The sequence below is a fragment of the Pseudomonas parakoreensis genome (assembly GCF_021602155.1).
Classification (GTDB): domain Bacteria; phylum Pseudomonadota; class Gammaproteobacteria; order Pseudomonadales; family Pseudomonadaceae; genus Aquipseudomonas; species Aquipseudomonas parakoreensis.
Window position 1 is genome coordinate 1 of sequence record NZ_BQHY01000009.1, and the last position, 57671, is coordinate 57671.

Annotated in this window: 50 protein-coding genes (1 of these 50 running past the window's edge); 28 read left to right on the forward strand and 22 right to left on the reverse strand. The window is 61.0% G+C overall.

The genetic code is table 11. The features are described from left to right. The 10 genes from L6D63_RS15270 to L6D63_RS15315 all read left to right on the forward strand — a co-directional run. A partial coding sequence (locus L6D63_RS15270) for an Lrp/AsnC family transcriptional regulator (protein WP_236170353.1) occupies positions 1-441 on the forward strand: 441 nt, incomplete at its 5' end. A gap of 206 nt (positions 442-647) precedes the next feature. Further along, positions 648-2330, forward strand: a complete 1683-nt coding sequence (locus tag L6D63_RS15275) for a flavin monoamine oxidase family protein (RefSeq protein ID WP_047297002.1) — start codon at positions 648-650, stop codon at positions 2328-2330. 12 nt (positions 2331-2342) lie between these two features. Next, positions 2343-3137, forward strand: coding sequence for a carbon-nitrogen hydrolase family protein (locus L6D63_RS15280; protein ID WP_047297004.1), 795 nt, complete (start codon positions 2343-2345; stop codon positions 3135-3137). A 48-nt stretch (positions 3138-3185) separates the two neighbouring features. Then, complete coding sequence (gene pqqF / locus L6D63_RS15285) at positions 3186-5603, forward strand: pyrroloquinoline quinone biosynthesis protein PqqF (protein ID WP_131670539.1); 2418 nt, start codon at positions 3186-3188, stop codon at positions 5601-5603. 156 nt (positions 5604-5759) lie between these two features. Next, positions 5760-5834, forward strand: a complete 75-nt coding sequence (gene pqqA / locus L6D63_RS15290) for a pyrroloquinoline quinone precursor peptide PqqA (RefSeq protein WP_003422658.1) — start codon at positions 5760-5762, stop codon at positions 5832-5834. Positions 5835-5915: 81 nt separating this feature from the next. Continuing rightward, positions 5916-6827, forward strand: a complete 912-nt coding sequence (pqqB, locus tag L6D63_RS15295) for a pyrroloquinoline quinone biosynthesis protein PqqB (protein ID WP_041070011.1) — start codon at positions 5916-5918, stop codon at positions 6825-6827. A gap of 135 nt (positions 6828-6962) precedes the next feature. Further along, complete coding sequence (pqqC, locus tag L6D63_RS15300) at positions 6963-7715, forward strand: pyrroloquinoline-quinone synthase PqqC (RefSeq protein ID WP_131670540.1); 753 nt, start codon at positions 6963-6965, stop codon at positions 7713-7715. Next, on the forward strand, positions 7712-7987 hold the full coding sequence (pqqD, locus tag L6D63_RS15305; RefSeq protein ID WP_041070005.1) for a pyrroloquinoline quinone biosynthesis peptide chaperone PqqD: 276 nt from the start codon (positions 7712-7714) through the stop codon (positions 7985-7987). The genes pqqC and pqqD overlap by 4 nt, the downstream gene beginning before the upstream one ends. Beyond that, a complete protein-coding gene (pqqE, locus tag L6D63_RS15310; protein ID WP_047297010.1) occupies positions 7959-9131 on the forward strand; it encodes a pyrroloquinoline quinone biosynthesis protein PqqE in 1173 nt (390 codons plus the stop codon). Before pqqD ends, pqqE begins: the two co-directional genes overlap by 29 nt. Next, positions 9097-10908 (forward strand): S9 family peptidase, encoded by a 1812-nt coding sequence (locus tag L6D63_RS15315; RefSeq protein WP_080963316.1) that lies wholly within the window; start codon positions 9097-9099, stop codon positions 10906-10908. The genes pqqE and L6D63_RS15315 overlap by 35 nt, the downstream gene beginning before the upstream one ends. Positions 10909-11056: 148 nt before the next feature. On the opposite strand, the gene L6D63_RS15320 is transcribed toward L6D63_RS15315, so the two are convergent. Both L6D63_RS15320 and L6D63_RS15325 read right to left on the reverse strand, forming a co-directional pair. After that, positions 11057-11215, reverse strand: coding sequence for a YqaE/Pmp3 family membrane protein (locus L6D63_RS15320; protein ID WP_003228885.1), 159 nt, complete (start codon positions 11213-11215; stop codon positions 11057-11059). 196 nt (positions 11216-11411) lie between these two features. Next, positions 11412-12695 carry an aspartate aminotransferase family protein gene (locus L6D63_RS15325; protein ID WP_131670541.1) on the reverse strand — a complete coding sequence of 428 codons (1284 nt, stop codon included), beginning with the start codon at positions 12693-12695 and terminating at the stop codon, positions 11412-11414. Between the two features lie 169 nt (positions 12696-12864). On the opposite strand from L6D63_RS15325, the gene L6D63_RS15330 reads away from it, so the two are divergent. Beyond that, entirely contained in the window at positions 12865-13794 is a 930-nt protein-coding gene (locus tag L6D63_RS15330) for a LysR family transcriptional regulator (RefSeq protein ID WP_121187517.1), read from the forward strand. A gap of 227 nt (positions 13795-14021) precedes the next feature. On the opposite strand, the gene L6D63_RS15335 is transcribed toward L6D63_RS15330, so the two are convergent. From L6D63_RS15335 to bioB, 9 genes are all read right to left on the reverse strand, one after another. Continuing rightward, the gene (locus tag L6D63_RS15335; RefSeq protein WP_131670542.1) at positions 14022-15800 is read right to left on the reverse strand and encodes an acyl-CoA dehydrogenase C-terminal domain-containing protein; all 1779 of its coding nucleotides are present in this window, start codon (positions 15798-15800) and stop codon (positions 14022-14024) included. A 189-nt stretch (positions 15801-15989) separates the two neighbouring features. Further along, positions 15990-17279: a GGDEF domain-containing protein gene (locus L6D63_RS15340; protein ID WP_131670543.1), complete on the reverse strand. Its 1290-nt coding sequence runs from the start codon at positions 17277-17279 to the stop codon at positions 15990-15992. A 191-nt stretch (positions 17280-17470) separates the two neighbouring features. Then, on the reverse strand, positions 17471-19276 hold the full coding sequence (locus L6D63_RS15345; RefSeq protein WP_041069986.1) for a phenylacyl-CoA dehydrogenase: 1806 nt from the start codon (positions 19274-19276) through the stop codon (positions 17471-17473). A gap of 276 nt (positions 19277-19552) precedes the next feature. Continuing rightward, complete coding sequence (locus tag L6D63_RS15350) at positions 19553-19849, reverse strand: hypothetical protein (protein WP_041069983.1); 297 nt, start codon at positions 19847-19849, stop codon at positions 19553-19555. Between the two features lie 108 nt (positions 19850-19957). After that, positions 19958-20638: a dethiobiotin synthase gene (bioD, locus tag L6D63_RS15355; RefSeq protein ID WP_047297020.1), complete on the reverse strand. Its 681-nt coding sequence runs from the start codon at positions 20636-20638 to the stop codon at positions 19958-19960. Continuing rightward, a complete protein-coding gene (gene bioC / locus L6D63_RS15360; RefSeq protein ID WP_121187519.1) occupies positions 20635-21447 on the reverse strand; it encodes a malonyl-ACP O-methyltransferase BioC in 813 nt (270 codons plus the stop codon). Before bioC ends, bioD begins: the two co-directional genes overlap by 4 nt. Further along, positions 21440-22171 carry an alpha/beta fold hydrolase gene (locus L6D63_RS15365; protein ID WP_131670544.1) on the reverse strand — a complete coding sequence of 244 codons (732 nt, stop codon included), beginning with the start codon at positions 22169-22171 and terminating at the stop codon, positions 21440-21442. The genes bioC and L6D63_RS15365 overlap by 8 nt, the downstream gene beginning before the upstream one ends. Then, positions 22164-23342, reverse strand: a complete 1179-nt coding sequence (gene bioF, locus L6D63_RS15370) for an 8-amino-7-oxononanoate synthase (protein WP_131670545.1) — start codon at positions 23340-23342, stop codon at positions 22164-22166. Before bioF ends, L6D63_RS15365 begins: the two co-directional genes overlap by 8 nt. Before the next feature lie 136 nt (positions 23343-23478). Beyond that, positions 23479-24534 (reverse strand): biotin synthase BioB, encoded by a 1056-nt coding sequence (bioB, locus tag L6D63_RS15375; RefSeq protein ID WP_027610689.1) that lies wholly within the window; start codon positions 24532-24534, stop codon positions 23479-23481. Positions 24535-24625: 91 nt separating this feature from the next. On the opposite strand from bioB, the gene L6D63_RS15380 reads away from it, so the two are divergent. The 5 genes from L6D63_RS15380 to rarD all read left to right on the forward strand — a co-directional run bounded on the left by L6D63_RS15380 (position 24626) and on the right by rarD (position 30488). Next, positions 24626-25360 (forward strand): ComF family protein, encoded by a 735-nt coding sequence (locus tag L6D63_RS15380; RefSeq protein WP_047297028.1) that lies wholly within the window; start codon positions 24626-24628, stop codon positions 25358-25360. Positions 25361-25545: 185 nt separating this feature from the next. Further along, positions 25546-26310: a TOBE domain-containing protein gene (locus L6D63_RS15385; protein ID WP_047297030.1), complete on the forward strand. Its 765-nt coding sequence runs from the start codon at positions 25546-25548 to the stop codon at positions 26308-26310. Between the two features lie 70 nt (positions 26311-26380). Next, positions 26381-28282, forward strand: a complete 1902-nt coding sequence (locus L6D63_RS15390) for a PhoX family protein (protein WP_131670546.1) — start codon at positions 26381-26383, stop codon at positions 28280-28282. Positions 28283-28465: 183 nt separating this feature from the next. Beyond that, complete coding sequence (locus L6D63_RS15395; RefSeq protein ID WP_131670547.1) at positions 28466-29440, forward strand: serine/threonine protein kinase; 975 nt, start codon at positions 28466-28468, stop codon at positions 29438-29440. Between the two features lie 160 nt (positions 29441-29600). After that, positions 29601-30488 (forward strand): EamA family transporter RarD, encoded by an 888-nt coding sequence (gene rarD, locus L6D63_RS15400; RefSeq protein WP_041069958.1) that lies wholly within the window; start codon positions 29601-29603, stop codon positions 30486-30488. Positions 30489-30711: 223 nt separating this feature from the next. On the opposite strand, the gene L6D63_RS15405 is transcribed toward rarD, so the two are convergent. After that, the gene (locus tag L6D63_RS15405) at positions 30712-31230 is read right to left on the reverse strand and encodes a glycine cleavage system transcriptional repressor (RefSeq protein WP_007966538.1); all 519 of its coding nucleotides are present in this window, start codon (positions 31228-31230) and stop codon (positions 30712-30714) included. A gap of 638 nt (positions 31231-31868) precedes the next feature. Here L6D63_RS15405 and L6D63_RS15410 point away from each other — a divergent pair. After that, a complete protein-coding gene (locus L6D63_RS15410) occupies positions 31869-34046 on the forward strand; it encodes a malate synthase G (RefSeq protein ID WP_131670548.1) in 2178 nt (725 codons plus the stop codon). Between the two features lie 245 nt (positions 34047-34291). Here L6D63_RS15410 and L6D63_RS15415 read toward each other — a convergent pair whose 3' ends face one another. Continuing rightward, on the reverse strand, positions 34292-34738 hold the full coding sequence (locus L6D63_RS15415; RefSeq protein WP_047297039.1) for a response regulator: 447 nt from the start codon (positions 34736-34738) through the stop codon (positions 34292-34294). 259 nt (positions 34739-34997) lie between these two features. On the opposite strand from L6D63_RS15415, the gene L6D63_RS15420 reads away from it, so the two are divergent. The 8 genes from L6D63_RS15420 (at position 34998) to L6D63_RS15455 (ending at position 44247) form a co-directional block, all read left to right on the forward strand. Continuing rightward, positions 34998-36932: a putative nucleotidyltransferase substrate binding domain-containing protein gene (locus tag L6D63_RS15420; RefSeq protein WP_309295584.1), complete on the forward strand. Its 1935-nt coding sequence runs from the start codon at positions 34998-35000 to the stop codon at positions 36930-36932. Beyond that, a complete protein-coding gene (locus L6D63_RS15425) occupies positions 36929-37636 on the forward strand; it encodes a 3'-5' exonuclease (RefSeq protein WP_131670549.1) in 708 nt (235 codons plus the stop codon). Before L6D63_RS15420 ends, L6D63_RS15425 begins: the two co-directional genes overlap by 4 nt. A gap of 216 nt (positions 37637-37852) precedes the next feature. Next, a complete protein-coding gene (locus L6D63_RS15430; RefSeq protein WP_047297143.1) occupies positions 37853-38371 on the forward strand; it encodes an RNA polymerase sigma factor in 519 nt (172 codons plus the stop codon). Further along, positions 38368-39339 (forward strand): FecR domain-containing protein, encoded by a 972-nt coding sequence (locus L6D63_RS15435; RefSeq protein ID WP_131670550.1) that lies wholly within the window; start codon positions 38368-38370, stop codon positions 39337-39339. Before L6D63_RS15430 ends, L6D63_RS15435 begins: the two co-directional genes overlap by 4 nt. Before the next feature lie 269 nt (positions 39340-39608). Further along, positions 39609-42035 (forward strand): TonB-dependent siderophore receptor, encoded by a 2427-nt coding sequence (locus tag L6D63_RS15440; protein ID WP_236170354.1) that lies wholly within the window; start codon positions 39609-39611, stop codon positions 42033-42035. Between the two features lie 74 nt (positions 42036-42109). After that, positions 42110-43234 carry a PepSY-associated TM helix domain-containing protein gene (locus L6D63_RS15445; RefSeq protein WP_131670552.1) on the forward strand — a complete coding sequence of 375 codons (1125 nt, stop codon included), beginning with the start codon at positions 42110-42112 and terminating at the stop codon, positions 43232-43234. Continuing rightward, positions 43231-43410: a hypothetical protein gene (locus L6D63_RS15450; RefSeq protein ID WP_047297051.1), complete on the forward strand. Its 180-nt coding sequence runs from the start codon at positions 43231-43233 to the stop codon at positions 43408-43410. Before L6D63_RS15445 ends, L6D63_RS15450 begins: the two co-directional genes overlap by 4 nt. Before the next feature lie 207 nt (positions 43411-43617). Beyond that, entirely contained in the window at positions 43618-44247 is a 630-nt protein-coding gene (locus tag L6D63_RS15455; RefSeq protein WP_047297052.1) for a glutathione S-transferase, read from the forward strand. 205 nt (positions 44248-44452) lie between these two features. On the opposite strand, the gene creD is transcribed toward L6D63_RS15455, so the two are convergent. The 4 genes from creD to rloA2 form a co-directional block, all read right to left on the reverse strand. Beyond that, the gene (creD, locus tag L6D63_RS15460) at positions 44453-45823 is read right to left on the reverse strand and encodes a cell envelope integrity protein CreD (RefSeq protein ID WP_131670553.1); all 1371 of its coding nucleotides are present in this window, start codon (positions 45821-45823) and stop codon (positions 44453-44455) included. Between the two features lie 164 nt (positions 45824-45987). Continuing rightward, positions 45988-47406 (reverse strand): two-component system sensor histidine kinase CreC, encoded by a 1419-nt coding sequence (gene creC / locus L6D63_RS15465; RefSeq protein ID WP_047297054.1) that lies wholly within the window; start codon positions 47404-47406, stop codon positions 45988-45990. Next, the gene (creB, locus tag L6D63_RS15470) at positions 47406-48086 is read right to left on the reverse strand and encodes a two-component system response regulator CreB (RefSeq protein WP_041070160.1); all 681 of its coding nucleotides are present in this window, start codon (positions 48084-48086) and stop codon (positions 47406-47408) included. Before creB ends, creC begins: the two co-directional genes overlap by 1 nt. 68 nt (positions 48087-48154) lie before the next feature. Next, the gene (gene rloA2 / locus L6D63_RS15475; RefSeq protein ID WP_041069928.1) at positions 48155-48658 is read right to left on the reverse strand and encodes a retropepsin-like aspartic peptidase RloA2; all 504 of its coding nucleotides are present in this window, start codon (positions 48656-48658) and stop codon (positions 48155-48157) included. Positions 48659-48963: 305 nt separating this feature from the next. On the opposite strand from rloA2, the gene L6D63_RS15480 reads away from it, so the two are divergent. Beyond that, positions 48964-49851 carry an acyltransferase gene (locus tag L6D63_RS15480; RefSeq protein ID WP_047297055.1) on the forward strand — a complete coding sequence of 296 codons (888 nt, stop codon included), beginning with the start codon at positions 48964-48966 and terminating at the stop codon, positions 49849-49851. A gap of 1 nt (position 49852) precedes the next feature. Here L6D63_RS15480 and L6D63_RS15485 read toward each other — a convergent pair whose 3' ends face one another. Continuing rightward, positions 49853-50410 carry a DUF2780 domain-containing protein gene (locus tag L6D63_RS15485; protein WP_047297056.1) on the reverse strand — a complete coding sequence of 186 codons (558 nt, stop codon included), beginning with the start codon at positions 50408-50410 and terminating at the stop codon, positions 49853-49855. 148 nt (positions 50411-50558) lie between these two features. On the opposite strand from L6D63_RS15485, the gene L6D63_RS15490 reads away from it, so the two are divergent. Then, a complete protein-coding gene (locus tag L6D63_RS15490) occupies positions 50559-51194 on the forward strand; it encodes an RNA polymerase sigma factor (protein ID WP_131670554.1) in 636 nt (211 codons plus the stop codon). Further along, complete coding sequence (locus L6D63_RS15495; RefSeq protein ID WP_131670555.1) at positions 51191-51865, forward strand: anti-sigma factor; 675 nt, start codon at positions 51191-51193, stop codon at positions 51863-51865. The genes L6D63_RS15490 and L6D63_RS15495 overlap by 4 nt, the downstream gene beginning before the upstream one ends. A 115-nt stretch (positions 51866-51980) precedes the next feature. Here L6D63_RS15495 and fdhA read toward each other — a convergent pair whose 3' ends face one another. The 4 genes from fdhA to L6D63_RS15515 all read right to left on the reverse strand — a co-directional run. Then, a complete protein-coding gene (gene fdhA, locus L6D63_RS15500; RefSeq protein ID WP_027610665.1) occupies positions 51981-53180 on the reverse strand; it encodes a formaldehyde dehydrogenase, glutathione-independent in 1200 nt (399 codons plus the stop codon). A 200-nt stretch (positions 53181-53380) separates the two neighbouring features. Further along, a complete protein-coding gene (gene purU, locus L6D63_RS15505; RefSeq protein ID WP_008086918.1) occupies positions 53381-54238 on the reverse strand; it encodes a formyltetrahydrofolate deformylase in 858 nt (285 codons plus the stop codon). A gap of 221 nt (positions 54239-54459) precedes the next feature. After that, on the reverse strand, positions 54460-55092 hold the full coding sequence (locus tag L6D63_RS15510; RefSeq protein WP_034155013.1) for a sarcosine oxidase subunit gamma: 633 nt from the start codon (positions 55090-55092) through the stop codon (positions 54460-54462). Positions 55093-55235: 143 nt separating this feature from the next. Continuing rightward, a protein-coding gene (locus L6D63_RS15515; RefSeq protein ID WP_047297060.1) for a sarcosine oxidase subunit alpha crosses the window boundary here: on the reverse strand, positions 55236-57671 show its 3' portion. It continues 582 nt past the right edge of the window; 2436 of the gene's 3018 nt are visible here — the last part of the coding sequence; the start codon falls outside the window, past its right edge — the gene reads right to left on this strand; its stop codon occupies positions 55236-55238.

The following is a 57671-nucleotide window of genomic DNA, read 5'->3' on the forward strand; positions in this document are numbered from 1 at the left end:
GCCCTCGACGAAATCGACCGCCAGCTGATCGCCGCCCTGCAAATCAACGCCCGTGAAAGCGTGGCGATGCTTGCCCGGCAACTGGGCATTGCGCGCACCACCGTGACTTCACGGTTGGCGCGGCTGGAGAAGGCCAAGGTGATCACCGGTTATGGCGTGCGTCTGGGGCAGCGCGTGGTCGATGGCGGGTTGCAAGCGTATGTCGGGATCAAGGTGCAGCCGCGTTCCGGCAAGGAAGTGTTGCGCCGGCTGAGCGCGATGGCGCAGGTGCAGCAGTTGTGTGCGGTGAGTGGCGAATTTGATTATGTGGCGTGGTTGCGCACCGACTCGCCGGAGCAGCTGGATCAGTTGCTGGATCAGATTGGCAGTGTGGATGGGGTGGAGAAGACCACGACCTCGATCATTTTGAGTAGCAAGATTGATCGGGGGCAGCCGGTTTGAATGTGTTGGCTGAGAGGGACTCTTCGCGAGCAGGTTCGCTTCTACACCTGGTCGGTATGCAGTCACCCATCGTCATATTGATCAGTTAAATGGCAAAACGACGACACATTGCGTCTTATTAACGTGTTCCAGGCTCCCTAGAATGGCTGGCATCTTTTCCTATACTCAGACGCGCGTCCTGCGTCGGGTCGCCAACAGGGTCAGCCATGAACAAGAACAATCGCCATCCTGCAGACGGTAAGAAACCCGTCACCATTTTCGGCCCGGACTTTCCGTTCGCGTTTGACGACTGGATCGAACACCCGGCCGGTCTCGGCAGCATTCCTGAACACCACCATGGCGCTGAAGTGGCGATTGTCGGCGCCGGTATCGCTGGTCTGGTGGCCGCGTACGAGCTGATGAAGCTCGGCCTGAAACCGGTGGTATACGAAGCTTCGAAGCTCGGTGGACGCCTGCGTTCGCAGGCGTTCAACGGTACCGACGGCATCGTTGCGGAACTGGGCGGCATGCGTTTCCCGGTGTCCTCCACGGCGTTCTACCACTACGTCGACAAGCTTGGCCTTGAGACCAAACCGTTCCCGAACCCGCTGACGCCAGCCTCCGGCAGCACGGTGATCGACCTGGAAGGTAAAACCCATTACGCACAAAGCCTGAAGGATCTTCCTGCCCTGTTTCAGGAAGTGGCTGACGCCTGGGCGGATGCGCTGGAGGCGGGCTCGCAGTTCGCCGATATCCAGCAGGCCATCCGTGACCGCGATGTGCCACGCCTCAAAGAACTGTGGAACAAACTCGTGCCGCTGTGGGACGACCGCACGTTCTACGACTTCGTGGCCACCTCCAAGGCCTTCGCCAAACTGTCGTTTCATCACCGCGAAGTGTTCGGTCAGGTCGGTTTCGGCACCGGCGGCTGGGATTCGGACTTCCCCAACTCGATGCTGGAAATCTTCCGCGTGGTGATGACCAACTGCGACGATCACCAGCACCTGGTGGTCGGCGGTGTGGAGCAAGTGCCGCAAGGCATCTGGCGCCATGTACCGGAGCGCTGCGTGCACTGGCCACAAGGCACCAGTCTGAAATCCCTGCACCGTGGCGCGCCGCGTTCCGGCGTGAAGAAAATCGCCCACGCGCCGGACGGCCGTTTCGCTGTCACCGACAACAACGGCGACACCCGCGAATACGCCGCCGTGTTGACCACCTGCCAGAGCTGGCTGCTGACCACCCAGATCGAATGCGACGAAACCCTGTTCTCGCAGAAGATGTGGATGGCACTGGATCGCACGCGCTACATGCAGTCGTCGAAGACCTTCGTCATGGTCGACCGCCCGTTCTGGAAGGACAAGGACCCGGAAACCGGTCGCGATCTGATGAGCATGACCCTCACCGATCGCCTGACTCGCGGCACCTATTTGTTCGACAACGGTGACGACAAGCCGGGCGTGATCTGCCTGTCGTATTCGTGGATGAGCGACGCGCTGAAAATGCTCCCGCATCCTGTTGAAAAACGCGTAGAGCTGGCGTTGAACGCGCTGAAGAAGATCTACCCGAAAGTCGATATCGCCGCGCGGATCATCGGCGATCCGATCACCGTGTCGTGGGAAGCCGATCCGTACTTCCTCGGCGCATTCAAAGGCGCCCTGCCCGGCCACTATCGCTATAACCAGCGGATGTACGCGCACTTCATGCAGGACGACATGCCAGCCGAGCAGCGCGGAATCTTCATCGCCGGTGACGATGTGTCGTGGACCCCGGCGTGGGTCGAAGGCGCGGTGCAGACGTCGCTCAACGCAGTGTGGGGCATCATGAAGCATTTCGGCGGTTCGACACATAAAGAGAACCCGGGCCCGGGTGATGTGTTCAAAGACATCGGCCCTATCGCCCTGCCCGAGTAAGAGGAATCCCCGATGCGTGTAGCCCTTTACCAATGTCCACCGCTGCCCCTGGACCCCGCCGCCAACCTGCATCGCCTGCAGCAACTGGCGATGGAAGCCAAGGGTGCCGACCTGCTGGTGCTGCCGGAAATGTTTCTGAGCGGCTACAACATCGGCAAGGAAGCGGTCAGCACCTTGGCCGAGGTCTACAACGGCGAATGGGCGCAACAGATCGGTCGAATCGCCAAAGCCGCCGGGCTGGCGATCGCTTACGGATACCCCGAGCGCACGGCCGACGGGCAGATCTACAACGCCGTGCAGTTGATCGACGCGCACGGCGAGCGCTTGTGCAATTACCGCAAGACCCACCTGTTCGGTGATCTGGATCGGTCGATGTTCAGCCCCGGGGAGGATGACTTTCCAATCGTCGAACTCAACGGCTGGAAAATCGGTTTCCTGATCTGCTACGACCTGGAGTTTCCGGAGAATGCGCGGCGTTTGGCGTTGGCCGGCGCCGAGCTGATTCTGGTACCGACGGCGAACATGATTCCGTTCGATTTCATCGCCGACGTCACCGTGCGTTCCCGCGCCTTCGAAAACCAATGCTACGTGGCGTACGCCAATTACTGCGGACAGGAAGGCGAGATTCACTATTGCGGGCAAAGCAGCATCGCTGCGCCGGACGGCAGCCGTATCGCCCAGGCCGGCCTCGATGAAGCGTTGATCGTCGGTGAGCTGGATCGGCAGTTGATGGCCGATTCCCGCGCCGCCAACCGCTACCTCAACGACCGTCGCCCCGAGCTTTACCACGCGTTGAACAAGCGCTGACCCTACGCAATCCGCTAGCATGGGCACTTCACTGTTCTGGAAGTGCCCATGCCTGCGCCGACTCACACCCGCCCCCACACTGAAACCCTGGCCAACGGCTTGCGCGTGACCCTGCGTCAGGTGCCCGGTTTGAAGCGCAGTGCCGCTGCATTGCGGGTGGCCGCCGGTAGTCATGACGTGCCGCTGGAGTGGCCGGGACTGGCGCATTTTCTCGAGCATTTGCTGTTTCTCGGTACCGAGCGATTTCCTGCGAGTCAGGCGCTGATGGCCTACGTGCAAAGTCACGGTGGGCAGGTGAATGCCAGCACCCGAGAACGCACCACCGATTTCTTTTTCGAACTGCCGACCTCCGCCTTCAGTGCCGGGCTTGAGCGTCTGTCAGACATGCTCGCCCATCCGCGTATGAATCCGGACGATCAGTTGCGCGAACGCGAAGTGCTGGACGCGGAATTTGTCGCGTGGTCGCAAGATCCCACGGCTCAGCAGGAACTGGCGCTGTACGAGGGATTGCCGGCCACACATCCGCTGCGCGGGTTTCATGCGGGAAATCGCGACAGCCTGAAAGTTGAGTTACCAGCGTTTCAACAGGCGCTGAAAGATTTCCACCGGCAGTTTTATCGCACCGGGCAAATGACGCTGAGCCTGGTCGGACCGCAGAGCATTGAGGCGTTGCGCATACTGGCGCAGCAGTTTGCCGCGGCGCTGCCGGTTGGGGATAAGGTCGAACAGGCAGCGACCCTGCCTTTGGCGGTGAACAGTTATCAACAGGTCGGCGAGCGAAGCAGCCATCTGCTGTTCGCTTTCGAAGCGCTGCCCGACTCGTCCGCCGAAGCACTGGCGTTTCTCTGCCATTGGCTGAACAGCGCCAAGCCCGGCGGTTTGCTCGCCCATTTGCAGCAACAACGCCTCGCGGACGGTTTGAAAGCGGTGCCGCTGTATCAGTTCGCCGGGCAAGCGCTGCTGCATCTGCAATTCACCACCCCAGCCGAATCCTTCAGCGCCATTCGTGAACAGTTTCTGGACTGGTTGAGCTTCTTTGCCGCGCAACAGGACTGGGCAGCGCTACGCGAGGAATACGCCAAATTGCTGGAACGTCAGCAGCAAGTCAGTGGCGCACTGCAACTGGCGCGCCGCGACAGCGAACAGCTTGAACACGGCTTGTCGGAAAACGGCGTGTCCGCCCTCAAACACATCCTGCGCGACATCGGCGTTGTGGATAACTTCAGCGCGCATTGGCATCGGCCTGCCGCCAACCCATTCCTCGGTTCCAGCGAACCGCTGGCCAACGCCGGGCTGATCCGCGGCCAGACCAGCGCCCATCGTGGATTACGCACTTTCGCTCAGGATCGCTCGCGCGGGCGGCGTGAGCGTTCACCGATGCAGTTCAGTCAGGCGCTGCCGGACCACACTGATCACGGCGCGATCTACTTGCGTTGGCAAACCGCAGCGCAGGCTGGCGTCGATCTGCAAAGCAAGCTGCAACGCAGTCTGCAGGAAACTCAGGAAGATGCACGGCAGGCCGGCGTCGAAATCGCGTTCAGTGCCACCGGCACTCAGTGGCTGCTGAAACTGACGGGACTGCAGGAGCCGATGCCCGGTGTCCTGGAACACGCGCTGAAATGTCTGACGCAAATCGACGCCGATTCAGCCAACGCTGGGCCGGAAGCGCCGTTGATACCGATCCGTCAGTTGCTCAAGGCGTTACCTGAACATTGCCTGCCATCGGCCGTCGAGTCGAACGACGCCAGACAGGTGTGGACAACGTCGCGCTGGGACGGACTGGCGCTTGGTCTCAACGCAAAAACTCAATCGGCCATGGGTCTGGCCCTGAGCCGCATCCCCGGCACACCGGACAATCAACTGCCGACAGTGCCGACGATCACTACGCAACATTTGTGGAGCCACATCGACACCGCCCCCAGCGAGCATGCGCTGCTGCTGTTCTGCCCGACCGCAGGCCACGAAATCGCTGACGAAGCCGCCTGGCGACTGCTCGCGCAGCTGTGCCAGACCCCGTTCTATCAGCGCCTGCGCGTCGAATTGCAATTGGGCTACGCGGTGTTCAGTGCCTTGCGGCAGGTGCATGGTCAGAGTGGATTGCTGTTCGGTGTGCAGTCGCCAGAGACTGCGCCCGTTGAGCTGCTCGGTCATATTCAGCAGTTCCTCAAAGACATTCCTGCGCTGATCGAAAACCTCGACGACGTGCATTTCACCCAGCAACGCCAGTCACTCGCCGATCAGTTCGATGAGCGTCAGCTGTCCGGCAAAGACGCCGCCGAATTGTTGTGGCAGGCCAGACTCGCGGGCCACTCGTCGGATTATCTGGCACAACTGCACACGGCCATTGGTGAACTGCAACGCTCGGCATTGCTGGCGGCAGCGCAGCGCTTGCTCAACGCCGAGGGCGGCTGGCGCTGCCTGGCCAGCGAATCGTCACCCGGCGCACCGTGGCAAGCGACAAAATGATCATTACCAAGGCTGCAAGGAGCTTTCTCAAAGATTCACGGGCAATACCGTTGAAATTTTGAGTAACATAGCAGCCTAACTATTTGGAACATCCTTGCGCTGCCGTGGACTATAACTATGGACAGCGCTATCCCACCCACCCTGAAGGAGACACCCATGTCCTGGACAAAACCGGCTTACACCGACCTGCGTATCGGCTTCGAAGTCACCATGTACTTCGCCAGCCGCTGAGTTCTGCCTACGCAGACTTGCAGTGCAACGCCTCGGCTCGCCGGGGCGTTTTATTTTCAGCGTTGAAAGATGGGAGCGTTCATGTTCGTCCAGATTCTGGGTTCGGCCGCCGGTGGCGGATTTCCGCAGTGGAACTGCAACTGCGTCAATTGCGCAGGCTTTCGCGACGGCAGCCTGAATGCCAAGGCCCGCACCCAGTCGTCCATCGCGATTTCCGACGACGGCGTGAACTGGGTGCTGTGCAACGCCTCGCCAGACATCCGCGCGCAACTGCAGAGCTTCGCGCCAATGCAACCGGGCCGCGCCCTGCGTGACACCGGGATCAGCGCGATCATCCTGATGGACAGCCAGATCGACCACACCACCGGCCTGCTCAGCCTGCGCGAAGGCTGCCCGCATCAGGTCTGGTGCACAGACATGGTTCACGAGGATTTGAGCACCGGTTTCCCGCTGTTCAAGATGCTCACCCACTGGAACGGCGGGTTGAACTGGAACCGCATCGAACTCGACCAGAGCTTCACCGTCGCTGCCTGCCCGAACCTGCGCTTCACTCCGCTGCCATTGCGCAGCGCCGCACCGCCGTATTCGCCGCACCGTTTCGACCCGCACCCGGGCGACAACATCGGCCTGATCGTCGAAGACCTCAACACCGGCGGCAAACTGTTCTATGCACCGGGCCTGGGCAAGGTCGACGCGCCGCTGCTGGAAATCATGGCCGGCAGCGACTGCCTGCTGGTGGACGGCACGCTGTGGGATGACGATGAAATGCAGCGCCGTGGCGTCGGCACCCGCACCGGTCGTGAAATGGGCCACTTGGCGCAGAACGGCCCCGGCGGCATGCTCGAAGTGCTGGAGCAGTTGCCTGAGCAACGTAAAGTGCTTATCCACATCAACAACACCAACCCGATTCTCGATGAGGATTCGCCGGAGCGCGCGGAGCTCGCGCGGCGTAATGTTGAAGTGGCGTTCGATGGCATGAGTATTGTGCTGTAGCGGATGGCCCCATCGCTGGCAAGCCAGCTCCCACAGTGTTCTGTGTTGTACACAAAAACTGTGGGAGCTGGCTTGCCAGCGATGACGTCCGACCAGACACCCAAGATTTTAACGGTTGTTCCCCGGAGAACCGCAATGACCGACACCCCGCTGTCCCCCACCGAATTCGAAGCCGCACTGCGCGCCAAAGGCGCCTACTACCACATCTACCACCCGTACCACGTGGCGATGTACGAAGGGCGTGCCACCCGCGAGCAGATTCAGGGCTGGGTCGCCAACCGCTTTTACTATCAGGTGAACATCCCCCTGAAAGACGCGGCGATCCTCGCCAATTGCCCGGATCGCGAGATCCGTCGCGAGTGGATTCAACGCCTGCTCGACCACGACGGCGCCCCCGGTGAAGACGGCGGGATTGAAGCCTGGCTGCGCCTCGGGCAAGCAGTAGGCCTCGACCCGGATCAGTTGCGTTCCCAGGAGCTGGTGCTGCCCAGCGTGCGTTTCGCTGTCGATGCCTACGTCAACTTCGCCCGCCGCGCCAGTTGGCAGGAAGCCGCCAGCAGCTCGTTGACCGAGCTGTTCGCGCCGCAGATCCACCAGTCGCGCCTCGACAGCTGGCCGCAGCATTACCCGTGGATCGACCCGGCCGGTTACGAATATTTCCGCACCCGCCTCGGTCAGGCGCGGCGCGATGTCGAGCATGGTCTGGCGATCACGCTCGGGCACTACAAGACCCGCGAGGGTCAGGAGCGCATGCTGGAAATTCTCCAGTTCAAACTGGACATTCTTTGGAGCATGCTCGATGCCATGAGCATGGCTTACGAACTGAACCGCCCGCCGTACCACAGCGTCACCGAACAACGGGTCTGGCACAAAGGAATCACCTTATGAGTTTCGATCGCAGCAAGATCCCGACCTGGCGTCCCGGCTACCGCTTCCAGTACGAACCGGCGCAAAAAGGCCACGTGCTGCTCTACCCCGAGGGCATGATCAAGCTCAACGACAGCGCCGCGCTGATCGGCGGTTTGATCGACGGTGAGCGTGATGTCGCGGCGATCATCGCCAAACTCGATGAGCAGTTCCCCGGCGTGCCCGAACTCGGTGACGACATCGAGCAATTCATGGAGGTTGCCCGTGCGCAACACTGGATCGAACTTGCCTGAGACATCGGTGCAAGTACCGCCAAAACCTGAAGTCGGCCTGCCGCTGTGGCTGCTCGCCGAGCTGACCTACCGCTGCCCGCTGCAATGTCCGTACTGCTCCAATCCGCTGGATTTTGCCGAGCAGGGCAAAGAGCTGAGCACCGAGCAGTGGATCAAGGTGTTCCGCGAAGCGCGGGAGATGGGCGCAGCGCAATTGGGGTTTTCCGGTGGTGAGCCATTGGTGCGCCAGGATCTTGCCGAGCTGATTCGTGAAGCGCGGCAGCTGGGTTTCTACACCAACCTGATTACCTCGGGCATCGGCCTGACCGAGCAGAAGATCAGTGACTTCAAGAAGGCCGGTCTCGATCACATCCAGATCAGTTTCCAGGCCAGCGACGAGCAGGTGAACAACCTGCTCGCCGGCTCGAAAAAGGCTTTCGCGCAGAAGCTGGAAATGGCTCGCGCGGTGAAGGCCCACGGCTATCCGATGGTGCTGAACTTTGTCACCCATCGGCACAACATCGACAAGATCGACCGCATTATCGAGCTGTGCATCGCGCTCGAAGCGGACTTCGTCGAGCTCGCCACCTGCCAGTTCTACGGCTGGGCCCAACTCAACCGTGTCGGCCTGCTGCCGACCAAGGAACAACTGGTGCGTGCCGAACGCATCACCAACGAATACCGCGCCAAACTGGAAGCCGAAGGACATCCCTGCAAGTTGATTTTCGTCACCCCGGATTACTACGAAGAACGCCCGAAAGCCTGCATGAACGGCTGGGGCAGCGTCTTTCTGACGGTGACTCCGGACGGCACCGCCTTGCCCTGTCATGGCGCCCGACAGCTGCCGGTGCAATTTCCCAATGTGCGCGACCACAGCATGCAGCACATCTGGTACGACTCGTTCGGCTTCAACCGCTTTCGCGGCTATGACTGGATGCCCGAGCCGTGCCGCTCCTGCGACGAGAAGGAACAGGACTTCGGCGGCTGCCGCTGTCAGGCGTTCATGCTCACGGGGGACGCGAATAACGCCGATCCGGTGTGCAGCAAGTCCGACCATCACGGCGTGATTCTCAAGGCCCGCGAAGAAGCCGAGACCGCCACCCAGACCATCGAACAACTGGCCTTCCGTAATGAACGAAACTCACGCCTCATCGCCAAGGGCTGAGCCTTTCAGCGCCACCCAGGCCGTCGCCGCCGGAATGGACTTCGCCGAACTGCAACTCGGTGCCAACGGTTTATTCTGGAATGAATATCGCCCCGAAGACGCCGCGTGCCGGATCTGGCACTGGCGCGACGGCGTGGCGAAATGTCTGACGCCGAATGGCTTCAGCGTGCGTAGCCGGGTGTACGAATATGGCGGTGGCGCGTTTTGTCTGACGCCGGACGGGGTGGTTTTCGTCAATGAGGCGGATCAGCAGTTGTATCGGCAGACGCTGGATGGCGCGCCCGAGGTGCTGACTTCTGGCGAGTGTCGTTATGGCGATCTGCATTGTGCTTTCGGCCAGGTACTGGCGGTTGAGGAGCAGCAAGATCAGCATCGACTCGTCGCCATTGATCTGGCTGACGGTACCCGGCATTTGCTGGCTGAAGGCGCGGATTTCTATGCCGCGCCCACCATCAGCCCGGATGGCCGACGTTTGGCGTGGATCGAGTGGAGCCGGCCGCATCAGCCGTGGACTTCAACTCGCTTGATGGTGACTGAGCGTCTGACCGACGACGCATTTGCGCCCCCGGTATGCGTGGCTGGCATCGAGCGTGAAGAGTCGATCCAGCAACCGCGATTCGACACTGAAAATCGCTTGTACTGCCTGACCGATCGCGGCGGTTTCTGGCAGCCGTGGGGCGAAACGTCCGACGGTTTGCAGCGACTGCCCTGCGCCGAGGCCGATCATGCGCCCGCCCCTTGGCAAATGGGTGGCTGCACTTGGTTGCCGGTGGGTGATTCGTTTCTGGCGAGCTGGACCGAGGGCGGTTTTGGTCGCCTGGCGCTCGACGGCGACGACTTCACCGGCGACTACAGTCGTTTCCGGCACCTGGCGCTGGATCAGCAACTCATCTATTGCATCGCCGCCTCGCCAATCAGCCCCTCGGCGGTGATAGCCATTGACCGTTCCAGCCGCGAAGTGAACGTGCTGGCCGGTGGTATTGCGCCACTGCCGACGGAGCGCATCAGTCGTCCGCAGACCTTGCGCTACCCGAGCGGCAGCGGTGAGGCTCATGGGTTCTTTTATCCGGCAATGAACGACGAAGCACAGCCACCACTGGTGGTGTTCATCCACGGCGGCCCGACCTCGGCCTGCTACCCGATGCTCGACCCGCGCATTCAGTACTGGACGCAACGCGGTTTTGCTGTCGCCGACCTCAACTACCGCGGCAGCAGCGGTTATGGCCGCGAATACCGTCAAGCGTTGCATCTGAGCTGGGGCGAGGTGGACGTCGAGGACGCCTGCGCGGTGGTGGCGTATCTGGCCAGACAAGGTCTGATCGACGGCGAGCGCGCGTTTATCCGCGGCGGCAGCGCGGGGGGTTACACCACGTTGTGTGCGCTGGCGTTTCATCAGGTGTTCCGCGCGGGCGCCAGCCTCTACGGCGTCAGCGACCCGGTGGCACTGGCCCGGGCGACGCACAAATTTGAAGGCGATTATCTCGACTGGCTGATCGGCGATCCCCAGCAGGACGTCGAGCGCTACGCCGCACGCACACCTTTGCTACACGCGAACAACATCCGGGTGCCGGTGATCTTCTTTCAGGGTGAACTGGATGTCGTGGTGGTGCCGCAACAGACCCGCGACATGGTCACGGCGCTGGAACGCAATGGCATCCCGGTCGAGGCGCATTACTACGCCGAGGAGCGCCATGGCTTTCGCCGGGCGGTGAATCAGGCACATGCGCTGGAGCAGGAGTGGACGTTTTATCGGCGGGTGATGGGGTTGGCGGACTGAATACCGCACTTTTTTCAAAATGACGCCGCCCCCATCGCGGGCAAGCCCGCTCCCACAGGTTCTTTGGTGTACACAAAATGTGTGACCTACCGAAAACACTGTGGGAGCGGGCTTGCCCGCGATAGCAATCTATCTCGCGCCGCTGAACTCAGCGTTTGGCGATGATATACACCGCATGCACGATCCCCGGGATATAACCACACAACGTCAGCAGAATGTTCAGCCAGAACGCCCCGCCGAACCCGACCTGCAGAAACACACCCAGTGGCGGTAACAGAATGGCGATGATGATACGAATGAAGTCCATGGGTCAGCTCCTGATTGGGGGTTGGCTCACTTGAGCCATACAAGCTAATCGACCTGCGCCGTTCGTCAGGGTTCAGTGCAAACGCCATTTGATCGCCACTATCGGGCATAAAAAAACGCCCCACGCCAAAAGAATCAGGCGTGAGGCGTGCGTTACACCGCGAGACGGTTCTTGAAATCGGGCAGGAAACTTCAGTTCAGACGGCAATCCCTTTGCGGCATTGCAGTTGCGCGGTGCGCACCCGCGAAAAGGCGCGGGCCAGGCGCAGGAGCATTTCGTCGATATTGGCCTTGCTGACAGTGAGTGCCGGGGTGAAACGCAGGCAATCGGCTTGCGGCGCATTGAGCAGCAGGCCTTCATGCAGGGCGGCACTGACTACGGCATCGGCGCAATCCTCTGACAGGCTCAGTCCCCAGAACAGGCCTTGACCACGCAGTTCGCCATGGCCGTAACGGTGCGCCAGACGCGCAAGTCCCTCGCGCAAGTGCTGACCGTGGTCTTTGACCTGTTCGAGAAATGCCCGGTCCTGCACGCTGTCGAGCACCACCAGACCGGCCGCGGTCATCAGTGCGTTGCCGTGATGAGTGCCGCCCAGTTCCCCGGCATCAAAGCAGCAGGCCTTGCTTCGGGCCAACAGCGCTGCCAGCGGCACACCACCACCGAGGCCCTTGCCGAGTACGACAATATCGGCGCGCACACCGTAGGACTGCTCGGCGAGCAAACTGCCGCAGCGGCCGATACCGGTCTGCACTTCGTCGAGGATCAGCAGAATGCCCAGTTCGCGGCACAGCCGTTCAACGCCTTTGAGGTAATGCTCAGTGGCCGGAATAACCCCGGCATCGCTCTGAATCGGCTCGAGCATGATCGCCACGGTTTGCGCATCGACAGCCGCGTGCAGCGCCGGCAAGTCGTTGAATGGCACCAGATCGAAACCTGGCAGCAGCGGAGCGAAACGGTTGTGCAGGTTGCAACTGTCTGACGCGGAAATCGTCGCCAGACTACGGCCGTGACAACCTTGTCTGGCAACAATGATCCGCGACGCCCCACCACGATGCAGTTGGCCCCACTTGCGCGCCAGTTTGATTGCCGCTTCACAGGCCTCGCTGCCACTGTTGAGCAAGTAAGCCTGGTCGCTGGAAGTGCTGGCACACAAACGTTCGGCAAGGTTGAGCATGCCGCGATTGTGCAGATTGAAACCAGGATTGATCAGTGCCTGAGCCTGACTGGCAATCGCTTTGACCAGCGCCGAGGGGCTGTGCCCGAGGCTGTTGGCACCGCCGGCCTGGGAGAAGTCGAGGTAGGCGCGATCATGACTGTCCCACAGCCAGGAACCCTGACCACGAACGAACACCTGCAGCGGGCGCTCGACGCTGGGCATCAAGCGCTCGGCATTCAGACTGTCGCCTGCCCCGGAGGGATGGATCTCGAACGCAAGGTCATCAAGACTCGGCGCCTGGCGCCGCAAACTGAACAGATTCATTGAAAAAAACCTCGTTTGAGGTTTTTTGAACTGCCTATGCAAACACTGTCGAAGCAAACGCTATTCATCGCGCTCTTTGGCCCTGTAAGCCTTGTAATTGCGGTTAGACTAGGCTCACAGCGGGCTTCGGGCCATTTCGATTTACCAGCATTTTCGATAAGCATTACTTATGGATTTCAAACAACTGCGTTATTTCGTCGCGGTCTACGAAGAAGGCCATGTGGGCCGGGCCGCTGAGCGTCTGTCGATCTCGCAACCGGCGCTCTCGCAACAGATCCGCCAGCTCGAGCAGAACCTCGACGTCACCCTGTTCGAACGCAGCAGCAAACGCCTGCTGCCGACCCTCGCCGCGCACACCCTGTACAACCACGCTCTGCCACTGCTCGATGGATTGCAGCGAGCGCGCGAGGCCTTGGGCAATTTCAAGGGCCAGGCTTTGCGCACCTTGGCGATCGGCGTACTGCAAACCGTGCACACCAGCCTCGTCCCGCAAATGCTCGAGCGGGTGCGCAAGGCGCAGCCGCATCTGGTGGTGCAGATTTACGAGCTGACCGGTCTGGAGATCGAGCGCCGCCTGCTCAACGGCTCGCTGGATATCGGCATCAGCTACCTGCCACCGCGACAACCCGGGCTGCATGGCGTGATGCTGTATGAAGATGAGCTGACGTTGGTGATCCCGGCGGATCATCCGCTGCGTGAATTCAAGAAGGTCTCGATGCGACAGGCAGCGGAATTGCCGATGTTGCTGCTGGGCGAAGAGTTTCAGATCCGGCAGATCTGGCAGGCGCAACTGACCAGCCTGGGGCGACGCCCGCAAGTGCAGGCCGAGCTGAACAATATGCTGGGGATTCTCGACAGTTTGCCGCACACCAAACTGGCGACGGTGCTGCCCGGGCGCTCACAGAGGGAATACGACGATCAGGATCTGCTGTGGAAACCGCTGAGCGAGCCACGGGTGCCCCTGCAGGTTGGCCTGGTGTGTCGCGATGTGCAGCGCCAGCAGGCGTCTTTGGCATTGCTGCGCACGTTGCTGGAAGAGGTGATTCAGCGTGAAGACAAACCGCTGAAAGCCGCGCCACCACTGGATCCGTTGCCCTGAAAACTTTTCTTCAGACAAAAGAAAACCCCGCCGAAGCGGGGCTTTGCAGACTGTTTCCCTGACATCCATTTCACTCCGCCACCCTGGCAGAATCCTACGTGTCCGTGTTGTTGCTTTGCGCTTCCTGCGCGACGTCCATGAGTTGTAGATTAGCTGTGGATCCAATCTACGCCTATGGGAGAACAGCAGCACGTCATGTAAGAGAATGCTTACATGACGTTACATCATCAGAACTGCTCAGCACTCAGCAGGAACAGCGACTCGCTGCCGGCCTTCACCGATGCGCTCAGCGAGTGGATACGCGGCAGCAGACGGGCGAAATAGAAGCGCGCGGTGCCTAGTTTGCTGGCGTAAAAATCGTCCTGCGCTTCTTTGCCCAGCGCGGCTTTCGCCATCAATGCCCACATGTAGGCATAAGCGGTGTAGCCGAACGCTTGCAAATATTCGACCGAAGCCGCGCCGATTTCGTTCGGATTGGTTTTCGCCCGATCCAGCAGCCACGCTGTCAGCTCGTCGAGGGTGCTGACGGCATCGTTCAATGGCTTGGTGAATTCGCCGAGGTCAGCACTGGCGGTCGCGGTGAAGTGGCGGATCTCGTCAGCGAACAGCTTGTAGAACGCGCCGCCGCTGCCGACGATCTTGCGCCCGACCAGGTCCAGGGCCTGAATGCCGTTGGTGCCTTCGTAGATCTGGGTGATACGCACGTCACGCACCAGTTGCTCCTGACCCCACTCGCGGATGTAACCGTGGCCGCCGAAAATCTGCTGGCCGTGAACGGTGGTTTCCAGGCCCAGGTCAGTGAGGAATGCCTTGGCCACCGGGGTCAGCAACGCGACCAGATCTTCTGCGCGCTTGCGGGTGGTGGCGTCTTCGCTGAATTTGGCGGTGTCGAGTTGCATCGCCACGTAAGTGGAGAAGGCGCGACCGCCCTCGTTCGAGGCTTTCATGGTCAGCAGCATGCGACGTACGTCAGGGTGGACGATGATCGGGTCGGCAACCTTGTCCTTGTTCTGCGCGCCGGTCGGCGAACGGCTCTGCAGACGATCGCGCGCGTATTCGACGGCGTTCTGATAGGAGCGCTCACCGCTGGCCAGGCCTTGAATGCCGACGCCCAGACGTTCGTAGTTCATCATGGTGAACATCGCCGCCAGGCCCTTGTTCGGCTCGCCGACCAAATAACCCACGGCTTCGTCGAAGTTCATCACGCAGGTCGCGGATGCCTGGATGCCCATCTTGTGTTCGATCGAGCCACAGTTCGCCGGATTGCGTGCGCCCAGACTGCCATCGGCATTGACCATGAACTTCGGCACCAGAAACAGCGAAATGCCTTTCGGACCGGCCGGGGCGTCCGGCAGTTTCGCCAGCACCAGGTGGATGATGTTCTCGGTGAGGTCGTGCTCACCGCCGGTGATGAAAATCTTGGTGCCGCTGACCTTGTAGGTACCGTCAGCCTGCGGTTCGGCCTTGGTGCGGATGATGCCCAGGTCGGTGCCGGCATGCGGCTCGGTCAGGCACATGGAACCGGCCCAGATCCCGGCATACATGTTCGGCAGGTACGCGGCTTTCAGCTCTTCGCTGGCGTGGGCGTTGATCGACAGGCAAGCGCCGGCAGTCAGCATCGGGTACAGACCGAACGACAGGCTGGCGGAGTTGACCATTTCTTCGACCTGCGCCGAAACGGCTTTGGGCATGCCCATGCCGCCGTAGGCCGGATCGCCACCGACACCGACCCAGCCGCCCTCAGCGTAAGTCTGATAGGCCTGCGGGAAACCGGCCGGCGTGGTAACGGCGCCGTCCTTCCAGTGGCAGCCTTCTTCATCGGCAGCACGGCTCAGAGGCGCGATGCTTTTGCTGGTGACCTTGCCGGCTTCTTCGAGAATGGCTTCTACGGTTTCTGCATCGACAGTCTCGGCCAAGGCCGGCAGTTCGGCCCAGAGTTTGGCGACTTCGAATACTTCATTGAGGACGAAGCGCATATCGCGCAGCGGCGCTTTGTAGTCAGCCATGGCAAACCTCGCAAGATCTAAACAGGTGATTCGTGGAAGAGTGTTTTCGTTGAGGCCGAGTGTACCTCAACAACTTTTGCGACACATAGGGTCAACCGGTGACTGATTTGTTATTTTTGGTCACTGACATTCAGCGATAAAACAAAGCCCGCAATCAGCGGGCTTTTGAGCGATGGCGTGTGGCTTGATTCAGCCAGCGGCGCTGTCCATGCGCACCGCGCCGCGACGGTTCTGACCGAACGCCATGACGCAGTTACGCCCGGCACCCTTGGCGCTGTACAACGCCTGGTCGGCAGACTTGAGGACTTCTTCCGGGGTGCGCTGCTCGACGCGTTCGGCGACACCGATACTGATCGTGACCGAGACACTGGAAGCACCGCTGCCGCCACGCCGCTGGCGACCTTGCTGGTCATCTTGCGGACGGTTTTCCTGATTACGCAGCTGAATGTTGTAGGAAGCAATCGACTCGCGGATCACCTCCAGGTGCGGCATGCATTCCTCGAGGGTTTTGCCCGCAAACACCAAGGCGAATTCCTCACCACCATAGCGATATGCCCTGCCGCCACCGCTGATTTTCGACAGTTTGCTCGCGACCAGGCGCAGCACCTGATCACCAACGTCATGACCGTGAGTGTCGTTGAATTTCTTGAAGTGATCGACGTCGCTCATCGCCAACACATAATTGCGGCCCAGGCGCTGCATGCGCTCATTAAGCGCGCGCCGCCCCGGCAAACCAGTGAGCTCATCGCGAAAGGCCATTTGGTAGGCCTCATGCGCCACGGCGGCGGCAATCATCAGCATCACCTGACTGCACATGATGTTCAGGGTGAACGGCAGGATGAAGGTTTTCGGCAGCATCCAGAACAACCCGAGCAAGCCGACCAGTTGCGCCGCATGCAGCGGGCGCGGGTTGCGCCAGTATTGCCAGGCCAGCAACAGGAACGCCGAGAGAAACACCGGATAGGACATCTGGATCAGGCTCATCCAGGCGCCGTGCAGCGCTGGCCAGCGGATTTCCGAGAGCCACATCAGCAACGCCTGGGGATAACTTTGCTCAAGGCCGAGGGCGACGCTGCCAAAGGCCAGCAGCACGGCGAATCGCGCGACCATGTCCTGAAACAGATGGGTGCGCTCCTGCCACGCGGCGAACAGCCCGAACAACAGCGGCAACAGCAGACAGACAAGGTGGAACACCACGGCGGCGTCTTCGCGCACTTTGCCGTTATCGCGGTAATAGTCAGTCTGGGTGTCGAGCAGAAAGTAGGCGATGTACACCGTGAGCATCAGAAACAGTTCGCGCTGACGCCGGTAAACCGCACAGTAAGCGCCGCCCAACAGCAGCACCAGGGTCGGCAGCACGTTGAACAGTGAAGTAAAGAATACGTTGAGGTCTTTGACGTACGCAGCCGCCAGCCCCGCGAGCAACAACAGGAGTGAAGGCAGGAAATGACTGAAACGTACAGCGGAAGAACGCGGCAAGGGTAAAGCTCCGACCCGTCATATCAAAGAGATGGCATTGTGCCTGCAATGTGGTCAGTTAAGCACACACAATGTGATCCAGATCACAGGCAGTCTCTTTAACGGCAGAAAAGCCGGGTTGCTGAGCGATTCAGCAACAAAAAAACCGCTGCCCCCGGAGGAGCAGCGGTTTGGTCAGACCGCGTTGAGGCTTAGTAGCCCAGTGCGAAGTCTTCTTCTTTCATGTCCATCAGGTTATTGGCGCCCGACAGCATGGTGGCCACGTGGGTACGAGTACGTGGCAGGATGCGCTGGAAGTAGAAGCGCGCGGTTTGCAGCTTGGCAGTGTAGAACGCCTCGTCGGTGGTGCCGGCAGCCAGTTTTTCAGCAGCCAGGCGCGCCATGTCAGCCCAGAAGTAGGCCAGGCAGGCGTAACCGGAGTACATCAGGTAGTCCACGGAGGCCGCGCCGACTTCTTCACGGTCTTTCATGGCTGCCATACCGACCTTCATGGTCAACTCGCCCCACTCTTTGTTCAGTGCAGCCAGCGGTGCAACGAATTCTTTGACGGCTTCATTGCCTTCGTTGTTCTGGCAGAACTTGTGAACGATCTTGGTGAAGCCTTTCAAAGCCTCGCCTTGAGTCATCAGCACTTTACGGCCCAGCAGGTCGAGTGCCTGGATACCGGTGGTGCCTTCGTACAGCATCGAAATGCGGCTGTCGCGAACGTTCTGCTCCATGCCCCACTCGGCGATGAAACCGTGACCACCGTAGATCTGCACGCCGTGGTTGGCGGCTTCGAAACCGACTTCGGTCATGAACGCCTTGGCGATCGGCGTCATGAACGCCAGCAGTGCGTCGGCCTTCTTCTTCTCTTCTTCGTCGACGCCGTACTTGACGATGTCGACCTGTTTGGCGGTGAAGTACACCATCGCGCGGTTGCCTTCGGCGAAGGCCTTCATGGTCAGCAGCATGCGACGTACGTCAGGGTGCACGATGATCGGGTCAGCGGCCTTGTCCGGCGCTTTCGGGCCAGTCAGAGAGCGCATTTGCAGACGGTCGCGAGCATATTTCAGGCCGCCCTGGAAGCCGATTTCGGCGTGGGCCAGACCTTGCAGCGCGGTACCCAGGCGTGCGGTGTTCATGAAGGTGAACATGCAGTTCAGGCCTTTGTTCGCCGGGCCGATCAGGAAACCGGTGGCGCCGTCGAAGTTCATCACGCAGGTCGCGTTACCGTGGATACCCATCTTGTGTTCCAGCGAACCGCAGCTCACTGCGTTGCGCGCACCGATGGTGCCATCGGCGTTCGGCAGGAATTTTGGAACGATGAACAGGGAAATGCCTTTGGTGCCAGCCGGTGCGTCCGGCAGGCGGGCCAGTACGATGTGGACGATGTTGTCGGCCATGTCGTGTTCACCGGCCGAGATGAAGATCTTGGTCCCGGAAACCTTGTAGGAGCCATCGGCCTGAGGCTCGGCCTTGGTGCGCAGCATGCCCAGGTCGGTGCCGCAGTGCGGTTCGGTCAGGCACATGGTGCCGGTCCACTCGCCGGAAACCAGTTTGGTCAAATAGGCTTCTTGCTGCTCAGGGGTGCCGTGCTCGGAGATGGTGTTCATCGCGCCGTGCGACAGGCCTGGGTACATGCCCCACGACCAGTTGGCTTCACCGACCATTTCGCTCACAGCCAGACCCAGCGACTCCGGCAGGCCTTGACCGCCGTGCTCGACGTCGTGCGCCAGGCTTGGCCAGCCGCCTTCTACGAATTGCTTGTAAGCCTCTTTGAAGCCAGTCGGGGTTTTCACACCGGACTCGCTCCAGGTGCAGCCTTCGAGGTCGCCCACGCGGTTCAGCGGTGCCAATACCTGCTCACAAAACTTGGCGCCTTCTTCGAGGATGGCGTCAACCATGTCCGGCGTTGCTTCGGAGCAAGCTGGAAGGCTCTGATAGTGCGCTTCGTAGCCGAGCAGTTCGTCACGAACGAAGCGAATATCACGCAAGGGGGCCTTGTAGTCAGGCATAGCGATAAACCTCTGCTGATGTAACCGGGAATGAACGACCGCGTTGATTTGTTGTGACGGTCAAACAGTTGTTTGAAACATACGTTTACGCCGAAATCTTGTCAAGCGTCGATCTTTTGCCGTTCGTCATGACTTTTTTCAAACGCCGGACACAGCAAACGGCCATGGACTGAAAAGCGCCACGGGCAATGAAAAAAGATTAGTTGAGGGAGAAGGACTTACAACGAAAAACGCCGCGACAAAGCGCGGCGTTCAGCAGGCAGGGACCGCGAAAAATCAGGCAAACGTATCAATGATCGTCCCGAGCATTTCATCGGAAGCCTTGGCGACCTTGGTGCCCAGTTCCACCTGGAACTTGCCTTGGGCCATTTCGGCCATGGCGCTGCCCGGATCCATTTGCTGGCTGCGGTCGATACCGCGCAGGCGATCAACCTGCGCCTCGGAAGACTGGCTGGTAACCGAACGCTCGATCGTATTATTGGCGATCTGGCTGGCGGCCTGATCGACACGATTCTGCCCGGTTTGAATGGTGCTCAAACCCGCATAAAAAGCTGTGTTACCGGTGATTTCCATGGGAGTTCTCATCCTTGGGAAGGATCAATGGTTGCCATTGAAGCAGAGGCGTCAGAAAAACACCCGTCAAAAATACTGATGGCACAGTGCCCTGTCATAGCAAAAGCATTAGTCCAGCAGATCGAGCTGCAAGTGGGCAGCCACCGCTTCGGCATTGAGTGCCTTGAGTTTCGGCACGCGCCCCAGACACGGCGCCGGCAGCCGTTCGGCCAGCGTCGCCAGATTCTCTTCCAGCCGCGACGTCTTCGGATCGATGATATTCGCCACCCAACCGGCCAGTTGCAGACCATCGCGGGCAATTGCCTCGGCCGTCAGCAAGGCATGACTGATACAGCCCAGGCGCACGCCCACCACCAGAATCACCGGCAGCTTCAACGCGATGGCCAGATCCGACAGATTGTCCTGATCCGCCAACGGTACCCGCCAGCCACCGGCCCCTTCAATCAAGGTGAAATCGGCATTCAGCGCCAGAATTTCGCGCATCGGTGCCAACAGCGATTGCACGGTCAGCGCGACACCCGCCTCGCGCGCCGCCAGATGCGGCGCGATGGCCGGCTCGAACGCCACCGGATTGACCTGTTGATAAGTCAGCGGCACCGAACATTCAGCCAACAACGCCAGCGCGTCAGCATTACGCAAACCCTTGGCGGTTACCTCGCACCCCGAAGCCACCGGTTTGCCCGCCGCCGTACTCAGCCCCGCCAAGCGCGCAGCATGCAGTAACCCGGCAGCCACGGTGGTCTTGCCGACATCGGTGTCAGTCCCGGTGATGAAATAGGCTGCGCTCATAAGGGTTTCTCCAACACCGCGTAAACCACCTGGTAAGTCGCTGGCAATCCCTGCGACTGACGGAACTGTTCGTACGCCTCGATCAGGCCGAAGATCCGCGCCCGCCCGGTCAAACCGCCCGGCCGCCCGGGGTTCAGATTGTGCGCACCGAGCGCCTTGAGTTCGTGGGTCAGGCTGCGCACATCCGGGTAGTGCAGCACATGCGCCTGGTTCCGCAGACTCACCGTACGCAAGCCGCTGGCGGCACACAACTGCTCATACCGGACGAATTCACGGAAGCGGTTGACGTGCACCAGCCCATCGACCTGCCGCCAACTGTCGCGCAATTCGTACAACGTCCCGACACAAAGACTAGCAAACGCGAAAATCCCGCCCGGCTTGAGCACACGAAAAGCTTCGCTGAGCACCGATTCGAAGTCCGCACACCACTGCACCGCGAGGCTGGAGAAGATCAGCTCGCAGGTCGAATCCTGCAATGGCAGACGCTCCGCATCACCCGCGATGAAATGCTGCGCGCCGCCCAGTGGCCGTGCGTGATTGAGCATGCCCTCGGCGATATCCAGTGCCAGCCCCTGCCCCTCGACATATCGCTCGGCCAATGCGCGAGTGAAATAGCCGGTGCCACAGCCAAGATCCAGCCAGCGTGACGGCAGAAAATCTTCCGGCAACCGCTGCAGCAACTGTGAGCCGACATCACGCTGCAATTCGGCAACACTGTCGTAGCTGGCCGCCGCACGGGAGAAAGAGGCCGCGACCTGGCGCTTGTCGGGCAAGCCGCCGGGCAGCGCAACTAGAGACAAATCAGTCATCACCGCACTCGTGTAGAAAAGCCTGGATCGCACCCGCCACGCCATGGGGGTCTTCCAGAAGAAACGCATGACTGGCCTGTTCGATCAGACCAATTTCGATATCCGGCAACAGGGCGAACAACGCCCCCGCCGCTTCCGCCGGCACCAGGCCGTCCTGCCCGGCGAACAGGTGCAACTGCGGGCCGCGAAACGCCTGCAACGCTTCCCGGGTATCCAGTTGGGCGAGCAGTTCCAGCCCGGCCAACAAGGTTTCGGGGGCCGTATTTGGCGCGCCGCCCAGCATCAGCCGCGACAAACCGCGCGGCTCTTGCGCGCCCTGAGCACACAACAACGAGAACCGTTTGAGGGTCAGCCGTGGATCGGACTGGCAGCCGGCAAGAAATGCATCGAACGTCTCGCCCGGCATCGCACTCGGCCAATGCTCGTGAGCCATGAAAGAAGGATTGCTCGCCAGCGTCAGCAGACCGCAGCAACGCTCGCCGCGCCGTGCCGCCAATTCGGAGGCAAGCATGCCGCCCAGCGACCAGCCGCCCAGCCACACATCCTGAGGAATACGTTCATCGAGATCGTCGAGCCACTCCTGCACGTCGCTTGAATCAAGCTCGGGCAACGGCTCGATCTCGACATACAGATGCTCGTCGAGTCCCTGTAACGCTGCGGTCAAAGGCTCCAGCGGCGAAATACCAAGGCCCCAGCCCGGCAGCAGAATCAGACGATCACGCATGGCTTGGCTCCGGCGGCAGTTGGGCAAAGCAATCGGCCAGTCCTTCCAACAATAGCTGCACCTGCGCCTCGCTGTGGGCAGCGGTCAGGGTCACGCGCAGGCGTGCGCTACCCGCCGGGACAGTCGGCGGACGGATTGCCGTGACCATCAAGCCGCGCTCGCGCAGCATCTGCGACAGGCGCACGGCGCGACCGGCATCGCCGATCAGGATCGGCTGGATCGGGGTGAAGCTGTCCATCAATTGCAGACCGATCTGCTCGGCGCCGTGGCGGAACTGGCGGATCAGCGTCTGCAGATGTTCACGACGCCAGTGTTCCGTGCGCAGTAGTTCCAGACTTTTCAGCGTTGCGCAGGCCAGCGCCGGTGGCTGGCTGGTGGTGTAGATGTAGGGCCGGGCGAACTGGATCAGGCTTTCGATCAGCTCCTCACTGCCGGCGACAAAAGCACCCGCCGTGCCGAACGCCTTGCCGAGGGTGCCGACCAGCACCGGCACATCGTCCTGACTCAGGCCGAAATGCTCGACGATTCCGCCACCATTGACGCCGAGCGGGCCGAAGCCATGGGCATCATCGACCATCAGCCACGCGCCCTTGGCCTTGGCTTCCCGGGCCAGCGCGGGCAGATCGGCGATGTCGCCGTCCATGCTGAACACGCCATCGGTGACCACCAGCGTGTTGCCGGTAGCCTTCTCCAGACGCTTGGCCAGGCTGTCGGCGTCGTTGTGCAGATAACGATTGAAACGCGCGCCGGACAACAGACCGGCATCCAGCAACGAGGCGTGATTGAGGCGGTCTTCCAACACCGTATCGCCCTGCCCCACCAGTGCCGTGACCGCGCCGAGGTTGGCCATGTAGCCAGTAGTGAACAACAAAGCACGCGGCCGGCCAGTGAGATCGGCGAGGGCTTCTTCCAGCGCGTGATGCGGGCCGCTGTGGCCGATCACCAGATGCGACGCTCCGCCACCGACGCCCCAGCGCTCGGCACCGGCGCGCCAGGCTTCGATCACTTGCGGGTGATTGGCCAGGCCGAGGTAGTCGTTATTGCAGAACGCCAGCAACGGCTGACCGTCGACCACCACTTCAGGCCCCTGCGGGGACTCGAGCAACGGCCGCTGGCGATAGAGATGTTCAGCACGGCGGGCAGCAAGGCGTGCGGCGAGATCGAAAGACATGCAGGCCTCACATCTGAAAAATGACTGTGTAGAAGCTGCCGAAGGCTGCGATCTTTTGAGCTTGTCTTTTAAAAAACAACATCAAAAGATCGCAGCCTGCGGCAGCTCCTACAGGGTTTTGCATTTCAAGCGAAGATCAGACCGCAGCGTTATAGAACTGCTCGCTGCTCTTCTGCTCCACCAGCGCCTGCTCGATCGCGGCCTGATGCACCTCATCGGCATGCTCTTCACGGGCTTCTGGCTGAATACCCAGACGCGCGAACAGTTGCATGTCCTTGTCGGCCTGCGGGTTGGCAGTGGTCAGCAGTTTGTCGCCGTAAAAAATCGAGTTGGCACCGGCAAAGAATGCCAACGCCTGCATCTGCTCGTTCATCGCTTCGCGGCCGGCGGACAGGCGCACGTGGGATTGCGGCATGAGGATGCGCGCCACGGCGAGCATGCGGATGAAATCGAACGGATCGACGTCGTCGGCGTTTTCCAGCGGCGTACCGGCCACTTTCACCAGCATGTTGATCGGCACCGACTCCGGATGCTCCGGCAGGTTAGCCAGCTGGATCAGCAGGTTGGCGCGGTCGTCCAGCGACTCGCCCATGCCGAGAATGCCGCCGGAGCAGATCTTCATCCCCGACTCACGCACGTAGGCCAGGGTCTGCAGGCGCTCGCTGTAAGTGCGGGTGGTGATGATGCTGCCGTAGAACTCCGGCGAGGTGTCGAGGTTGTGGTTGTAGTAATCCAGGCCAGCCTTGGCCAGCGCCTCGGTCTGCTCCTGATCGAGACGCCCGAGGGTCATGCAGGTTTCCAGACCCATGGCTTTCACGCCTTCGACCATCTTCAGCACGTACGGCATGTCTTTGGCGGACGGGTGCTTCCACGCCGCGCCCATGCAGAAACGCGTGGAGCCGATGGCTTTGGCGCGGGCAGCCTCCTCGAGGACTTTCTGCACCTCCATCAGCTTTTCTTTTTCCAGGCCGGTGTTGTAGTGACCGGACTGCGGGCAGTACTTGCAGTCTTCCGGGCAGGCACCAGTCTTGATCGACAGCAGGGTCGAAACCTGCACCCGGTTGGCGTTGAAATGTGCGCGGTGCACCGTCTGCGCCTGGAACAGCAAGTCGTTGAATGGCTGTACGAAGAGCGCTTTGACTTCGGCTAAAGACCAATCGTGACGCAGGGTGGCAGAGGTGCTGGCGCTCATGGGCAGTTCCTTGGTTATGCTTGGCTGGCGGCTGCGGGAACGTAATACCCACAGGCGCGACACGGATGTTCGGCATATTTAAGGAAGAGTCATGCGCTGTCAACCACGATACGAACAGCAGGTTTACATCTGTTTAAAAAACGTACAGACCTGCTTGCTGTGCGATGAACCCGCAGAAGCAGAATTGCCAATGTGCGTCGCCTGCGAAACCGAGCTGCCCTGGCTCGGCGACCAGTGCCAGACGTGCGCTTTGCCGATGCCGGCTGTCGGTCTGACCTGCAGCGAGTGCCTGCTAGAGCCGCCGGCGTTCGAACAGGTGGTCGTGCCGTGGCGCTATGACTTCCCGGTGGACAGTCTGATTACACGCTTTAAACACAAGGCGAAATGGCCGTTTGGCCACCTGCTTGCCGACGTTGCCGGACAATACCTGCAACATCGCTTCGATGAAGGGTTGCCGCGACCCGATGTGTTGTTGCCGGTGCCACTGGCGATCAAACGTCTGCGCCAACGCGGGTTCAATCAAGCCGCGATGCTCGGGCGATGGTTAAGCCAACAGCTGAATCTGCCTTTTGAGGAACAGGCGCTACGGCGGGTCCACGACACCAGCGCCCAGCAGGATCTCGACGCCAAGGCGCGCAAGCGCAATTTGCGTCATGCCTTCGCGCTGAACCCTGACACCGATGTGAAAGGTCGGCACTTCGCATTGATCGATGACGTGCTGACCACCGGCGCCACGGCCCAGGCATTGGCGCGACTGCTAAAAAATGCAGGCGCAGCGCGGGTTGACGTGTATTGCCTGGCGCGCACGCCAAAACCGGGAAATTGAAAGTCAGCACAATCCCCTTGTGGGAGCGAGCCTGCTCGCGAAGCTCAGTGTCGGTCATCATCAGCGTTGAATATGCTGACGCCTTCGCGAGCAGGCTCGCTCCCACAGGGTTCTATGTCAGGCTTGACTCCGGCGTTGCAAGCCGCCAATTTCCCCCCACCGCCACCGTGAAAAAGCCCCCACCCATGTCCCTGCCCACCCTGCTCTCCCAGCACATCGTCCGCCGTCCGCAGCGCATCGCCCTGCTGCAACACATTGCCGAACAGGGCTCGATCACCCGCGCCGCAAAAAGCGCCGGGCTGAGTTACAAGGCCGCTTGGGATGCGATCGATGAGTTGAACAACCTGGCGCAGAAGCCACTGGTGGAACGTGCGGTCGGCGGCAAGGGCGGCGGTGGCGCCAGATTGTCCAGCGAAGGCGAGCGGGTGTTGCGCCTTTATCAAAAGCTGCAGGCTTTGCAGGCGCAGGTGCTGGAAGCGGCTGAAGACGCCAGTGATCTGGATCTGCTCGGGCGATTGATGCTCAGAACCAGCGCCCGCAATCAACTGCACGGCAAAGTCGTGAGCATCGAAGGTCAGGGCCGCAATGACGTGATCCGCCTCGAACTGGCTGAAGGTTTGTGGATCAACGCACAGATCACCCACGACAGCACCGTGCACCTGGAACTGCAACCGGGCACTGAAGTAGTGGCATTGATCAAGGCCGGCTGGCTTGAACTGCTGGCGGCGGATCAAGCGGCAACATCTGGACACAATCTACTGAGCGGCACGCTCGAAGCCATTCTCGATGCCGAGGACGGCCCCAGCGAAGTGCGCATCGCTTTGCCCAACGGCCAGACGCTCTGCGCTCTGGCTGAGCCGCTGCAGCTTCGCACCCGCGGGCTGAGTGTCGGGCAACTGGTGCAGGTGCAGTTTTCGCCGTCCAATGTACTGATCGGCACGCCGCTGTAATCAGACGCTGCAACGAAAGCGTAATCGACGCTCATTAAGGTGGCTGCCAAAACCAAGCAGGGAGCCTGATGTGAGCCTATTAGAAGAAAACCAATCGACAGACCTGGAAAAAATGGTCGGCCTCAGCCGTCGCGGTTTCATCAGCGCCGGCGCGCTGTGCGGCGCCGCCATGTTTCTCGGCGGCAACCTGCTCAGCCGCAGCGCGCTGGCCACCGGCATCAGCGCCGGCAACAGCCGCCTGCTCGGTTTCGAGAGCATTCCCGCCGCCACCACAGACGTCATCAGCCTGCCGAAGGGCTACAAGTCCTCGGTGCTGATCAGTTGGGGTCAGCCATTGCACAAGAACGGCCCGGCGTTCGACCCGAGCGGCAATGGCACCGCCGCCGCACAGGAAGTGCAATTCGGCGACAACAACGACGGCATGAGCCTGTTCGAATTCCCCGACGACAGAAACCGCGCGTTGATGGCGATCAACAACGAATACACCAACTACCGCTACCTCTACCCGCACGGCGGCATGCCGCAATCGGCCGAAGACGTGCGCAAGGCGCTGGCCTGCGAAGGTGTGTCGGTGATCGAAGTGCAGCGCAAGAACGGCCAATGGCAGTTCGTCCAGGGCTCGCGTTACAACCGGCGCATCCACGGCAACTCGCCGCTGCGCATCAGCGGCCCGGCCGCCGGTCACGAGCTGATGAAGACGGCCGCCGACAAGCACGGCAAGAGAGTCCTTGGCACCTTCCAGAACTGCGCCAACGGCAAGACACCGTGGGGTACCTATCTGACCTGCGAAGAAAACTTCACCGACTGCTTTGGCAGCAGCAACGCCCAGCAGCAGTTCGACCCGGCGCAAAAGCGTTACGGTGTGTCGGCGGCCAGCCGCGAGATCAACTGGCATCCGTTCGACCCGCGTTTCGACATGGCCAAGAACCCCAACGAGCTCAACCGTCACGGCTGGGTGGTCGAGATCGATCCGTTCGATCCGCAATCGACCCCGGTCAAGCGCACCGCGCTGGGTCGCTTCAAACATGAAAACGCCGCACTGGCCGAGACCAACGACGGCCGCGCCGTGGTGTACATGGGCGACGACGAACGCGGCGAGTTCATCTACAAATTCGTCAGCCGCGACCGCATCAACCACCGCAACGCCAAGGCCAACCGCAACATCCTCGACCACGGCACTTTGTACGTGGCGAAATTCGATGCCGGTGACGGCAACCCGGATCATCCGAAAGGCCAGGGCCAGTGGATCGAACTGACCCATGGCAAGAACGGCATCGATGCCAGCAGCGGTTTCGCCGATCAGGCCGAAGTGCTGATCCACGCCCGCCTCGCCGCCAGCGTGGTCGGCGCCACGCGCATGGACCGCCCGGAATGGATCGTGGTCAGCCCGAAGGACGGCCAGGTCTATTGCACCCTGACCAACAACGCCAAACGCGGCGAAGACGGGCAGCCGGTGGGCGGGCCGAACCCACGCGCGAAAAACGTCTACGGGCAGATCCTGCGCTGGCGCACCGACCGCGACGATCACGCCTCGAAGACCTTCGCCTGGGATCTGTTTGTGGTCGCCGGCAATCCAGGCGTCCATGTCGGTACGCCGAAGGGCGGTTCGTCGAACATCACCCCGCAGAACATGTTCAACAGCCCGGACGGGCTGGGCTTCGACAAGGCCGGGCGCTTGTGGATTCTGACGGACGGCGACTCAAGCAATGCCGGCGACTTTGCCGGGATGGGCAACAACCAGATGCTCTGTGCCGACCCCAAGACCGGCGAAATTCGCCGCTTCATGGTCGGGCCGATTGGTTGCGAAGTCACCGGGATCAGCTTCTCACCGGATCAGAAGACCCTGTTTGTCGGGATTCAGCACCCGGGCGAGAACGGTGGTTCGACCTTCCCTGAGCATTTGCCGAACGGCAAGCCGCGATCCTCGGTGATGGCGATTACCCGTGAGGACGGTGGAATCGTCGGCGCCTGACAGGCCCTAATCGCTGGCAAGCCAGCTCCCACAGGTTCTGCGCTGATTTGAAAATAGTGCAAGACTTTGTGAGAGCTGGCTTGCCAGCGATAGCGTCCTCCCAGACACCAACCCACTCCCCCCCTGCCATCTGCGCTACCATGCTGGGCCGGACGCGGCAGCCTGCTGCGCGCAGGAGTCAGCATGGCCCACCCGTTTGAAACCCTTACACCCGATCTCGTGCTCGATGCCGTCGAAAGCATCGGTTTCCTCAGCGATGCGCGCATTCTCGCGCTCAACAGCTATGAGAACCGCGTCTATCAGGTAGGCATCGAAGACTCCGAACCGCTGATCGCCAAGTTCTATCGCCCGCAGCGCTGGACCAATGACGCCATCCTCGAAGAACACCAGTTCACCTTCGAACTGGCCGACGTCGAAATCCCGGTGGTGGCGCCGCTGATCCACAACGGTGAAACCCTGCACGAGCATGCCGGTTTCCGTTTCACCCTGTTCCCCCGTCGCGGCGGCCGTGCGCCGGAGCCGGGCAATCTCGATCAGTTGTATCGCCTCGGCCAGTTGCTCGGGCGCATTCATGCGGTCGGCGCCACCAAGCCGTTCGAACACCGTGAAGCCCTCGCCGTGCAGAACTTCGGCCACGCCTCGCTGGCAACATTGCTTGAAGGCAACTTCATCCCCAAGAGCCTCCTGCTAGCCTACGAGTCCGTGGCCCGCGACTTGCTCAAGCGTGTCGAAGACGTCTACGCCGCCACGCCGCACCAGAACATCCGCATGCACGGCGACTGCCACCCCGGCAACATGATGTGCCGCGATGAAATGTTCCACATCGTCGACCTCGACGACTGCCGCATGGGCCCGGCCGTGCAGGACATCTGGATGATGCTGGCGGGTGATCGTCAGGAATGCCTCGGCCAGCTCTCGGAACTGATGGATGGCTACAACGAATTCCACGACTTCGATCCGCGCGAACTGGCGCTGATCGAACCGCTGCGCGCCCTGCGGCTGATGCACTACAGCGCGTGGCTGGCGCGGCGCTGGGACGACCCGGCGTTTCCGCACAGCTTTCCTTGGTTCGGCACCGAACGGTATTGGGGCGATCAGGTGTTGGCGCTGCGGGAGCAACTGTCGGCGCTCAACGAAGAACCTTTGAAATTGTTCTGAATTCAATATCAAAAGATCGCAGCCTTCGGCAGCTCCTACATGGATCGCATTCCCCTGCAGGAGCTGCCGAAGGCTGCGATCTTTTCGCTTTCTGACACGACACATCTATACAACCTCCTTACAATCCCTCCTTTGTTAGCTGCCTAAGCAAGGATTCTGCATGCAAGCCGCCAACCCGCGTCGCGGGTACATTCTGGGCCTGAGTGCCTACATCATCTGGGGCCTGTTCCCGATCTACTTCAAAGCCATCGCCGAAGTCCCCGCTGTCGAGATCATCATTCACCGCGTGCTGTGGTCGGCGCTGTTCGGCGCCCTGTTGCTGATGGTGTGGAAGCATCCGGGCTGGTTGCGCGAATTGCTCGACAACCCCAAACGCCTGGCGATTCTGGCGCTGAGCGGTACCTTGATCGCGGCCAACTGGCTGACCTACGTGTGGTCGGTGAACAACGGACGCATGCTCGAAGCGAGTCTCGGTTACTACATCAACCCGCTGGTCAACGTGCTGTTGGGGATGCTGATTCTCGGCGAACGCCTGCGGCGCATGCAGTGGATCGCCGTGGGGCTGGCGGCCATCGGCGTGGCGCAGCAAGTGTGGCAGGTCGGCAGTCTGCCGTGGGTGTCGCTGGTGCTGGCGCTGACCTTTGGTTTTTACGGTTTGATCCGCAAACAGGCGCCGGTCAAAGCCTTGCCAGGGCTGGTAGTGGAAACCTGGATGCTGGTGCCGATCGCCATTGCCTGGCTGTTGTTCAACCAGACCGCAACCAGCGCGCAACCCGAATTCTGGACCACCTCGCAAGCCTGGTGGCTGGTAGCCGCCGGCCCGGTGACGCTGGTGCCGCTGGTGTGCTTCAACGCTGCCACGCGCCACTTGCCTTACACCACCATCGGCTTCCTGCAATACCTGGCACCAACCCTGGTGCTGCTGCAGGCAGTGCTGCTGTTCGGCGAACATTTGTCGTCGAGCACGCTGATCGCGTTCATCTTTATCTGGGCCGGTCTGGCCGTTTATAGCGTCGATGCGGTGATCAGTTTGCGCCGGCGCAGCTGATCAAAAAACGCACAAACCTTCGCAGACCACGATTCTCGTGGTCTGCAACGTTCCTTCCCAAGGTTATCCACAGCGTGATCCCCGCCGTTTGTGCGCAAGTCACTGAATGCTGGCGGTTTTTTGATCAGTTCCCGGCAAGCCACAGCCGGCGTGGCGTTGCGCCCGGTCTCTACAGGTTATCCACAGGCAGGTGCACGTTAAAACTGGATAACACCAGCGGCGCTTAAACGTCAGTGCGTAACACCAGTTCGACCATCAGATCATCGGCCAGGGTTTCCAGGCGCGATTGCAGTACGTCCAGCGACAGGGTCAGCGGCACCGCGAGAATTGCTTCAGCGTGGAATAACGGCTCGCTGCTCATCGGTGCCGGGCGCACTTCGGTCACCAGCCGTTCGAGGTTCACCCCCTGCTCGCTGAGCAAACGGGTGATGTCGCGCACGATGCCCGGACGGTCGTTGCCCACCAGCTCCATGGCGATCGGTTTCCAGGTACAAGACTGCTCGATGCCGCTCTCGGCAATCAGCACGCGAATGCCCTGTGCCGACAGTGCTTGTAGGGAATCGACTAATTCGTCGTAAGCCTCCGCCGGCACGCCCACCCGCAGAATCCCGGCGAACTGCCCGGCCATCCGTGACATGCGGCTTTCCAGCCAGTTACCGCCATGCTCGGCGATGCATTGGGCGATGCGCTCGACCTGCCCGGGCTTGTCCGGGGCGAAGACAGTGAGTACGAGATGGTCCATGGCGCAGCCCCTCTTTTCATGACTTTTGTTATAGAAAGGCAAGTATAGGCAAGGGTTTGATTCAGCCCAGGCAGCAGACCTGTGTCCTGGTTTTGGATGCAACCTGTGGCGAGGGGATTTATCCCCGATCGGTTGCGCAGCAGCCGTAAACCCCTGTCAGCTCGGTCTACCTGTCAGCGCGCAGGGGGCGGCTTCGCCACCCATCGGGGATAAATCCCCTCACTACAGAAGTGTGCACCGCAGGGGGATGCCATAGCAGGCAGAAAGCATTTATGTGTACAACTTTTTATATTTAACTGGAACAATCCGCTGGTTTTTTGAGAACATCCCGTTCCGCGACGTGACCGCAATGCGTCATGAGGTCGCAGAACGACGTAATTAGTCTGATTTTCACAAGCGCAACTCATCATGTAGTATGCCGCAGCGCGCACTACATAACGCTGGATCGATGTCTGCCCAAGGCACGTTCGCAATCCTGAAAGCCCCGTCAGCAAGGCCCCCAAGCCGTTGATTGGTCCCAGCCCAGCCGCCAGCAATGGCATGTACTGGTCGGAAGGTTTGTGGTTTAAATGGCCAGAGGCTTCATTGTTAAATTGAAGAGCTGAAAAGCGAAATAGCTGAGCAGAGTGAGGCAAGCAATGACTGAACACGTTCAAGTCGGTGGCCTGCAGGTCGCCAAAGTCCTGTTCGACTTCGTGAACAACGAAGCCATTCCCGGTACCGGCCTCACCGCCGAAAAATTCTGGGAAGGTGCCGACAAGGTCATTCATGACCTGGCGCCGAAGAACAAAGCCCTACTCGCCAAACGCGATGACTTCCAGGCTCGTCTTGATGCCTGGCATCAGGAACACGCCGGCCAGGCGCACGACGCCGTGGCCTACAAAGCCTTCCTGCAAGAAATCGGTTATCTGCTGCCAGAAGCGGCTGATTTCCAGGCAACGACGCAAAACGTCGATGATGAAATCGCCCGCACCGCCGGCCCGCAACTCGTGGTGCCGGTGATGAACGCCCGCTTCGCCCTCAATGCCTCGAACGCCCGCTGGGGTTCGCTGTACGACGCCCTGTATGGCACCGACGCGATCAGCGAAGACGGTGGCGCGGAAAAGGGCAAAGGCTACAACAAGGTGCGTGGCGACAAAGTCATCGCCTTCGCCCGTGCGTTCCTCGACGAAGCGGCGCCACTGGCTGCCGGCTCCCACGCCGACTCCACCGGTTACAAGATCGCTGACGGCAAACTGCTGGTCTCCCTAAAGGGCGGCAGCAACACCGGCCTGCGCGACGATGCTCAGCTGATCGGTTTTCAGGGCGATGCCAATGCCCCGATCGCGATCCTGCTGAAAAACCACGGTCTGCATTTCGAAATCCAGATCGACGCCAGCACCCCGGTCGGCCAGACCGACGCCGCCGGCGTCAAAGACATCCTGATGGAAGCGGCACTGACCACCATCATGGACTGCGAAGACTCCGTGGCTGCCGTCGATGCCGACGACAAAGTGGTGATCTACCGCAACTGGCTCGGCCTGATGAAGGGCGACCTGTCCGAAGAAGTCGCCAAGGGCGGCCAGACCTTCACCCGCACCATGAACCCGGATCGCACCTACACCAAGGTCGATGGCAGTGAACTGACCCTGCACGGGCGCTCGCTGTTGTTCGTGCGTAACGTCGGTCACCTGATGACCATCGACGCGATCCTCGACAAGCACGGCAACGAAGTGCCGGAAGGCATTCTCGACGGTCTGGTGACGTGTCTGGCAGCGATGCACAACCTCAACGGCAACACCTCGCGCAAGAACACTCGCACCGGCTCGGTCTACATCGTTAAACCGAAGATGCACGGCCCGGAAGAAGCGGCGTTCACCAACGAGCTGTTCGGTCGCATCGAAGACGTGCTGGGCCTTGCCCGCAACACCCTGAAAGTCGGGATCATGGACGAGGAGCGCCGCACCACGGTCAACCTCAAGGCCTGTATCAAGGCTGCCAGCGAGCGCGTGGTGTTCATCAACACCGGCTTCCTCGACCGCACCGGTGACGAAATCCACACCTCGATGGAAGCCGGCCCGATGGTGCGCAAGGCCGACATGAAGGCCGAGAAGTGGATCGGCGCCTACGAGAACTGGAACGTCGATATCGGTCTGAGCACCGGCCTGCAAGGTCGCGCGCAAATCGGTAAAGGCATGTGGGCGATGCCCGACCTGATGGCGGCAATGCTCGAACAGAAAATCGCTCACCCGCTGGCCGGCGCCAACACCGCCTGGGTACCGTCGCCGACCGCCGCTGCACTGCACGCGCTGCATTATCACAAGGTCGACGTGTTCGCCCGTCAGGCCGAACTGGCCAAGCGTACCCGCGCTTCGGTGGACGACATCCTGACCATTCCGCTGGCGGTCAACCCGAGCTGGACGCCGGAACAGATCAAGAACGAACTGGACAACAACGCCCAGGGTATTCTCGGTTACGTGGTGCGCTGGATCGACCAGGGCGTGGGTTGCTCGAAAGTGCCGGACATCAACGACGTGGGCCTGATGGAAGACCGTGCGACGCTGCGCATCTCCAGCCAGCACATCGCCAACTGGCTGCGCCACGGTATCGTCACCGAGGCGCAAGTGATGGAAAGCCTCAAGCGCATGGCGCCGGTGGTTGACCGGCAGAACGCCAACGACCCGCTGTACCGTCCGCTGGCACCGGACTTCGACAGCAATATCGCCTTCCAGGCGGCGGTCGAACTGGTGATCGAAGGCACCAAACAGCCGAACGGCTACACCGAGCCGGTGCTGCACCGTCGTCGTCGCGAGTTCAAGAAGGCCAACGGCCTGTAACTTTGCGCTGAATGACGGACATGAAAAAGCCCTGATCTTGCGGTCAGGGCTTTTTTTGTCTGGGCTGAACCCCCAAGCAAGTCAGTAATCCCTGTGGCGAGGGAGCTTGCTCCCGCTCGGCGGCGCAGCCGTCGTAAATTCAGCGAATGCGATGTGTCAGGATTAATGTGGATGCTGGGTTTGGGCCGCTTCGCAGCCCAGCGGGAGCAAGCTCCCTCGCCACAAGGGTAGCGGCTAAACACAATTTACGGTTCTATGCCCAATTCGTGTTTGACCAGGCCCAGCAACTGGGCCGTATCAAACGGCTTGAGCAGAAAATCCACCACGCTCAGGTGCATCGCGGCAATGGCGTCTTTCACATCGGCATCGCCGGAAACAATGATGATCGGCAACGCCGCCCGCTCCGACTCACGCACCTGCCGAATCAAATCCAGCCCACCAACATTGCCCATGCGCAAATCAGTGATCACCAGCCCGATCGAAGGTTTTTCGTCGAGCATCTTCAGCGCGGTTTCGCCACTGGCCGCGGTCATGCAACGAATGCCTTCCAACGCGAGAATCTCCGACAACAGCTCCCGGGCGTCCTTGTCGTCATCGACGATCAGTACACGTTGCGGCGGCAAGTCGGGTTCGAGCATGACAGCGCTGAGCGCTTCACGCTCGGCGTCGCTCAAAATATCGTGGTCGGACATGGCACTCTCTACGTTTTCAATTCAGTCACCTGGCACAGTCGTCAGACATCGCTAAGCACAGCTTCAATGTGCACTTCGTCGGATTTTTTTCCAAGAGGCTGACGCGAGAATTTCCGACTGTTTTTGTAGGGTTCTTCCCAAATGTGCCGAACGGCAACCCCAACCTAGACTTACGTCCAATGGGCACCCTGCACGCAGGGGCCGACCATGGCTGCATCGATCCGACAACAACAATTCAAAAAAGACTGCGGTAATGGTTATGAGTAAAGCGGACGCCTTCACCCAGGCAGGGAAAACCGCGGTGTTGCAGAACATTCAGGGCACCCTGCAATTCCTCCAGCGCTTCCCGCCTTTCAATCAGATGGAACACGCCCACCTGGCTTTTCTGGTGGAGCAATGTCAACTGCGCTTCTATGGCCAGGGCGAAAGCATCATCAAACCTGCCGACGGGCCGGTCGAATATTTCTACATCGTCAAACAGGGCCGCGTGATCGGCGAGCGTCAGCACATCACCCGGCCCGGTACCGAAACCACTTTCGAGATCACCACCGGAGAATGCTTCCCGTTGGCCGCACTGATTGGCGAACGGGCAACCCGTACCGAACACCTGGCCGGCGAAGACACCTTCTGCCTGCAGCTGAACAAACCGGCGTTCATCAAACTGTTTGCCCTGTCCGGCAGCTTCCGCGATTTCGCCCTGCGCGGGGTCAGCAGCCTGCTCGATCAGGTCAACCAGCAAGTCCAGCAGAAAGCCGTGGAAACCCTCGGAACCCAGTATTCGCTCAACACCCGCCTCGGCGAATTGGCGATGCGCCATCCGGTGACCTGCAGCCCCGACACGCCACTGCGCGAAGCAGTGAAGCTGATGCACGAGCAACAAGTCGGCAGCATCGTCGCAGTGGATGAACACAAGGCGCCGCTGGGGATCTTCACCCTGCGCGACCTGCGCGAGGTGGTCGCCAATGGCAGCGGTGATTTCAGCGAAGCCATCGAGCGCCACATGACCTGCTCGCCGTTCTTTCTGTCGCCGGATCACAGCGCCTTCGACGCGGCGATCGCCATGACCGAACGGCACATCGCCCACGTCTGTCTGGTCAAGGATCAGCGCTTGTGTGGCGTGGTCTCCGAGCGCGATCTGTTCTCCCTGCAACGGGTCGATCTGGTGCATCTGGCCCGGACCATCCGCAGCGCCCAGCGCATCGAGCAACTGGTGAGCCTGCGCGGCGAGATCGGCCAACTGGTCGAACGCATGCTGGCTCACGGTGCATCTTCGACGCAGATCACTCACATCATCACCCTGCTCAACGATCATACCGTGTGCCGGGTAATCGAACTGACCCTCGCCGAAAAAGGCGACCCCGGCGTGCCGTTCAGTTGGTTGTGCTTCGGCAGCGAGGGCCGGCGCGAACAGACGCTGCACACCGATCAGGACAACGGCATTCTCTTCGAAGCGAGGGACGCGGCGCAGGCGGCGGAGATTCGCGGCAAGCTGCTGCCAATCGCCCAGCAGATCAACCAGAGTCTGGCGCAGTGCGGCTTCAGCCTGTGCAAGGGCAACATCATGGCCGGCAACCCCGAGCTGTGCCTGTCCCGGGCAGAATGGGCGCGACGCTTTGCAGCATTCATTCGCGAGGCGACGCCGGAGAACCTGCTCGGTTCGAGCATCTATTTCGACCTGCGGGTGGTCTGGGGTGACGAGAAAGGCTGTGCGCAACTGCGCCGCGGGATTCTCGAGCAGGTCGGCGACAACCGTTTGTTCCAGCGCATGATGGCCGAGAACGCGCTACGCAATCGCCCGCCCGTGGGGCGTTTCCGCGAGTTTGTGCTGGCGCGCAAAAACGGCGAGAAAGCCACCCTCGATCTCAAGGTCCAGGGCCTGACGCCCTTCGTCGATGGCGCGCGCCTGTTGGCGCTGGCCCATGGCATCGAAACCAACAACACCCTCGAACGCTTGCGTCAGCTGGTCGAAAAACAAGTCATCGAACGGCTCGACGGCGCGGCGTATGAAGAGGCTTATCACTTCATCCAACAGACGCGCATGCAGCAGCATCAGATCCAGACCCGTGAAAATCTGCCGTGGTCCAACCGCGTCGACCCGGACAGCCTCAACCATCTGGACCGGCGCATCCTGCGTGAATCGCTGCGCCAGGCGCAGCGCCTGCAAAGCAGCCTGGCCTTGCGGTATCAGCTATGAGCCTGTTTTCGTGGCTGCGGCCGACCAGCCCTCTGCTGTCGACAGACCTGCAACAGCGCATGGCAAAACTGCCGACCATTGGCGAACTGAAAGAATGCAGCCTGCGCGAGCAGCGCTGGGTGGTGCTCGATCTGGAAACCACCGGGCTGAGCCTGAACAAGGATCGCGTGCTGTCGATCGGTGCAGTGGTCATCGAGGACGGCGCAATCGACTTCAGCCAGCAGTTCGAACGCACCCTGCAATGCCGGGAGCTGAAGCTCAGCCCCAGTGTGTTGATTCATGGTCTGGGACCGAACGCGATTGCCGCCGGCAGCGACCCGGCCGAAGCGTTGCTGGAACTCATGGAGTTTATCGGCGACAGCCCGGTGCTAGCGTTTCATGCGCCCTTCGATCAGCACATGCTCGGACGCGCCCTGAAGGAGCACTTGGGCTACAAGCTGCAGAACGTGTTTCTGGATGTCGCGGACATGGCGCCGTTGTTGTGCCCGCAGGCGAGTATTCGCGAGGCCGGGCTGGATGAATGGATCGACTGGTTCAAACTTGAGGTGTTCGAGCGGCACAACGCGAGTGCCGATGCGCTGGCCACGGCGGAGCTGGCGTTGATCCTGTTCAGCCGGGCGCGGCAGCAGCAGATTCATAGCCCGTTGAATTTGCAGCAGCGTTTGAGTCAGTGGAAACGCCGTCAGCAGGCGCCCTCCTTCTAGATTTTCGGCCGAACCACATCCCCTGTAGGAGCTGCCGCAGGCTGCGATCTTTTGATCTTGCTTTTAAAAACAAGATCAAAAGATCGCAGCCTGCGGCAGCTCCTACAGGGCTTACCATTAACCTCATCTGACCAGTGGCCAATTGCTAACCATTCCCACCTCTGCGAGAATCGCGAACAATTCTCGTTGGTTAACATTTCCCAATCGGTGCGTCTGGTGTCGTCAGTCCCAAGCCCTCACAGTGAACTCGTCGGTGCGTTGTATCGCGACCATCGCGGTTGGCTACTGAGCTGGCTACGGCGCAATGTGGCGTGCCCGCAACGGGCCGAAGACCTGAGCCAGGACACCTTCGTGCGCCTGCTCGGTCGCGATCAACTGCTGACCCCGCGCGAACCCCGGGCGTTTCTGGTGGCGATCGCCAAGGGCCTGTTGTTCGACTACTTCCGCCGCGCCGCGCTGGAACAGGCCTATCTCGCCGAATTGATGCTGATCCCCGAAGGCGAACAACCTTCGGTGGAGGAACAGCAGTTGATCCTGGAAGACCTCAAGGCCATCGACCGACTGCTCGGCAAACTCTCGACCAAGGCCCGCGCCGCGTTCCTTTATAACCGCCTCGACGGCCTCGGCCACGCCGAAATCGCCGCGAAGCTCGGCGTCTCGGTGCCCCGCGTGCGGCAATACCTCGCGCAGGGCATTCGCCAGTGCTACATCGCCCTGTACGGTGAGCCGACATGAATCCGGCCAGTTCAAAACCGGTCTCGGCCCAGGTGCTGGACGCGGCGATTGCCTGGCAATTGTCGCTGGACTCCGGCAGTCCGCTGGAGCGCGAGGAGTTCGCCAAATGGCATGCGGCCCATGAAGAACACGCCCGCGCCTGGCGCCAACTGGGCATGCTCGATCAGCGCTTTAACGTCGCCAACGGCCCGGCCCGCGCTGCGTTACTGCAATCGCGCGAAGGCATCCGGCGGCGCGTGCGCAAGCTCGGCAGTGGATTGGCCAGCGTGCTGGCGGTGATCGGTCTGGCGCTGTTTGCCGGTGATCGGTATTTGCCGCTGGATTACTGGCTTGCCGATCAACGCACCGCCACCGGCGAACAGCGCACGGTGCGCCTGGCCGATGGCACCGTGCTCAATCTCAATACCCACAGCGCGGTGGATGTGCGCTTCGATGCCAGGCAGCGGCTGATCGTATTGCAGGAAGGCGAGATCTTGGTCGAGACCGGTCACGGTGATGCGCGGCCGTTCATCGTCGAAACCCGCGAAGGCAGCATGCGCGCATTGGGGACACGGTTTCTGGTCAAGCGTGAAGACCAAGGCACGCGTCTGAGCGTCCTGCAATCGGCGGTGGCGGCGCATCCGCAAAGCCATCCTGAAGAACAGATCCTGCGCGAAGGCCAGCAAGTACTGATCCGCAATAACGGCCTCGACGCGGTCGCTGCGCTTACGCCCGGCGCCGATGCCTGGACCCGCGGCATGCTGGTGGTGGACAACGCTCGATTGGAAGATCTGGTGCGTGAGCTTGGACGCTACCGGCGCGGGCATCTGGACGTGGCGCCGGAAGTCGCTGACCTGCGCATCACCGGCAGTTTCCCGCTGCACGACACCGACAAGGCCTTGAGCGCCCTGCTGCCGACGCTGCCGGTGCAGATCGAGCAGCACACGCCGTATTGGGTCACGGTGGCCAAAGCAGATACAAAGCCCTGATTTATCTGGTGCCCGAGCGGGCGCCATCGCTGGCAAGCCAGCTCCCACAGAGATCGATGGTGAATATCAATTCTGTGAGCTGCGCTGAACCTGTGGGAGCTGGCTTGCCAGCGATGGGGCCGCCCGCAACTGCACAAAACCAATGTTGCCACGCGAATCGGCTGCCCCACTCCCAGTTAATCGACATTATTTTCATCCAGCCCTATCACTTTTCAATTCTCGTCCGGCACACAGGCAATTGAGAAATATTTCCATTCAGGAGCCTTCGCATGTCCCGTTCGCTAGACACCTTGTTGCGCCCCAGTCTGCTGGCCATCGCCATTGCCTTCAGCGCGCCGCTGCTCAGCAGCCCGTTGCTCGCTGCTGAACAGGCCTCCAGCGTGCGTGCCTACAACCTGCCAGCGGCGCCGCTGTCGACCACGCTGAACCAGATCGCCAGCCAGGGTGGCCTTGCGCTGTCGCTCAATCCATCGCTGGCGGCGGGCAAGACCTCGTCGCCGGTCAACGGGCAATACGACGCCGCCGGCGCTCTGCGTGTGGCGCTGCAAGGCACCGGCCTGCAACTGGAACAAAGCAGCACTGGCACCTACAGCCTGGTAGCCGTGCCTGAAGGGACACTGGCGCTGCCGGAAACCGCAGTGATCGGCGTGGAAAACCTGGAAACGGCCTGGGGCCCGGTCGAGGGCTACACCGCCACCCGCACCGCCGCCGGTACCAAGACCGACACCGCGCTGGTCGAAGCACCGCGCTCGATCTCGGTCGCCACCCGTCAGCAAATGGACGACCGCAGCGTGCACAGCCTCGATGACGCCGTGCGTTATATGCCGGGCATCACCGCCAGCAGCTACGGCAGCGACACCCGCGCCGACTGGCTGCGCGTGCGTGGCTTCGAGCCGACCCAGTTCCTCGATGGGCTGCCACTGCCAAAAGGCGTGTACGCCAACCCGAAACAGGAAACCTGGAACCTCGATCGCCTCGCCCTGTTGCGCGGCCCGGCCTCCTCCGTCTACGGCCAGACCCCACCGGGCGGCCTGCTGGACATGGTCAGCCGGCGCCCGAGCAGCGACGCCAGCAGCGAAATCCAGCTGCAGTACGGCAGCGACAACCACCGCCAGATCAACTTCGCCAGCACCGGCAAGATCGACGACGCCGGCCAGTTTCTCTACGGCATCAGTGGGGTGGTGCGCGACAGCGACACGCAGATCGATCACATCGAAAACAAGCGCTACAACATCGCGCCGAGCCTGACCTGGAACATTGACGACGACACCAGGTTCACCCTGCTGAGCCAGTTCACCCGCGACGATACCGGCATTACCAGCCAGTTCCTGCCGGTGCAGGGCACCAAGATCGACATGCCGTTCGGTAGCGTCTCGCACCACAAAAACCTCGGCGACCCGGATTGGGAATATTACGACCGCACTTACTACGCGCTCGGCTATGCGTTTGAACACCGGCTGAACGATGTCTGGCAGTTCAAGCAGAACCTGCGCTACACCAAGTCGGATCTGTCGTTCCAGGCCCTGACTGTCGGTTCTTATCCGTACACCCTGGTGGACGATCAAGGCAACGTCGGGCGCACCAGCACCAGCGTTGACGAAGACATCAGCCAGTTCGCGGTGGACAACAACTTCCAGGCCGACTTCGCCACCGGTGACATTCGCCACACCGTGCTGTTGGGGCTGGACCACCAGCGCAGCAACACCAACTACCTGTCGATCTACGGTGACGGTCTGAAAACCAACGTGCTGAAGCCGATCTACGGCCAGCCGATCGTTCGTCCGGATCGCTCGACGGCGTATTACGACTACGACCAGAAGACCTACCAGACCGGCCTCTACGTGCAGGACCAGATGGCCCTCGACCAATGGCGCCTGACGCTGGGCGGTCGTGAAGACTGGGTCCACACCGGCACCACGTTCTTCAACAAGGCCGATGCGACCAACACCCAGCGCGACAAGAACTTCAGTGGTAACGCAGCGCTCAGCTACGTGTTCGACTCGGGCTTCGTCCCGTACATTTCCTACGCCGAATCCTTCCAGCCCACCACCGGCGCCGACGCCTCCTCCACCGGTTCGCTGAAGCCGACCGAAGGCAAGCAGTGGGAAATGGGCGTCAAGTACCAGCCACCGGGCAGCAAGACCCTGCTGACCGCCGCCGTGTATGACCTGACGCAGAAAAACGTCGCAGTCACCACCACCGTCGGCAACACCCCGATCACCAGCCAGACCGGCGAAGTGAAAGTCAAAGGCCTGGAACTGGAGGCGACCTCGGACGTCACCGACAACCTGAAAGTGATTGCCGCCTACACCCTGGCCAAGTCCGAAGTGCAGAAAGGCGACTACAAAGGCAACCGCCTGCAGCTCATGCCGAACCAGCAGGCCTCGCTGTGGACCGATTACACCTGGCACAACGGCGTACTCGACGGCTTCGGTATCGGCGGTGGCGTGCGTTACACCGGCAACACCTACGGCGATCAGGGCAACACTTGGCTGGGCAAGGCCAATGCTTACACCGTGTTCGATGCCTCCGTGCATTACGACCTCGGTCGCCTGGACAACAGCCTCAAAGGTGCATCGGTGGCGGTCAATGCCACTAACCTGTTCGACAAGGACTACATCTCCACCTGCGACGGCTTCTACTGCTACTACGGCGACCAGCGCAGCGTCGTCGCCAGCGCCACCTACAAGTGGTAAGCGCGTGAGCTGAAACAGGTCCTGTCACCAGGCCGTCCCCCGTGGACGGCTTCGGTGTTTTTGAAGGTCATGAAATGAAAAGTAAAACAATTCGCCGCTGGTCGTTCATCCACACCTGGACCAGCCTGATCTGCACCGTGTTTTTGCTGCTGTTGGCACTGACCGGTCTGCCGCTGATCTTCCATCACGAGATCGAACACCTGCTCGGCGATGCCCCGCAAGTGCGCGAAATGCCCGCCGACACCCCGCGCCTGAACCTGGCGCAACTGGTCGAGGCGGCAGAACAACATCGTCCCGGCGAAGTGGTGCAGTACTTCGGTTTCGAGGACGACGAGCCCAACGCGGTGCTGACCATCATGGCGAAAACCGCCGGTACCGAGCCGAATTCTTCGCACACGTTCATGCTCGATGCGCGCACCGGTGAAGCGCTGGAAACCCCGTCGGCCAACGGAGGCCTGATGTTGTTCATCCTGCGCCTGCACGTGGACATGTTCGCCGGCCTGCCGGGCAAGTTGCTGCTGGCGTTCATGGGTTTGCTGTTCGTGGTCGCGATCATTTCGGGGACTGTGTTGTACCTGCCGTTCATGCGCCGCTTGCAGTTCGGCACCGTGCGCCAGGACAAGTCTTCCCGCCTGCGCTGGCTCGACCTGCACAACCTGATCGGCGTGGTTACATTGACTTGGGCGCTGGTGGTCGGTGTCACCGGAGTGATCAGCGCCTGTGCTGATCTGATCATCGCCGCGTGGCGCAACGACTCGCTGACTGCCATGGTTGCGCCCTACCGCGATGCCCCGCCGCTGACCCGACTGGCACCGGCCACCCGCCTGCTCGACATCGCCCGGGACGTGGCGCCGGGGATGAACCCGGACTTCATTGCCTTCCCCGGTACGCGTTTTTCCAGCGAGCATCATTACGCGGTGTTCATGAAGGGCGGCACGCACCTGACCTCGCACCTGCTGACGCCGGTGCTGATCGACGCCGGCACCCTGCAGGTCACCGCCGTGGCCGAGCGCCCGTGGTACATGGACGCCATGGGCCTGTCGCAGCCATTGCACTTCGGTGACTACGGCGGCATGCCGATGAAAATCCTCTGGGCGACCCTCGACGTGCTGACCATCATCGTCCTTGGCAGCGGCGTGTATCTGTGGGTGGTGCGGCGTAAAGCGGCGAAACCGGTGACGGTGGAGGCTGCCGCATGAAGCCGCGTCAGAGCAATTTCTGGAAGGTCTTCAGCACGCCGCTGGTGATTGCGCTGCTGAGTGCGGCGGGGTTGTTTGCGGCGTTGTTGGGGGATGGGATCTGGGATGCGTTGAGCTGGGTCGGGCTGGGTGTACCGGCGTTTCTGGCCATTAGAGGTTTGTTGCAGCGCAGGTAGTTTTTGTGTTGTCGGTGATGGCCTCATCGCTGGCAAGCCAGCTCCCACGGGGGTTAATGGCGAATCTGAAATTTGTGTTCGCTGCAAAAACTGTGGGAGCTGGCTTGCCAGCGATGGCGATCTCACGAACACCATCAATTCCTCGCCAGCCACAGTGGTTGTAGCTAGGCTAACGTCCTGCTCTTCGATGACCACCGAGGTTTGCCAATGTCCGCCCCCAGCATGACCCTGTTCCACAACACGCTCTCCCCGTTCGTGCGCAAAGTGATGGTGCTGCTGCATGAGACCGGCCAGCAGGATCGCGTCGCCCTGCAAGACTGCGTGCTCAGCCCGGTCAGCCCGGACGCTGCGCTCAACGCCGACAATCCGCTGGGCAAGATCCCGGCCCTGCGTCTGGCCGACGGCAGCGTGATCCATGACAGCCGCGTAATCCTCGAATATCTCGACCAGCAGCATGTCGGCAATCCGCTGATCCCCCGCGACGGCGCGGCCCGGTGGCGGCGTCTGACCCTGGCCTCGCTGGCCGACGGAATCATGGATGCCTCGGTGATGGTGCGTTACGAACTGGTATTGCGCGCCCCGGAAAAGCACTGGGACGAATGGCTCGAGGCCCAGCGCGAGAAGATCCGCCGCGCCCTGGCCTATCTGGAAGCTGACGCCATCGCCGAGCTGACCAGCCATTTCGACGTGGCCGCCATCAGCGTCGCCTGTGCGTTGGGTTACCTTGATCTGCGTCATCCGGATCTGGACTGGCGCAGCGCCAATCCGCAATTGGCCAACTGGTTCTTTGAAGTGAGTCAGCGACCGTCCATGGTCGCCACCCTGCCCAAGCCTTAAATCGGCGGAACCTGTTCTGGCCTCATCGCTGGCAAGCCAGCTCCCACAATGGATTTGGGTATGACAGAACCCTCTGTTTCAGCAAAAATCCTGTGGGAGCTGGCTTGCCAGCGATGGCACCTCCTGGGTTGCGGCGGCAGTGCTGCAACAATCAGCGTCACCAAAACCTCCACCTCTCGCTGATCTTCACGCAATCCCAACCCGCTCATTGCATCGCCCCCACATCAAACGCCAGCGGCTTGGCCGGTTTCTGCCCGATCCCGTACCAGTCGAGTTTGCGCGTCAGCACCATGAACACCCCGAGCAGGCCGAACAGCAACAGCGAACCCATCAGCAACGCATAGTCCTCGGCGCTCAGCAGCCCATACAGCAGGCCATACAACGCTGCCAATCCCGCGGTAAAACTCAGGCCGTGGCGCACGCTGTGCAGCACATGACAGACATAAAATCCGATCAACAACACACAGCCACTGGCCGACAGCAGATAGGCCAAAGCAAAGCCGATGTGCTCCGACAGCGACAGCAACAACAGGTAGAAGAACGCCAGCGCCACCCCGACCAATGCGTATTGCACCGGGTGCACCGCAAGACTCTTGAGCACTTCGAACAAGAAGAAACCGGCGAAGGTCAGGACGATAAACAACAGCGCATATTTGATCGCCCGGTCACTCTTCAAGTACTGATCCACCGGGTCGATGAAGCTCACGCCAAAACTGCGCCCGTTGAACGCCTCGCAATCATTGCCCATCACACAGCGGTTCATCGCTTCTTGCAGGTTGGTGGAGAAAAACGAAGTCTGCCAATCGGCGCTGAAACCTTGATCATTGATTTCGCGTTTGGCGGGCAGGAAGTTGCCGATGAAGCTGGGGTGCGGCCAGTTCGCCGCCAGGCTGACGTGGCTGGCCTTGCCTACCGGCAGCACTTGCAACGAACCGGTGCCTTGCAGGCGCAGGTCGAAACCGAAGGTCAGCTCCGTGGCGTTGCGGGTGTCCAGTGTCGGCAACGTGACCCGCACACCTTCGCCGAGCCAGCCCACCTGGGTGCCAGGCACAAAGTCCAGACGCTGGCCGTCGAGTTCCAGTTTCAGCGCATTTTCAATACCGCGAATATCGCTGATGCCCACCGCCAGAAACGGCGCGTCGAACTGGTAATCGGCAAAGTCTTCTTTGATGCCTAACTGCGCCGGCAACGAGAAATGCCCGTTGATGCGATTGTCAGCATGGAACAATCGCGCTTGGTAAATGCCCCGGGCGCGCAGCTCGGTCTGCACCTGGCCGTCGAGTTCGAAGCGTTCCGGCAGAAAGTACAAACGACCGCGTTCCTCACCGAGTTCTTCATAGCGCTGACTGGTTTTCTCGTTGGTCTTCCAGGTACGCACCACTTTGCGATACGGCACCACCATCACTGGCCCGCTCAGTTGCTGGCTGTAGCTGGAACTGCGGGCGATGTCTTCGAGCACACCATCGCGCAGTTGCTGGCGATCATCGATGATGCCGTCGATCATCAGCAGCGGGATCAGCAACAGCAGGATCAACAGGGCAATGGCCCCGAGCTTTATGGTCAGATTTTTGTTCATGGGACTCTCCCTGTTTGGATGGGCGGAGTCTGGTTGGGCTGTGTGGGAGGAATGTGGGGCGATTGTGGAGATTGTGTGGAAAGATCAAAAGATCGCAGCTTCGGCAGCTCCTTGGGATTGCGTTCCCTGTAGGAGCTGCCGAAGGCTGCGATCTTTTTAGGGTTTCAAGGCAGGCGCAATGTCACTTCCACACCGCCCTCGACATTGCGAATCTGCATCGACCCACCATGCAACTTCACCACCTCTTCAACAAAGTTCAGCCCCAACCCGGTGCTCTTGCGCCCACTGTCCGGACGCGGCAACGAATAAAATCGCTCACTCAAGCGCGGCAAGGCGTACTCGGGAATCGCCGTCGCTTGGTTGAACAAGCGCAACTCGACCTGCTCCCCGACACGTTCGGCACTGAAACGCAGCAACCCGGCGACCGGGGTGAAATCCAGTGCATTGTCCAGCAGATTGCCCAGCGCCTGACGCAGCAGAAACGGCTCGCCGATCAGCAGCAGATCCGGCGCAATCGTCTGCTCGACCGTGAGCCGCCGGCCTTCGATCCGAGCTGCCTGCGCGCGCAATAATTCATCGATCAGCGCCGCCAGCGGCACCGCCACGCGCTCCTCGAGACCCTGGCGCTGTTCCACCTGAGCCAGATTCAACAGGCGCTCGATCAACTGCTGCATCCGCGCGCTTTCGCTGTCGATATTGCCGACAAAGCGCAGGCGCTGAATCGCTGGCATTTCATCCTGCAGCAACTCTGCGGCACCGCGAATGGCCGCCAGCGGACTCTTCAATTCATGGGTCAGGGTGTGCACGTAGCGCTCGACGTAAGCCTTGCCTTCGAGCTGGGTGCGCATCTGTTCCACCGCCGTCGCCAGTTGCTCCAGTTCGCCGCCACGGTAATGCGGCACTTCCACTCGCCGGCCTTCGCTCACCGCCTGCGCATACCCGGTCAAACGGTGCAGCGCGCGGCTCAGCCACCACGACAGCAAAGCGCCGAACAGCAGACCGAGGCCGATCAGCCCGGCACCGTAAAACAGCAAGCGCCGCTCGGTGCGATCGACGTAAGGCTGCAAGGAGCTATTGGGCTTGGCCACGGTGACCACGCCGATGATTTTGCCGTTGTCGCGGATCGGCGCGCCGACGTGCATCACCGACGACGCCGGGTCGTTCGGATCGCTGCGGGTTGAGCGCGCACCGTATGCGCCGCGCAGGGTCAGGTAGACGTCGTTCCAGCGCGAGTAATCCTGCCCGACCGCCACGCCACTGGAATCCAGGACCACGATGCCTTTGACGTCGGTGACGTAGATGCGATGGTTGACCTGATTTTTCGGCAACCCCCAGATGGTCGCCTGCGGCTGGCGTTCGCCGTAGGCACGCAACAATTCGGGCCAGCGGTTCTCGCTGAGCGTGCCGGCCTTGAAATCATCACGCAAAATCTCCGCCATCAGGTTGGCGGTGTCGACCAGGGTTTCTTCGGTGGACTGACGCACACCGGGGCGGATTTCTTCCATCACCGTGTTGAGCACGAAGTAACCGGTCAGGCCGATAAACAGCACATACACCAGAAAGATCCGCAGCCCCAGCGACATCAGCTGTGCCCCGGGCTGTAGCTGTAGCCGAGGCCGCGATGGGTCTGGATCGGCTCGGCGTCGGCCCGCACCAGACGCAATTTGGCGCGCACGCTTTTGATGTGGCTGTCGATGCTGCGCTCGTAGCCAGCGTCGGCGGCAACGCCTAGCGCGTCGAGCAGTTGCTCGCGGCTGAACACCCGCTGCGGTTGTTCGAGCAGGCATTGCAACAGGCGAAATTCATGGCGGGTCAGGCTCAACGGCTGTCCCCGATAGACGATCTGCACACGTTCGGCATCGATGCGAAACAGCGTCGAGGACGCTTCAACCGCAGGACGCGGCGCCATGCGCTTGAGAATCGCCCGGACCCGCGCCGCCACCTCACGCGGGCTGAACGGCTTGACCACGTAATCGTCGGCGCCGATCTCCAGCCCCACCACCCGGTCGATCTCGGCGTCCCGGGCGCTGAGGAACAGCACCGGCACTTCACTGAAGCGCCGCAGCTGTTTGCAGGTTTCGAAACCGCTGATGTCCGGCAGGCCGATATCGAGAATGATCAAGTCGGCCGGGGTCTGCCGTTGATGCTCCAGCGCCGCGGCGCCAAGGCTCAGCCACGTGGTCGTGAACCCCTCGCCCTGCAGGGCAAAAATCAGCGTATCGGCAATCGCCGCTTCGTCTTCGACAATCAGGATATGAGGCATGGCGTCCGAGCCCATGGGTTAAGTGCGCGAACGGTGCCCCAAGCCTGACCTTACGTCAATGAGACCACTTAGCAGTCTGGCTTGTCGGCGGTGAAACGCCGCGCCGGGTTCACTGCGGCGCCAAACTCGCGCAAGGCCTTGGCACCGATCAGCAGCGGGTAGTTGAAGTTACTGCGGTCGGTCAGGTTGACCTCAACGGTGCGCTTGACGTTTCCCAGGCACAGTTCCAGATCGACCACCGGGCGTTTGGCAACTTCGGTGCTGTCGCCCTCGTCCTCTTCGTCCGAACGGCTCTTGATCTTGCTGATCCGCGCGATCTTGTGCTCGTAGACCTTGTTGCTGGCGTCCTTGGTGCCGAGGCGGAAGCGCACCCAGTTTTCACCGTCGCGGGTGAAGGTCTCAATGTCCTTGGCCGACAGCGAGGCGGTCAGCGCGCCAGTGTCCATCTTGGCTTTGAGCACCTCGCCACCGATTTCCGGCAGCGCGATGTATTCATAACGCCCGTACAGGGTCGGTTCGGCGGCCATGACCGGCAGGGCAACGAGGGCAAACAGTGCAAGGAGGGATTTCACGTAGAGGGCTTCCTTGGAAAATGAGGGCGTCAGACGCGAGATTTTAGACAGCCATCAAGGAATTCGTTCGCCCTTGATATCGCATCGCTGGCAAGCCAGCTCCCACAGCTTTCTCTGCCGTTCACAGAAATCACATGCACTGGAGATCCTTGTGGGAGCTGGCTTGCCAGCGATGGGGCCAGCACAAGCCTCACTAATTGGCTCCAGCATAGCCGCCCAAAAGTGAAACATTCGTCACCGCCGATTTGGCCTGTCGCCCGAAGCCACTTATCATGGCGCGCCCATCCGCCTTCATAGAGTTGCTTATGCGCCGCCTGCTCACCGGCTGTTTCGTCACCCTGCTGCTGTTGCTCAACACCCTGATCCTGATCGGGCCGTTGATGGTCTTTGCCCTGCTCAAACTGATTGCGCCAGGGCGCTGGCGCGATTACGCCTCGTGGGCGGTGATGTGGATTGCCGAGACCTGGGCGGAAATCGACAAGCTGATCTTTCGTCTGTGCATCCCCACTCAGTGGGACATCCGCGGCGGCGCAGACCTGCGCGGTGACACCTCGTATCTGGTGGTCAGCAACCACCAGTCGTGGGTCGACATTCCGGCGCTGATCCAGACCCTCAACCGGCGCACGCCGTTCTTCAAGTTTTTCCTCAAGAAAGAGCTGATCTGGGTGCCGTTCCTCGGTCTGGCGTGGTGGGCGCTGGATTACCCATTCATGAAGCGCTACAGCAAGGCGTTTCTGGCGAAGCATCCGGAGCTGGCGGGCAAAGATCTGGAAATCACCAAACAGGCCTGTGAGCTGTTCAAGCGCCAGCCGGTAACGGTCGTGAACTATCTGGAAGGTACTCGCTACACCGCGGCGAAAAGCGCGCAGCAGCAGTCACCGTTCAAGCACCTGCTCAAACCCAAGGCGGGCGGCGTGGCGTTTGTGCTGGCGGCGATGGGGGAGCAGCTGGATGCGTTGCTCGACGTGACCGTGGTTTATCCACAGGAGAACATTCCGGGGTTCTGGGATCTGATCAGCGGCAGCGTGCCGCGGGTGATCGTCGACATCCAGACCCGCGAACTCGACCCGGCGCTGTCGCAGGGCGATTACGAGAACGATCCGCAGTTTCGCCAGCAGGTCCAGAACTGGGTCAACCAGCTCTGGACCGAGAAGGATCAGCGCATCAGCGAACTGCGCGGTGAGCGCAGCTGAATCAGCTGCCGCTGCCGGCGCCCCAGATGTTGCCCAGACTGCTCAACAGCGAACCGCCAACACCCTGTTGACCCAGGTATTGCAGGATCACCGGGGCAAACTGGCCCACCATGCCGCTGTCCATGCCCAGCGCACTGAAAGCGTTGTTCAGGTCGCTGGTGGTCTTGACGTTGCCCAGCGCATTTTCCAGCCCGGCTGACTTGCCCGACGAGCCCAGCAACCCGCTCAATGCCGCCAGATTACCGCTACCGCCCGACAGTTTGTCGATGCCCGGCACTTCTTTGGCCAACTGCGAATAATCGGTGCTGCTCAATTGGTTCTTGGCCAGGCCCAACATCGCACTGGTTCCCCCTACAGCTTGCTGGGGCGTGACGTTCAGCGCACTCAAGGCACTCAGCAATCCAGCGGTTTCCGAAGTCGGTGCAGCGGCGGCAGCCTTGTCCCCCCCTTGCATCCCCGAGACTGCACCGGCGACATCGTTCAAGCTGAAACCGGCAAACACCGGGCTCGCTGCGAGGGTCATCAGTGAAGCAAAGGCCATACCGCGTGAAATCTTCATTCAGACATCCTCTTGCGCTGTGGTAACCGCCCGCTTATGGGCGGCAAAACTGCCGATTTGACCGGGTTTGCGCTGGCATGTTCCTCGCCGGCGCATCCATTTTCAGGATAGCCACGTATATAAAACGTGAAACCGTGGATAATCCGAGATGAATGGCACAAGCGCTGTCGCTGAACTAGCCTGTGAACAGCCCGAGCAGCGCCCTCGCCACCGGCACATGGTCTGGAGAAACGTCATTTCCACCGCCGACACCGATCAGTTGCGCCAATTGTTGGCCCAGTGTTCACTGGGCGATCGGCGTGCATTCGAAACCCTCTATCGCAGCGTCGGCCCGCGCTTGCACGGTGTCGCCTTGCGTTTCATGGGCCGGGCAGATCTGGCCGAGGACGTGCTGCAGGAAAGCTTCGTGCGCATCTGGAACAACGCCTCGCGCTACGAAGCCCATTTGTCGGCGCCGCTGACCTGGATGATCAACATCACTCGCCACCAGGCCATCGACCAGTTACGCAAACAGCGTGACCGGCCGCTGACCGACTTCGAACAGGAGACCCTGCCGGACGAAGGCCCTTCGGCCCACGACCTGCTGAACAGCAGCCGCGAAGCCAGCGCGCTGCACCGTTGCCTCGACACCCTTGACGGCATGCAGCGCCAGTCGATCAGCGTCGCCTACTTTCAGGGCCTGTCCTGCGCGGAACTCGCCGAACACCTGGCCGCGCCGCTGGGTTCGGTGAAATCGTGGATTCGCCGTGGCATGGAACGTCTGCGCAGGTGCCTTGAATCATGAACTACCAGACCCCTGCCCTGCGCCGCGCCCTCGCTGCCGATTACGCCATCGGCCTGATGTCGTCGGCGGCGCGTCGGCGCTTTGAACAATTGCTGCTGGACGATGCAGCACTGCGAACCGAGTTGGCGCAGTGGCAGGAGAGCCTCGCCAGCCTTACCGATACATTGCCGGAGCAACCGGTGCCGGATCGGGTGTGGCAAGGTATTACTGCACGCATCGAACCGCAAGTGCTGCACGTCCCGGAAAAACGTCCGTTCTGGAACTGGCTGCGAGTCACCGCCGCACTCTGCTCAATCGTGGTCCTGGTATTCCTCGGCTCCCTGTACAACCGCGACGACGCCCGCTACCGCGCCACCCTGCTGAGCGCCGACGCGCAACCGGCGCTGAAGGTCGAGGCGCATGCGGACTATCTGCAAGTCGAACCGCTGACATTGGCGGCAGTCGGGCCAGATCGCAGCCTGGAACTGTGGGCGATACCCGCCGATGGCAAGCCGATTTCGCTGGGGGTGATTCCTGCAGGCGGCAAAGGCAAGGTTGAACTGAGCGCGGCGCAGAAAGCCTTGATCGGCCAGCCGATTGCGCTGGCGGTGAGTCTGGAGCCGCAAGGTGGGTCGCCGACCGGGCAGCCGACCGGGCCAGTGCTGTATCAGGGCGCTTTGGCAGCCCTCTGAATGCAAAAATCAAAGATCGCAGCCTTCGGCAGCTCCTCCATCGATCCCTGTAGGAGCTGCCGAAGGCTGCGATCTTTTGATCTAAAAAAGGCGACCCGTGGGTCGCCCTTTTTACTTACGCCGCACTGAACAACCGATGCGGATCGATCACAAACTTCTTCGGCACACCGGCATCGAACTCGCCATAGCCTTCCGGCGCCTGGTCGAGGCTGATGACTTGCACACCCACCACTTCGGCGATGTTGATGCGGTCCCACATGATCGCCTGCATCAGCTGGCGGTTGTATTTCATCACCGGGGTCTGGCCGGTGTGGAAGCTGTGGGATTTGGCCCAGCCCAGACCGAAGCGGATGCTCAGGCTGCCCATTTTCGCGGCGGCATCTACAGCACCCGGATCCTCGGTCACGTACAGGCCCGGAATACCGATCTTGCCGGCGACGCGCACCACGCCCATCAGCGAGTTGAGCACGGTGGCCGGGGCTTCGGCTTTCACCCCGTCATGTCCGTGGCCGCGGGCTTCGAAGCCCACGCAGTCCACCGCGCAATCGACTTCCGGTTCGCCCAGCAGTGCGGCGATCTGCTCGTGCAGCGGCGTGTCCTTGGACAGGTCGACCACTTCAAAACCCTGAGCCTTGGCGTGCGCCAGGCGGATGGTGTTGACGTCGCCGATGATCACCACCGCCGCGCCCAGCAAGCGCGCCGAGGCCGCAGCGGCCAGACCGACCGGGCCGGCGCCCGCGATGTACACGGTGCTGCCCGGGCCAACGCCCGCCGTCACCGCACCGTGATAGCCGGTCGGCAGAATGTCGGAGAGGCAGGTCAGGTCGCGGATTTTCTCCATGGCCTTGTCGCGATCCGGCAGTTTCAGCAGGTTGAAGTCGGCGTACGGCACCAGCACGTATTCAGCTTGGCCGCCGGTCCAGTCGCCCATGTCGACATAACCGTAAGCACCGCCGGCGCGGGCCGGGTTGACGGTCAGGCAGACGCCAGTGTGTTGCTCCTTGCAGGAACGGCAGCGCCCGCAAGCCACGTTGAACGGTACGGAGACCAGGTCGCCGATTTTCAGGTTCTCGACGTCGGAACCCTTCTCGATCACTTCGCCAGTGATTTCATGGCCCAGCACCAGACCGGTCTGCGCCGTGGTCCGGCCGCGCACCATGTGCTGGTCGGAGCCACAAATGTTGGTGGACACCACACGCAGGATCACCCCGTGTTCGATCTTCCTGCCGCGCGGGTCCTGCATTTTCGGATAGTCGATTTTCTGTACTTCGACCTTGCCAGCGCCGAGATACACCACACCACGATTGCCAGACATGCTTTCACCTCGCTGTTGTTTTTATGGAACCGCGTTGCCCAGGCAGGCAGCGCGTTAAGTGCTCGGGTACAGATGCTGATTGTTGTGTTGCCTGTTATGGCCTCATCGCTGGCAAGCCAGCTCCCACGGGTTTCGGGTGGAACTCAAAAATTGTGTACGACACAAATCCCTGTGGGAGCTGGCTTGCCAGCGATGGCGATCTAAAGAACAACGGTTCTGTTGGCGTTCAAAAACACCCGTCTTTCGATGTGATAACCCACGGCCCGGGCCAAAGTCAGGCCTTCGATATCGCGCCCCTTGGCAATCAGATCTTCCGGGTAATGACTGTGATCCACGGCCTCGACACCCTGGGCGATGATCGGCCCTTCGTCGAGGTCGTTGTTGATGTAATGCGCCGTGGCGCCGACCAGCTTCACGCCCTTGTTGTAGGCTTGGTGATACGGCTTGGCACCCTTGAACCCCGGCAGCAACGAGTGATGGATGTTGATCGCCTTGCCATCGAGCTTGCGGCACAACTCCGGTGACAGCACCTGCATGTAACGGGCGAGGATCACCAGTTCGGCGCCGGACTCTTCGATCACCTGCCACACCTGACGCTCCTGCGACGGCTTGTCGTTGGGGTCGAGGGGGAAATGGTAGTAGGGAATCTGGTGCCAGTCGGCCAGCGGCTTGAGGTCCGGATGGTTGGACACCACCGCCGCCACGTCCATCGACAACTGGCCGATGCGCTGGCGGTAGAGCAAATCGTTGAGGCAGTGATCGGCCTTGGAGACCATGATCACCACTTTCGGCCGGTAGTTCGGCGCAGTCAGCTCGAAGATCATGCCAAACGCCTGACCACGCTCGGCGAGGCCGGCGCGGAAGGACTGTTCGTCAAAGCCGTCGGGCTGACGGAATTCCACGCGAATGAAGAAACGACCCGAGAGCCGGTCATCGAACGAATGGTGCTCGGTGACGTAGCAACCCTGCTCGAACAGAAAACGCGTCACCGCGTCCACCGTGCCGAGCACGCTGGGGCAGTCGGCGGTCAGAATCCATGTGTCTGGGGCGCGGCTCATGGTGCGGTGACTCCTGTTTCAACATCTGTGAGCAGAGTGAACTCTGTGGCGAATGAGTTCTGTGGCGAGGGAGCTTGCTCCCGCTGGGTTGCGAAGCGACCCTAAAATCAGCAACCGCGTTCTTCCAGAAAGAATGCGCTCGCAGTTTTTTGCGACTGCTTCGCAGCCGAGCGGGAGCAAGCTCCCTCGCCACAAGAAGCAATCGCGGCAACCACTTAGTGTTACGCCTGCACGCTCAGGCCGTACTCGGCCGAAGCATCCTGCAACCACAACCACCAGTAATCCGAGAAGCTGCGGCGGATCAGCAGTTCCCAGGTGTCTTCAGCGGTGTGGCGAATCATCAGCTGCGACTTGGCGAACACCGTGCCCACTGCTTTGCCGACCGGGAAGTTGTTCGGGTGCACGTCGTAACTGGTGGATTTCATCAGCACCTGACGCACGTTCGGCCCGCTCAGTTCGAGCACTTGCTGGCCGCCGCTGACGTTGACGATCGCGATGTGCAGGTCGCCCAGCGCTTCGCGCAGTTTCTGTTCGGCCGCAAATTCTTCACCGCTTGGCACGATCAGCAGCCACTCGTCCGGGCCCATCCATTGCAGGCTGGTTTCGCCTTTGACGATCACGCTCAGGGCGCCGGGCAATTCGATGCCCAGTGCCTTGTGTACACCGGCGGCGAATGCGGCATCGTGACCATCGCCACGAATGGTCAGGTGACCGAGGAGTTTCTTTTCACGCACGATGACGCCGGCGTTCTTGCGCCCCTTGCCGACCAGGCTGGCGAGGTCGGCATGGTGCAGCGACGACTCGGCACGGGCACCGGTGGTCGGGCGTTGTTGGTAAACATTGGCTGTGGTCATAAAGCACCTTCCTGAATTCTGTTGGTTCCTGCGGTGGCTGAACTGCCGCTTTCGCGAGCAGGCTCGCTCCCACAGGGGAACGCGGTCGAATGTGGGAGCGAGCCTGCTCGCGAATAGCCGCCCGCCCACAATTCCTGAGGCCATCAGATGTTCTGCCGATCCCCCTTCGGATCGAAGAACACCGAAGAAACGATCTCCGCCTCGATCACGCTGCCATCGGCCAGCGGTGCAAACACCCGCTCGCCCATGCGCTTCAGACCGCCCTTGACCACACCCATGGCAAACGAATAACCGAGGGAGTTGTGCGCGTAGCTGGAGGTCACGTGGCCGACCATGGTCATCGGGATCGCCTGCTTGGTGTTGAACACCAGTTGCGCGCCTTCCGGCAGCCAGACATTCGGGTCGATCGGCTTCAGGCCCACCAGTTGCTTACGCTGATCCTTCACGCAGTCTTCACGGTTCATGCCGCGCTGGCCGATCCACGAGAACGGTTTGGTGCGACCGACGCACCAGCCCATGTTCAGGTCGTCCGGGGTCATCGAGCCGTCGGTGTCCTGACCGACGATGATGAAACCCTTCTCGGCGCGCAGGACGTGCATGGTTTCAGTGCCGTACGGGGTCAGGTTGTACTGTTTGCCGGCCTCGACGATTTTTTCCAGCACGCCCATCGCGTAGTCGGCCTGGACGTTGACTTCGTACGACAGTTCGCCGGTAAACGAGATACGGAACACCCGCGCCGGCACACCGCCGACCAGACCTTCTTTCCAGGTCATGAACGGGAATGCTTCGTTGGCCAGGTCGATGTCAGTCACGGCGCTGAGCAGCTTGCGGCTGTTCGGCCCGGACAAGGTCATGGTCGCCCAGTGGTCGGTGACCGAGGTGAAGTACACCTTCATCTCCGGCCATTCGGTCTGGTGGTACAGCTCCAGCCATTGCAGCACGCGAGCCGCGCCGCCAGTGGTGGTGGTCATGACGAAATGGTTGTCGGCCAGGCAGGCCGTGACGCCATCGTCGAAGACCATGCCGTCTTCTTTGCACATCAGACCGTAACGTGCCTTGCCCACGTCGAGCTTGGTCCAGGCGTTGGTGTACACGCGGTTGAGGAACTCGCGGGCATCCGGGCCTTGAATGTCGATCTTGCCCAGGGTCGAGGCGTCGAGCAGGCCGACGCTGTCGCGCACGGCTTTGCATTCGCGCTTCACCGCCGCGTGCATGTCTTCGCCGTTCTTCGGGAAATACCATGGACGCTTCCACTGACCGACGTCTTCGAACTCGGCGCCGTTTTTCAGGTGCCATTGATGCAGCGCGGTGTAGCGCACCGGCTCGAAGATGTGCCCACAGTGACGACCGGCCACGGCGCCGAAGGTTACCGGCGTGTAGTTCGGGCGGAACATCGTGGTGCCCATCTGCGGGATGGTCACGTTCAGCGAGCGGGCGGCGATGGCCAGGCCGTTGACGTTGCCGAGTTTGCCCTGATCGGTGCCGAAACCCAGCGCGGTGTAGCGTTTGACGTGTTCGACCGACTCGAAACCTTCGCGGGTCGCCAGTTCGATGGCGGCAGCGGTGACGTCGTTCTGCAGGTCGACGAATTGCTTCGGCGCACGCGAGGTGCCCTTCTCGTGCGGCACCTGGAACAGTGCCAGGGTTGCTTCTTCGAGACGGCTCAGGGCTTTTGGCAGCGTGCCTTCGACCACACCGAAACCGGCTTCACTGGCAGCGCGTGCGCCACCTTCGAAACCATCGGCCAGCGAATCACCGAGGCCGTAAACACCGTTGATGCCGCCGACGCACACACGCTTCTGCGGTGCTTCGCCCGGTACGAAACCGAGGATGTCTTCGCGCCAGACCGGCTTGCCACCGAGGTGCGAAGCCAGGTGCACCACCGGGCTGTAACCGCCGGAACTGGCAATCACGTCGCAGTCGAGCCATTCGCCCGGGCTGGTCACGGTGTGCGCTTTGACGTCAATCGCGGCAACGCGGGCTGCGGTGACGCGCTTGCTGCCACGGGCCTCGATCACGGCGCTGCCGGTGAGGATGCGAATGCCTTTGGCGCGGGCCTCTTCCACCAGCGCACCACGCGGATTGCTGCGGGCGTCGGCGATGGCGACCACTTGCAGGCTGGCGTCGAGCCAGTCCAGCGCCACGCGATAGGCGTGATCGTTGTTGGTGGTCAGCACCAGCTTCTTGCCCGGTGCCACACCGTAACGGCGCACGTAAGTCGAGACCGCACCGGCGAGCATGTTGCCCGGCACGTCGTTGTTGCCGTAGACCAGCGGACGCTCGTGGGCGCCGGTCGCCAGCACTACACGCTTGGCGCGAACACGGTGAATGCGCTGACGCACCTGACCGATTGGCGCGCGGTCGCCGAGGTGATCGGTGAGGCGTTCGTGAATGGTCAGGAAGTTGTGGTCGTGATAGCCGTTAACGGTGGCGCGCGGCAACAGCAGCACGTCAGGAGTGTTCTTCAACTCAGCGATAACGCTGGCCACCCACTCCATCGCCGGTTTGCCGTCGAGGCTTTCGCGGGAATCGAGCAGGCTGCCGCCGAACTCTTCCTGCTCATCGGCGAGGATCACCCG

Bases quoted from the DNA above. Each gene is read 5' to 3' on its own strand.
- L6D63_RS15275 (WP_047297002.1), top strand. From the start codon at position 648: ATGAACAAGAACAATCGCCATCCTGCAGACGGTAAGAAACCCGTCACC.
- L6D63_RS15280 (WP_047297004.1), top strand. From the start codon at position 2,343: ATGCGTGTAGCCCTTTACCAATGTCCACCGCTGCCCCTGGACCCCGCC.
- pqqF (WP_131670539.1), top strand. From the start codon at position 3,186: ATGCCTGCGCCGACTCACACCCGCCCCCACACTGAAACCCTGGCCAAC.
- pqqB (WP_041070011.1), top strand. From the start codon at position 5,916: ATGTTCGTCCAGATTCTGGGTTCGGCCGCCGGTGGCGGATTTCCGCAG.
- pqqC (WP_131670540.1), top strand. From the start codon at position 6,963: ATGACCGACACCCCGCTGTCCCCCACCGAATTCGAAGCCGCACTGCGC.
- pqqD (WP_041070005.1), top strand. From the start codon at position 7,712: ATGAGTTTCGATCGCAGCAAGATCCCGACCTGGCGTCCCGGCTACCGC.
- L6D63_RS15315 (WP_080963316.1), top strand. From the start codon at position 9,097: ATGAACGAAACTCACGCCTCATCGCCAAGGGCTGAGCCTTTCAGCGCC.
- L6D63_RS15320 (WP_003228885.1), bottom strand. From the start codon at position 11,215: ATGGACTTCATTCGTATCATCATCGCCATTCTGTTACCGCCACTGGGT.
- L6D63_RS15325 (WP_131670541.1), bottom strand. From the start codon at position 12,695: ATGAATCTGTTCAGTTTGCGGCGCCAGGCGCCGAGTCTTGATGACCTT.
- L6D63_RS15330 (WP_121187517.1), top strand. From the start codon at position 12,865: ATGGATTTCAAACAACTGCGTTATTTCGTCGCGGTCTACGAAGAAGGC.
- L6D63_RS15335 (WP_131670542.1), bottom strand. From the start codon at position 15,800: ATGGCTGACTACAAAGCGCCGCTGCGCGATATGCGCTTCGTCCTCAAT.
- L6D63_RS15345 (WP_041069986.1), bottom strand. From the start codon at position 19,276: ATGCCTGACTACAAGGCCCCCTTGCGTGATATTCGCTTCGTTCGTGAC.
- L6D63_RS15350 (WP_041069983.1), bottom strand. From the start codon at position 19,849: ATGGAAATCACCGGTAACACAGCTTTTTATGCGGGTTTGAGCACCATT.
- bioD (WP_047297020.1), bottom strand. From the start codon at position 20,638: ATGAGCGCAGCCTATTTCATCACCGGGACTGACACCGATGTCGGCAAG.
- bioC (WP_121187519.1), bottom strand. From the start codon at position 21,447: ATGACTGATTTGTCTCTAGTTGCGCTGCCCGGCGGCTTGCCCGACAAG.
- L6D63_RS15365 (WP_131670544.1), bottom strand. From the start codon at position 22,171: ATGCGTGATCGTCTGATTCTGCTGCCGGGCTGGGGCCTTGGTATTTCG.
- bioF (WP_131670545.1), bottom strand. From the start codon at position 23,342: ATGTCTTTCGATCTCGCCGCACGCCTTGCTGCCCGCCGTGCTGAACAT.
- bioB (WP_027610689.1), bottom strand. From the start codon at position 24,534: ATGAGCGCCAGCACCTCTGCCACCCTGCGTCACGATTGGTCTTTAGCC.
- L6D63_RS15380 (WP_047297028.1), top strand. From the start codon at position 24,626: ATGCGCTGTCAACCACGATACGAACAGCAGGTTTACATCTGTTTAAAA.
- L6D63_RS15385 (WP_047297030.1), top strand. From the start codon at position 25,546: ATGTCCCTGCCCACCCTGCTCTCCCAGCACATCGTCCGCCGTCCGCAG.
- L6D63_RS15395 (WP_131670547.1), top strand. From the start codon at position 28,466: ATGGCCCACCCGTTTGAAACCCTTACACCCGATCTCGTGCTCGATGCC.
- rarD (WP_041069958.1), top strand. From the start codon at position 29,601: ATGCAAGCCGCCAACCCGCGTCGCGGGTACATTCTGGGCCTGAGTGCC.
- L6D63_RS15405 (WP_007966538.1), bottom strand. From the start codon at position 31,230: ATGGACCATCTCGTACTCACTGTCTTCGCCCCGGACAAGCCCGGGCAG.
- L6D63_RS15410 (WP_131670548.1), top strand. From the start codon at position 31,869: ATGACTGAACACGTTCAAGTCGGTGGCCTGCAGGTCGCCAAAGTCCTG.
- L6D63_RS15415 (WP_047297039.1), bottom strand. From the start codon at position 34,738: ATGTCCGACCACGATATTTTGAGCGACGCCGAGCGTGAAGCGCTCAGC.
- L6D63_RS15420 (WP_309295584.1), top strand. From the start codon at position 34,998: ATGAGTAAAGCGGACGCCTTCACCCAGGCAGGGAAAACCGCGGTGTTG.
- L6D63_RS15425 (WP_131670549.1), top strand. From the start codon at position 36,929: ATGAGCCTGTTTTCGTGGCTGCGGCCGACCAGCCCTCTGCTGTCGACA.
- L6D63_RS15435 (WP_131670550.1), top strand. From the start codon at position 38,368: ATGAATCCGGCCAGTTCAAAACCGGTCTCGGCCCAGGTGCTGGACGCG.
- L6D63_RS15440 (WP_236170354.1), top strand. From the start codon at position 39,609: ATGTCCCGTTCGCTAGACACCTTGTTGCGCCCCAGTCTGCTGGCCATC.
- L6D63_RS15445 (WP_131670552.1), top strand. From the start codon at position 42,110: ATGAAAAGTAAAACAATTCGCCGCTGGTCGTTCATCCACACCTGGACC.
- L6D63_RS15450 (WP_047297051.1), top strand. From the start codon at position 43,231: ATGAAGCCGCGTCAGAGCAATTTCTGGAAGGTCTTCAGCACGCCGCTG.
- L6D63_RS15455 (WP_047297052.1), top strand. From the start codon at position 43,618: ATGTCCGCCCCCAGCATGACCCTGTTCCACAACACGCTCTCCCCGTTC.
- creD (WP_131670553.1), bottom strand. From the start codon at position 45,823: ATGAACAAAAATCTGACCATAAAGCTCGGGGCCATTGCCCTGTTGATC.
- creC (WP_047297054.1), bottom strand. From the start codon at position 47,406: ATGTCGCTGGGGCTGCGGATCTTTCTGGTGTATGTGCTGTTTATCGGC.
- creB (WP_041070160.1), bottom strand. From the start codon at position 48,086: ATGCCTCATATCCTGATTGTCGAAGACGAAGCGGCGATTGCCGATACG.
- L6D63_RS15480 (WP_047297055.1), top strand. From the start codon at position 48,964: ATGCGCCGCCTGCTCACCGGCTGTTTCGTCACCCTGCTGCTGTTGCTC.
- L6D63_RS15485 (WP_047297056.1), bottom strand. From the start codon at position 50,410: ATGAAGATTTCACGCGGTATGGCCTTTGCTTCACTGATGACCCTCGCA.
- L6D63_RS15490 (WP_131670554.1), top strand. From the start codon at position 50,559: ATGAATGGCACAAGCGCTGTCGCTGAACTAGCCTGTGAACAGCCCGAG.
- L6D63_RS15495 (WP_131670555.1), top strand. From the start codon at position 51,191: ATGAACTACCAGACCCCTGCCCTGCGCCGCGCCCTCGCTGCCGATTAC.
- fdhA (WP_027610665.1), bottom strand. From the start codon at position 53,180: ATGTCTGGCAATCGTGGTGTGGTGTATCTCGGCGCTGGCAAGGTCGAA.
- purU (WP_008086918.1), bottom strand. From the start codon at position 54,238: ATGAGCCGCGCCCCAGACACATGGATTCTGACCGCCGACTGCCCCAGC.
- L6D63_RS15510 (WP_034155013.1), bottom strand. From the start codon at position 55,092: ATGACCACAGCCAATGTTTACCAACAACGCCCGACCACCGGTGCCCGT.